Source organism: Haladaptatus paucihalophilus DX253 (assembly GCF_000376445.1).
Lineage (GTDB): Archaea > Halobacteriota > Halobacteria > Halobacteriales > Haladaptataceae > Haladaptatus > Haladaptatus paucihalophilus.
In genome coordinates this window covers 280201-337871 of sequence record NZ_AQXI01000003.1, presented here as the reverse complement: position 1 = coordinate 337871, position 57671 = coordinate 280201, and the positions used below count along the sequence as shown (strand labels likewise).

53 protein-coding genes (2 of these 53 only partly in view) are annotated in these 57671 nt (G+C 62.7%); 25 read left to right on the top strand and 28 right to left on the bottom strand.

Annotation, left to right across the window (positions count from 1 at the left end):
• Positions 1-232, top strand: partial view of an FAD-binding and (Fe-S)-binding domain-containing protein gene (locus B208_RS0120270; protein ID WP_007978072.1) — the 3' portion only. 2750 nt of this gene lie to the left of the window's left edge; only the last 232 of its 2982 coding nucleotides appear in the window; the start codon falls outside the window, past its left edge; its stop codon occupies positions 230-232.
• Positions 233-259: 27 nt separating this feature from the next.
• Here B208_RS0120270 and B208_RS24990 read toward each other — a convergent pair whose 3' ends face one another.
• Positions 260-388, bottom strand: coding sequence for a hypothetical protein (locus tag B208_RS24990; RefSeq protein WP_007978074.1), 129 nt, complete (start codon positions 386-388; stop codon positions 260-262).
• Positions 389-504: 116 nt separating this feature from the next.
• On the opposite strand from B208_RS24990, the gene B208_RS0120260 reads away from it, so the two are divergent.
• Positions 505-1512, top strand: coding sequence for an LLM class flavin-dependent oxidoreductase (locus tag B208_RS0120260; RefSeq protein WP_007978076.1), 1008 nt, complete (start codon positions 505-507; stop codon positions 1510-1512).
• Between the two features lie 70 nt (positions 1513-1582).
• On the opposite strand, the gene gdhB is transcribed toward B208_RS0120260, so the two are convergent.
• From gdhB to B208_RS0120235, 5 genes are all read right to left on the bottom strand, one after another.
• Entirely contained in the window at positions 1583-2878 is a 1296-nt protein-coding gene (gene gdhB, locus B208_RS0120255) for a glutamate dehydrogenase GdhB (RefSeq protein WP_007978078.1), read from the bottom strand.
• A 7-nt stretch (positions 2879-2885) separates the two neighbouring features.
• Complete coding sequence (locus tag B208_RS23995) at positions 2886-3029, bottom strand: rubrerythrin-like domain-containing protein (RefSeq protein WP_018129093.1); 144 nt, start codon at positions 3027-3029, stop codon at positions 2886-2888.
• 139 nt (positions 3030-3168) lie between these two features.
• A complete protein-coding gene (locus B208_RS0120245) occupies positions 3169-6042 on the bottom strand; it encodes a bacterio-opsin activator domain-containing protein (RefSeq protein ID WP_007978082.1) in 2874 nt (957 codons plus the stop codon).
• Between the two features lie 115 nt (positions 6043-6157).
• Positions 6158-7384 carry an FAD-dependent monooxygenase gene (locus B208_RS0120240; protein WP_007978084.1) on the bottom strand — a complete coding sequence of 409 codons (1227 nt, stop codon included), beginning with the start codon at positions 7382-7384 and terminating at the stop codon, positions 6158-6160.
• 169 nt (positions 7385-7553) lie between these two features.
• A complete protein-coding gene (locus B208_RS0120235; protein WP_007978085.1) occupies positions 7554-8504 on the bottom strand; it encodes a DedA family protein in 951 nt (316 codons plus the stop codon).
• A 320-nt stretch (positions 8505-8824) separates the two neighbouring features.
• Between B208_RS0120235 and B208_RS0120230 the strand changes: the two genes are divergently transcribed.
• The gene (locus tag B208_RS0120230; RefSeq protein WP_007978087.1) at positions 8825-10609 is read left to right on the top strand and encodes an alkaline phosphatase PhoX; all 1785 of its coding nucleotides are present in this window, start codon (positions 8825-8827) and stop codon (positions 10607-10609) included.
• Positions 10610-10732: 123 nt separating this feature from the next.
• On the opposite strand, the gene B208_RS0120225 is transcribed toward B208_RS0120230, so the two are convergent.
• Entirely contained in the window at positions 10733-11146 is a 414-nt protein-coding gene (locus B208_RS0120225) for an EamA family transporter (protein WP_007978089.1), read from the bottom strand.
• Between the two features lie 135 nt (positions 11147-11281).
• Between B208_RS0120225 and B208_RS0120215 the strand changes: the two genes are divergently transcribed.
• From B208_RS0120215 to B208_RS0120205, 3 genes are all read left to right on the top strand, one after another.
• Positions 11282-12616: a sialidase family protein gene (locus B208_RS0120215; protein WP_007978092.1), complete on the top strand. Its 1335-nt coding sequence runs from the start codon at positions 11282-11284 to the stop codon at positions 12614-12616.
• Between the two features lie 193 nt (positions 12617-12809).
• Positions 12810-13133 carry a HalOD1 output domain-containing protein gene (locus B208_RS0120210; protein ID WP_007978094.1) on the top strand — a complete coding sequence of 108 codons (324 nt, stop codon included), beginning with the start codon at positions 12810-12812 and terminating at the stop codon, positions 13131-13133.
• Between the two features lie 59 nt (positions 13134-13192).
• A complete protein-coding gene (locus B208_RS0120205; protein ID WP_232423890.1) occupies positions 13193-13429 on the top strand; it encodes a hypothetical protein in 237 nt (78 codons plus the stop codon).
• On the opposite strand, the gene B208_RS0120200 is transcribed toward B208_RS0120205, so the two are convergent.
• From B208_RS0120200 to B208_RS0120190, 3 genes are all read right to left on the bottom strand, one after another.
• Complete coding sequence (locus B208_RS0120200) at positions 13426-13842, bottom strand: SPW repeat domain-containing protein (RefSeq protein ID WP_007978097.1); 417 nt, start codon at positions 13840-13842, stop codon at positions 13426-13428. The genes B208_RS0120205 and B208_RS0120200 overlap by 4 nt on opposite strands.
• Positions 13843-13935: 93 nt before the next feature.
• Entirely contained in the window at positions 13936-15981 is a 2046-nt protein-coding gene (locus B208_RS0120195; protein ID WP_007978099.1) for a dipeptidyl-peptidase 5, read from the bottom strand.
• 74 nt (positions 15982-16055) lie between these two features.
• Entirely contained in the window at positions 16056-17201 is a 1146-nt protein-coding gene (locus B208_RS0120190) for an NAD(P)/FAD-dependent oxidoreductase (RefSeq protein WP_026177977.1), read from the bottom strand.
• Positions 17202-17273: 72 nt separating this feature from the next.
• On the opposite strand from B208_RS0120190, the gene B208_RS0120185 reads away from it, so the two are divergent.
• The 8 genes from B208_RS0120185 (at position 17274) to B208_RS23105 (ending at position 25706) form a co-directional block, all read left to right on the top strand.
• Positions 17274-18251 (top strand): ornithine cyclodeaminase family protein, encoded by a 978-nt coding sequence (locus B208_RS0120185; protein WP_007978103.1) that lies wholly within the window; start codon positions 17274-17276, stop codon positions 18249-18251.
• 416 nt (positions 18252-18667) lie between these two features.
• Entirely contained in the window at positions 18668-19504 is an 837-nt protein-coding gene (locus B208_RS0120175; RefSeq protein ID WP_007978104.1) for a ParA family protein, read from the top strand.
• On the top strand, positions 19501-19917 hold the full coding sequence (locus tag B208_RS0120170) for a hypothetical protein (protein WP_007978106.1): 417 nt from the start codon (positions 19501-19503) through the stop codon (positions 19915-19917). The genes B208_RS0120175 and B208_RS0120170 overlap by 4 nt, the downstream gene beginning before the upstream one ends.
• A gap of 229 nt (positions 19918-20146) precedes the next feature.
• On the top strand, positions 20147-20545 hold the full coding sequence (gene trxA / locus B208_RS0120165) for a thioredoxin (RefSeq protein ID WP_007978108.1): 399 nt from the start codon (positions 20147-20149) through the stop codon (positions 20543-20545).
• 40 nt (positions 20546-20585) lie between these two features.
• Positions 20586-21152, top strand: coding sequence for a class I SAM-dependent methyltransferase (locus tag B208_RS0120160; protein ID WP_018129092.1), 567 nt, complete (start codon positions 20586-20588; stop codon positions 21150-21152).
• A 213-nt stretch (positions 21153-21365) separates the two neighbouring features.
• Entirely contained in the window at positions 21366-22169 is an 804-nt protein-coding gene (locus tag B208_RS0120155; protein ID WP_007978111.1) for a nucleoside phosphorylase, read from the top strand.
• A gap of 141 nt (positions 22170-22310) precedes the next feature.
• Positions 22311-24473 (top strand): molybdopterin oxidoreductase family protein, encoded by a 2163-nt coding sequence (locus B208_RS0120150; RefSeq protein ID WP_007978112.1) that lies wholly within the window; start codon positions 22311-22313, stop codon positions 24471-24473.
• 159 nt (positions 24474-24632) lie between these two features.
• A complete protein-coding gene (locus B208_RS23105; RefSeq protein WP_007978114.1) occupies positions 24633-25706 on the top strand; it encodes a S1C family serine protease in 1074 nt (357 codons plus the stop codon).
• Positions 25707-26059: 353 nt separating this feature from the next.
• Here the strand turns inward: B208_RS23105 and B208_RS0120130 are convergent, their stop codons facing one another.
• Entirely contained in the window at positions 26060-27301 is a 1242-nt protein-coding gene (locus B208_RS0120130; RefSeq protein WP_026177973.1) for an orc1/cdc6 family replication initiation protein, read from the bottom strand.
• Positions 27302-27446: 145 nt separating this feature from the next.
• Here B208_RS0120130 and B208_RS24555 point away from each other — a divergent pair, with 145 nt between their 5' ends.
• Positions 27447-27599, top strand: a complete 153-nt coding sequence (locus tag B208_RS24555; protein ID WP_007978117.1) for a hypothetical protein — start codon at positions 27447-27449, stop codon at positions 27597-27599.
• Between the two features lie 1884 nt (positions 27600-29483).
• Here the strand turns inward: B208_RS24555 and B208_RS0120120 are convergent.
• The 3 genes from B208_RS0120120 to B208_RS0120110 form a co-directional block, all read right to left on the bottom strand.
• Entirely contained in the window at positions 29484-30290 is an 807-nt protein-coding gene (locus tag B208_RS0120120; protein ID WP_007978120.1) for a hypothetical protein, read from the bottom strand.
• Positions 30291-30607: 317 nt separating this feature from the next.
• Complete coding sequence (locus tag B208_RS0120115; RefSeq protein ID WP_007978122.1) at positions 30608-32224, bottom strand: response regulator; 1617 nt, start codon at positions 32222-32224, stop codon at positions 30608-30610.
• A 177-nt stretch (positions 32225-32401) separates the two neighbouring features.
• Positions 32402-33124, bottom strand: a complete 723-nt coding sequence (locus B208_RS0120110; protein ID WP_007978124.1) for a ThuA domain-containing protein — start codon at positions 33122-33124, stop codon at positions 32402-32404.
• A 159-nt stretch (positions 33125-33283) separates the two neighbouring features.
• On the opposite strand from B208_RS0120110, the gene B208_RS0120105 reads away from it, so the two are divergent.
• Entirely contained in the window at positions 33284-33691 is a 408-nt protein-coding gene (locus tag B208_RS0120105; protein WP_007978126.1) for a VOC family protein, read from the top strand.
• A 21-nt stretch (positions 33692-33712) separates the two neighbouring features.
• On the opposite strand, the gene B208_RS0120100 is transcribed toward B208_RS0120105, so the two are convergent.
• Positions 33713-34438: a ferredoxin--NADP reductase gene (locus tag B208_RS0120100; protein ID WP_007978128.1), complete on the bottom strand. Its 726-nt coding sequence runs from the start codon at positions 34436-34438 to the stop codon at positions 33713-33715.
• Between the two features lie 163 nt (positions 34439-34601).
• On the opposite strand from B208_RS0120100, the gene B208_RS0120095 reads away from it, so the two are divergent.
• Positions 34602-34973, top strand: a complete 372-nt coding sequence (locus tag B208_RS0120095; protein WP_007978130.1) for a DUF4112 domain-containing protein — start codon at positions 34602-34604, stop codon at positions 34971-34973.
• On the opposite strand, the gene B208_RS0120090 is transcribed toward B208_RS0120095, so the two are convergent.
• Both B208_RS0120090 and B208_RS0120085 read right to left on the bottom strand, forming a co-directional pair.
• Positions 34967-36025, bottom strand: a complete 1059-nt coding sequence (locus B208_RS0120090) for a TrmB family transcriptional regulator (RefSeq protein ID WP_007978133.1) — start codon at positions 36023-36025, stop codon at positions 34967-34969. The genes B208_RS0120095 and B208_RS0120090 overlap by 7 nt on opposite strands.
• Before the next feature lie 26 nt (positions 36026-36051).
• Positions 36052-38166: an alpha-amylase family glycosyl hydrolase gene (locus B208_RS0120085; protein ID WP_026177972.1), complete on the bottom strand. Its 2115-nt coding sequence runs from the start codon at positions 38164-38166 to the stop codon at positions 36052-36054.
• Positions 38167-38271: 105 nt separating this feature from the next.
• Between B208_RS0120085 and B208_RS0120080 the strand changes: the two genes are divergently transcribed.
• Positions 38272-40317 carry a glycoside hydrolase family 15 protein gene (locus B208_RS0120080; protein WP_007978137.1) on the top strand — a complete coding sequence of 682 codons (2046 nt, stop codon included), beginning with the start codon at positions 38272-38274 and terminating at the stop codon, positions 40315-40317.
• A 241-nt stretch (positions 40318-40558) separates the two neighbouring features.
• Here B208_RS0120080 and B208_RS0120075 read toward each other — a convergent pair whose 3' ends face one another.
• Entirely contained in the window at positions 40559-40879 is a 321-nt protein-coding gene (locus B208_RS0120075) for a hypothetical protein (protein WP_007978140.1), read from the bottom strand.
• A 157-nt stretch (positions 40880-41036) separates the two neighbouring features.
• On the bottom strand, positions 41037-42164 hold the full coding sequence (locus B208_RS0120070) for an ABC transporter ATP-binding protein (protein ID WP_007978141.1): 1128 nt from the start codon (positions 42162-42164) through the stop codon (positions 41037-41039).
• Positions 42165-42354: 190 nt separating this feature from the next.
• On the opposite strand from B208_RS0120070, the gene B208_RS0120065 reads away from it, so the two are divergent.
• From B208_RS0120065 to B208_RS0120055, 3 genes are read left to right on the top strand one after another with little or no spacing between them, the layout of a single operon-like run.
• A complete protein-coding gene (locus tag B208_RS0120065) occupies positions 42355-43638 on the top strand; it encodes an extracellular solute-binding protein (RefSeq protein ID WP_007978143.1) in 1284 nt (427 codons plus the stop codon).
• 9 nt (positions 43639-43647) lie between these two features.
• Positions 43648-44640, top strand: coding sequence for a carbohydrate ABC transporter permease (locus B208_RS0120060; protein ID WP_007978145.1), 993 nt, complete (start codon positions 43648-43650; stop codon positions 44638-44640).
• Positions 44637-45704 carry a sugar ABC transporter permease gene (locus B208_RS0120055; protein ID WP_007978146.1) on the top strand — a complete coding sequence of 356 codons (1068 nt, stop codon included), beginning with the start codon at positions 44637-44639 and terminating at the stop codon, positions 45702-45704. Before B208_RS0120060 ends, B208_RS0120055 begins: the two co-directional genes overlap by 4 nt.
• 59 nt (positions 45705-45763) lie before the next feature.
• Here B208_RS0120055 and B208_RS0120050 read toward each other — a convergent pair whose 3' ends face one another.
• Complete coding sequence (locus B208_RS0120050; RefSeq protein ID WP_007978147.1) at positions 45764-46003, bottom strand: hypothetical protein; 240 nt, start codon at positions 46001-46003, stop codon at positions 45764-45766.
• Positions 46004-46028: 25 nt separating this feature from the next.
• Complete coding sequence (locus B208_RS0120045) at positions 46029-46712, bottom strand: cyclase family protein (protein WP_007978148.1); 684 nt, start codon at positions 46710-46712, stop codon at positions 46029-46031.
• A 150-nt stretch (positions 46713-46862) separates the two neighbouring features.
• Between B208_RS0120045 and B208_RS0120040 the strand changes: the two genes are divergently transcribed.
• Both B208_RS0120040 and B208_RS0120035 read left to right on the top strand, forming a co-directional pair.
• A complete protein-coding gene (locus B208_RS0120040) occupies positions 46863-48338 on the top strand; it encodes an ATPase domain-containing protein (protein ID WP_007978149.1) in 1476 nt (491 codons plus the stop codon).
• Complete coding sequence (locus B208_RS0120035) at positions 48331-48711, top strand: response regulator (protein WP_007978150.1); 381 nt, start codon at positions 48331-48333, stop codon at positions 48709-48711. Before B208_RS0120040 ends, B208_RS0120035 begins: the two co-directional genes overlap by 8 nt.
• 478 nt (positions 48712-49189) lie before the next feature.
• Here the strand turns inward: B208_RS0120035 and B208_RS0120030 are convergent, their stop codons facing one another.
• On the bottom strand, positions 49190-49924 hold the full coding sequence (locus tag B208_RS0120030) for an HFX_2341 family transcriptional regulator domain-containing protein (RefSeq protein WP_007978151.1): 735 nt from the start codon (positions 49922-49924) through the stop codon (positions 49190-49192).
• A 152-nt stretch (positions 49925-50076) separates the two neighbouring features.
• On the opposite strand from B208_RS0120030, the gene B208_RS24985 reads away from it, so the two are divergent.
• A complete protein-coding gene (locus B208_RS24985; protein ID WP_007978153.1) occupies positions 50077-50211 on the top strand; it encodes a DUF7503 family protein in 135 nt (44 codons plus the stop codon).
• Positions 50212-50221: 10 nt separating this feature from the next.
• On the opposite strand, the gene B208_RS0120020 is transcribed toward B208_RS24985, so the two are convergent.
• From B208_RS0120020 to B208_RS0119995, 6 genes are read right to left on the bottom strand one after another with little or no spacing between them, the layout of a single operon-like run.
• Complete coding sequence (locus B208_RS0120020) at positions 50222-52261, bottom strand: hypothetical protein (protein ID WP_007978155.1); 2040 nt, start codon at positions 52259-52261, stop codon at positions 50222-50224.
• A gap of 15 nt (positions 52262-52276) precedes the next feature.
• Positions 52277-52930, bottom strand: a complete 654-nt coding sequence (locus B208_RS0120015; RefSeq protein ID WP_018129088.1) for a DUF7504 family protein — start codon at positions 52928-52930, stop codon at positions 52277-52279.
• Positions 52931-52970: 40 nt separating this feature from the next.
• Complete coding sequence (locus tag B208_RS0120010; protein ID WP_232423889.1) at positions 52971-54455, bottom strand: DUF7519 family protein; 1485 nt, start codon at positions 54453-54455, stop codon at positions 52971-52973.
• A complete protein-coding gene (locus B208_RS0120005) occupies positions 54452-55726 on the bottom strand; it encodes a DUF58 domain-containing protein (protein WP_007978159.1) in 1275 nt (424 codons plus the stop codon). The genes B208_RS0120010 and B208_RS0120005 overlap by 4 nt, the downstream gene beginning before the upstream one ends.
• On the bottom strand, positions 55723-56397 hold the full coding sequence (locus tag B208_RS0120000) for a DUF7269 family protein (protein ID WP_018129087.1): 675 nt from the start codon (positions 56395-56397) through the stop codon (positions 55723-55725). Before B208_RS0120000 ends, B208_RS0120005 begins: the two co-directional genes overlap by 4 nt.
• Positions 56394-57452: a DUF4129 domain-containing protein gene (locus B208_RS0119995; RefSeq protein ID WP_007978161.1), complete on the bottom strand. Its 1059-nt coding sequence runs from the start codon at positions 57450-57452 to the stop codon at positions 56394-56396. The genes B208_RS0120000 and B208_RS0119995 overlap by 4 nt, the downstream gene beginning before the upstream one ends.
• A gap of 103 nt (positions 57453-57555) precedes the next feature.
• Between B208_RS0119995 and B208_RS0119990 the strand changes: the two genes are divergently transcribed.
• A protein-coding gene (locus B208_RS0119990; RefSeq protein WP_007978162.1) for a M48 family metalloprotease crosses the window boundary here: on the top strand, positions 57556-57671 show its beginning. 916 nt of this gene lie beyond the right edge of the window; the window shows 116 of its 1032 coding nt (coding positions 1-116); its start codon is at positions 57556-57558; its stop codon lies off the right edge, out of view.

Sequence of the window (57671 nt, the reverse complement as noted above, 5' to 3'; positions counted from 1 at the left end):
GGAGAGCGGGTGCTGTGGCATGGCGGGGAGTTTCGGCTATCGAGAAGAACAGTACGACCTCTCGCAAGCCATCGGTCGAATCCTGTTCGAGCAGGTGGAAGAGAGCGACGCGGAAACCGTCGTCGCGCCCGGCGCGTCCTGTCGCACGCAACTCGAAGGCAACGAGGCGCGCCCACCGCACCCCATCGAGAAGGTCGCGGAGGCGCTCCCTCCGGGGAGCGCGACGCGCTGACACGGTTCTCCGCCTCCACTATCGATTTCAGCCGAGGAAGTACATCGCGGCGAAGAACAGGACGAGCAACGCGAGCAACACCATCACCGGCTTGAACGCGTTCAGTATCGAGCGATCCGGCTTCTTCGGGCCGGAACTGGTGAGTGGACCATCCATAGTTACGACATTCAAACTCGTGGGAAAAAGTTTTGCGGTGAGGAACGTCGAGCATTCGGAAGTGTTCGAATCCGTGCTTATAAACCGTTAAGGTGTCGCCGTTCGATTTCCCGGGCATGAAACTCGGGACGGGGCTGTTCACCTGCCAGCGACGACCGGACGACGACCGTTCGATGACCGAGATTTACGACGAAATGCTCGAACTCGGGGAGGCTATCGACGACTCCGGCCTCGACAGCATGTGGGTGTCGGAACACCACTTCGCCGAGGACGGCTACCTCTCGGCCACCATGCCCTCGCTCGCGGCGCTGGCCGCCCGCACCGAAACCGTCGAACTCGGTACCTGTATCGCGCTCGCCCCGCTCTACGACGGGGTTCGGCTCGCCGAGGACGCCGCGACGGTGGACCTGCTCGCCGACGGCCGACTGACGATGGGACTCGCCATCGGGTCGAACCCACGCGAGTTCGAATCGTTCGGCGTCCCCCGCGAGGAGCGCGTGGAGCGCATGACCGACCTGACCGACCTCCTCCGCGCCTCGTGGTCCGACGGTCCGCTCGACTACGACGCCGAGTTCCACGACGTGTCCCCCGACGTGAGCGTGACGCCGAAACCCGAATCGAAGATTCCGATCATGTTCGGCGGGTCGGTCAAACCCGCCGTGAGACGCGCGGCCCGCGTCGCCGACGCGTGGTGTGCGCCCTCCGCCCTCTCCGTCGAGGGCGTCCGCAAGCGCAAGGAGGACATCGAGCGCGTTCGGGAGAAGGAAGGAATCGAGGGCGACTTCGAAGTGTACGTCCTCCAGCACGGCTTCGTCGCCGATTCCAAGGAAGAGGCGTGGGAAGCGATGAAACCCGGGTACTTCTACATCCAGCGCCGTTACGCCGAAATCTTCTCCGGCGAATCGGTGGACGAACTGGACGCGGAGCGGAAATCGGAGCTGAAAGAACAGGCCATCTTCGGCACGCCCGAACAGGTGGCCGAGGAGTTGAACGAGTACCGCGACGCGCTGGGCGACGACGTTCACTTCATCTTCCGCACCTACCACCCCGGCATCGGCACCGACGCGATGGTCGAGTGCGTGGAACGACTCGGGGACGAGGTTGCACCGCTGGTCCGAGAATAAGAGAGGGAAAAACCGGCCGCCTACCCCCGTCGTTTCCGTTGTTCTCCGTTCGGTCGGGAGGAGTCGGCCGTCAGGGCCAGAGACCCCGAACCCGATGGGCTTCGCCAATACGCGAAAGGGCGACGACGTACGCGGCGTCGCGCCACGTCACGTCGCGGTCTTCGACTTCCTCGCGCACGTCGTTCCACGCGTCGAGCATCCCGGCTTCGAGTTCGTCGTTCACGCGCTCCAGCGACCACTGCCGACGGTTGATGTCCTGTAGCCACTCGAAGTACGAGACGGTCACGCCGCCCGCGTTGGCGAGGATGTCCGGGATTACCGGGACGTCCCGCTCCGCGAGGATGGCGTCAGCGGAGGCGGTCGTGGGACCGTTCGCACCCTCGACCACGAGCGAGGCCCGTACGTCGTCCGCGTTCGCACCGGTGAGGGCGTTGCCGACGGCGGCGGGAACGAGCACGTCCACGTCGAGCGTGAGCAGGTCCTCGTTGCTGATGCAGTCGTCGGCGTACCGGGTGACGGCCTCGGGTTCCTCCTCGTGGGACGGAACCGCCGCCGTCTCGATGCCGTCGGGGTCGTACGCCGCGCCGTTCACGTCGGAGACGGCGACGACGGTCGCCCCCCATTCGTCGAGGAGGCGGGCGGCGTTCGCGCCGACGCTCCCGAACCCCTGTACCGCGACGGTCGTTCCGTCGAGTCCGAAGTCGTAGTAGTCACACGCCTCGCGGGTGACGAGCGCGACCGAACGACCCGGCGCTTCCTCGCGGCCGAACGAACCGCCGACGACCGGCGGTTTCCCCGTGACGACGCCGGGTTGGGTCTCGCCCTCCTGCATCGAGTAGGCGTCCATGAACCACGCCATCGTCTGGGAGTCGGTTCCCATATCGGGGGCCGGAATGTCGCTGTTCGGCCCGACCGTATCGCGCAGTTCCTGTGCGAACCGCCGCGTCAGACGTTCGCGCTCGGAGTCCGAGAGTCGTTTCGGATTGACGACGAGGCCGCCCTTCGCGCCGCCGAACGGGATGTCCATGACGGCGCACTTCCACGTCATCCACATCGAGAGGCCGATACACTCCTCCTCGGTCACGCCGGGGTGATACCGGAGGCCACCCTTGTACGGCCCCCGAACGCTGTCGTGTTGCGCGCGGTAACCGGTGAACACCTCGACCGACCCGTCGTCTCGCTTCAACGGGACGGTGACGCGGTGAACGTGGGTCGGATGGCGCAAGCGCTCGACGATGTTCGGGTCGATGTCGGTCCCGGCCGCCGCTCGGGTCAACTGTCGCCGTGCGGTGTCGAGCGCCGATTCCACGGGTCCGTCGCCCGGTTCGTCCGCCGGTTCCGGGCGCGAATTTACGTTGGATGCCATCGATGGGTTATTCGAGGGGCGTCCCTCGATTGCGGAGGTGAACGTCGCACTCGTCACACGCTCCGGGGTGGTAGGTCGCGGTCACGATGGTACCACACCGCGGACACTCGTACTGCGATTCCGTCGTCGGGTCGGGGGTTATATCTCGCATCGGAAATTCCTCCAATCGGCGACGACGCGCTGCTCGGTTGGCACCGACAGGTCGCCGCCACGTACCGCAATTTTTGCGACGCGTGCAAGTAATTGGATGTTGGATAAAGAAGCAGTTGGGGAAGAGGGTGCCTAGATAGTCAACCCCCATTCGGGACGGACGGAATTCGGTCGAAGACCGCGGCGAGGAGTTTCCGCTGCACTTTCCGCATGTGTTCATAGAACGCGGCGGAGGAGATGTCCAGCATGGCGGCGACGGCCGCGCCGTCGTTCGCACGGGGGGATTCGAAGTAGCCGCTGTAGTAGGCCGTCTGGACGACTTCGAGTTGTCGATGGGTGATGTCGGACAGGAACCCGTCGCGGAACCGGCTCCCGGTGTCCGTCGGCCGCTCTCGCTCCCGCCGTGCGACGAGTTCGGACGAGGGGTACGCGTTCGAGAGCACGTCGTCGATGGTACGAACCGCGACCGGGGAGGGGACGAAAACCGTCGCCGTCGTGTCGCCGCCGTCGGAGCGGAGGCGTTCGAGCGTCGCCCCGGACTCGGCCAATCTGGTGGCGATGAACGGCGCGGTGAGCGTCAACTGGACCAATCCGCCCTCGTCGTCGCTCGAAACGACGCGAACGGACTCGACCGCCACGATGGCGTTTGCGGCGGCGGCGACCTCGCTCGGCGACCCGCCCGACACGGCGACGAGAATTCGGGCACCGGAATCGAGTTCGCGGACGCCGCCCCGCAGTTCGAGGGCACAGTCCGCGCGCCGCGAGAGCGCGTGAAGGACGCAGTTTTCGTCTGTGATACGGTAGTCGAGTTCGACGACGGTATCGCTCACGAGCGCCCGTTTTCGCTCGACGGATTGGATGGCCGAGGCGATGGTCTCGCCGAGTTCGGACAGCACCGTCCGCGCCCGGTCGTCGAACGCGTTCGGGCGACCGGCGTACACGGAGAGCGTCCCGTAGGCGACGTCGCCGTGGGTCAACGGAACGGAAAGTATCGACTGGAACCCCCGGGAGATGGCCTCTCGACGCCACGACGTGTCCTGCAAATCGTCCGCCACGTTCGGAACGACGGTGACGGAATCGGCGGCCGCCGTTCGACCCGCGGGGTCGCCCCGGGCGGTGAAGTCGGCGGCGTCGAGATAGCCTCGGTCGTCGCCCGCCCACGACCGGGGTTCGAGGTCACCCGTCCCGGGGTCGGTGTCGCCGACCCACGCGAACTCGAACCGGTCGCTCGCGGTCAGCAGTTCACAGACCTCGGCTTCGATTTCCTCGCGCGAATCGGCCCGAACGAGGGCGCGGTCGATTTCGCGGATTATCTCGTTCGTCCGGTTCAACCGGGAGAGTTGGCGATTGCGCCGCTGGAGTTCGCGGTCGCGTTCGCGGAGTTCGTCCTCGCGCTCGATGCGGTCGAGCGCCGCCTCGACGGTCGCCGCGAGGAGGTCGATTATCTCCCTCGTTACCTCGTCCAGCGTGCCGCGTTCGTCGGCCGCGACGAAGACGCCGTGGTCCGAGAGCGGGATGAACAGCCCGCTCCGCCGTTCGACGGCCGTCACGGGGAACGCGTCGGATTCGGTCACGTCGTCGAACGTGAGCGTCGTCCGGTCCACGAACGCCCGACCGAGCGCGCTCGACTCGTCGAGCCGAACCGTCGGGAGCGGCCCCGAGAGCGACTCGATGGCGTCCGTGGCCGCGGCGGGCCACAGTTCGTTCGCGTCGGTGTCGAAGAGGTACACGGCACACTCGTCCACGTCGAAGATGTCGGTCACGTCGTCGATGACGAGCGAAGCGATCTCCGGCGTCGTCTCCGCGTAGAGGAGGTCGCGGCTCGTGCGGTGAAGCGCGGTCAGCGCCCGCTCGCGGTCCTTCCGTTTAGTGATGTCGCGGCAACTGTAGAGCGTCGTTCCGCCTTGAATCGAGACTCGCTTCACGTTGACGAGGAGCGTGTGTTCCCGCCCCGCCCTGTCGGTCGCGGTGCACTCGATGTTCGTGAGGAGCCCCTGGGAATCGAGCGTTTCCCGGTCGAACAGGTCGTCGCCGAGGAGCGCGTCGATGCGTTCGAGGTCCCGAATCTCCTCGACCGAGTAGCCGAAGATGTAGTGGACGTTCGGGCAGATGTAGGTGAACTCGCCCGAATCGTCCGTGACGAGGACGGTATCGGTCATGTTGTTGAGGGTGACGCGGTGAAGTTCCTCCGACTCGCGGAGTTCCCGTTCGAGGTTGGCGCGTTCGCTCACGTCGAGCGCCTCGACGACGACGCTGACGATGGCTCCGTCTCGGTCGGTCACCGGGCGGAACGAAACGTCGAGTTCGACGCGGCCGTCGGGGGCGCTGAACGCCGTCTCGAACCGCGTCACGGAGCCGTTCCTCGCGGTTCGGAGGGCGTCCCGTATCTCGTCCGGCGTCGTCTCCGACCGCTCCCACCACGGCGAGTCGGCGAACGACGCATCGACGACCGACGTCGCCGGAGCGTCGAGGAAGTCGAGGGCGGTGCGGTTCGTCCGTCGAATCACCCCGCTCGAGTCGAGGACCCACATGAACGTCCGCGGGTCGTCGAACAGCGCGTCGAACTGCCGCGCCCGGCGGCGGCGAGCGCGGGCCGTCCGATACCGGACGGCCGCCCGCCGAACGCGCCGGAGGAGGTCGTCGGTGAGCGACGGCCGGTCGTCTACGGGGACGTACTCCGTGACGTCGGCGGCGACGGCCCTGCTGGCCGTCGCCTCGTCGCCGTCGGAGGCGAGGAGGACCACCGGAAGGTCGGGATAGGCGGCGCGAACGACCTCCAGAAAACGAACGCCGGACATGTCCGCCAAGTCGAGCGAACAGACGATACAATCGACTTCGCCGGGCTGTGCCGTCAGCCACTCGTATCCGTCGTGGCCGCGAGCGGCGGTCGTGACGAGGGTTTCGTCGGCCGCGGAGAGGTCGGCGACGAGCGGCGTTCGCCAGTTCGGGTCGCCGACCACGAGCACCGAAATCGGTCCCGCGGGCGGGTCGGCGGAACGTGGTGTCGGTTCCATCGTCGGGAGGTGAGGCGAGCAGCGGTTAAATCGCGTCGGTCTCCGAATCGGGGGACGACAGAGGTCGGCGCACGAACCGGCGCGGGAGAGGTCGAGGTGTCACGCCGGTACCTGATCAGTCCGCGAACAGCGACCGGTCAACCGACGGTTCCGGGTCGTCCGTCCCCGAGCGGTTCGGAAGCCGCGCCAACAGGCTCATAAGGGCCGCAGCGCCCCGCAACAGGTGCGGTTCGAGCGGGTCCGGGAGACGGTCGCGCGACGAGAGGAGCGAGGACAGGCCGCGTCCGCGCGACCGCTGTCCTCGTATCGTCCGCTCGACGGCGGGGCGGCGGTTCCCCTCGACCCGCCGGAGGGTGGCGTTCGAAATCGGACCGTCGCCGCGAGCCAACACGGGGGTCAGCAGGCGATGTGTCTCCACGGCGTCCTGAATGGCGAGGTTGTTCCCCTCGGCACCGATGGGTGACGCGACGTGCGCGGCGTCGCCGATGAGGAGCAGACCGTCGTCGGTCCACCGCTCCGCGAGTCCGGAACGGACCGACAACAGCGAACACTGGTCGAAGGACGTCAGGTTCGATTCCACGCTGTCCGCGATGGCGGGTTCGATTCCCGCGACGGTCTCCCGAAAGCGGGCGATGCCGCGGTCGCGTATCGCGGGATAGCGACCCTCGGGCACGAGCAGTCCGTACTGGGATTCGCGTTCGGAGAGCGGGGAGTACACTAACACCCCGTCGTCCTCGATGCGAATGTGCGTCGTGAAATCCGCCGCCGCGCGTGGGAGCCTGAACCAGACGACTTCCGTCCCGGACTCGTCCATCCCCGCGTCGATTCCGGCGGCCCGTCGAGTCGTCGAAAACCGACCGTCGGCCCCGATGACGAGTCGGCTACGGAAGTCGTGCGTCTCGCCGTCCGGGCGAGACGTGGCCGTGATGCCCGCGACAGCGCCGTCCTCGCGGCGGAATCCGTCGAACGAGGTCCCGGAGTGGAACGTGAACGTTTCGAACTCCCGAGCGCGTTCGATGAGGAGTCGGAGCAGCGGCGGTTGCTTGAGCAGGAGGACGCGCCGGTCGTCGAAATCGAACACCGGGTACGACTTGCCGTAGGCGACGACCGTCCCGCGGGAGATGGTTTCGTGGGGGAGGTCTTCGACATCCGCGAGGAGGTCCATCTCGTCGAAGAGTCGCGGAATCGGCGGGCGAAAACCGTAGCCGCGGAACTCGCGGTCCAGCGTACGCTGGCGTTCGATGAGAACCGTCTCTACACCGCTTCTGGCGAGCAGGTAGCTGACGACGCACCCCGCGGGTCCGGCACCGACGACGATTACGTCGGCCGACCGTGCGGTCATCGGTGGGATTCCTCCGCGGGCGGATGGGCGAAAGCACGGGCCGGACGAGGCGGCGGGTGGCTACGATTTCGTGTCAATGAACGACGGTTGCGGCGAAGAGGTCGAAAAGTTTTCGAGACGGTATAATCCGAATTCGATTATATCGTCGGCGACGCCGTGCGGTGAGTCGTCACCACGAGAGCCGCTCGACCCTAAAACGTCGGGCAAGTTCGGCGACGGGAACTCGTTTTCCGAGTTCGAACACGGCGAGTGCGCCGGCGCAGAACGCCACGCCGGTCAGCAGGAGTGCGAGCTGCGGCGACAACCCGAACCGAGTGAAAAAGAGCGGGTCGTCCCAGATGTTCGTGGCGGTGCGGAACGACTGGAGCGGCGTCACCACCGCGCCGAGCAGGAACAGCGACCCGACGAGGGTGCCACCGGCCCACAGGACGCGGAGGATGATGCGCTGGGAGACGGCCGGGTTCTGACGGATGTAATTCCGGGAAAGCCAGAGCGAACCGAGCGCGACGGCGGCGAGACCGCCGAGAACGACGACGACCCGCGGATGTAGCTGTGCGTAGGTGAGCGTCTCCGCGACCTCGGCAGACAGCGCGCCGAGCAATATGCCGAGCGGCGACGTTTCGCCCGCGCCGCTGTAGACCAGAAACGTGAGCAGGAGGTTGAAGACGAACGCGCCGCTCGCGGAATACGTGACGAACTTCCGGAGGTCCATCTCCGCGATTCCGGCGGGAATCGAGATGACGGCGCGCATCAGCGGCACCATCCGCCCCCAGAGAACCGAACTCTCGCCCCAGCGCTGGAACCACCGGCGGCCCCGATGGATGTCGTCCTCGGTGACGTGAACGAGGTGTCCGTACCGACCCAGAACGTATTCGCTGTTCTTTCCGAGAACGAAGTACGCGAGGACGCTCCCGACGGTGGCACCGACCGTCGCGTCGAGGACGAAGATGCCGAACGAGAGCGGGTCGTGAACGAGTTGGCTGGCCGCGAACGGGACGACGAGTTCGCTGGGCGCGAAGTGAAGGATGAACGCCGTTTCGAGCGCCATGTACACGAACACGGCGAAATAGCCGTAGTCGGAGACGAACGACAGGACGGCGTGCGTCACCCAGTCGAACATTCGGGCGCATATCGGACGAGCGCGATTATCAACTTAGTGGTGGTCCCGTCGGGGCGGCGTTCCGGCATCGAACTCGGTGTCAGTCTCACGACAAACGACGGGAAGAGAACGCACATCGAAGGCGAATTATCTGGAGAACAACCTGAACGGAAAAGACGTAAATAGACGTCGAAATCGAATGCAGTCGGACACGCGTCGGGTGAGACAGTTATCGGATAGTTTCGAGCAAATATATTCTATATTCGGTACACGGCCGCTATGTACCCCATTAGTATCAACATATACACATTGATTATCGGTTTGTCGAATCAAGCGACCGTATGCCAGAAACATACTCCCGGCGGAAAACGCTCGGCCTCCTCGGTCTGACGGCACTCTCGACGACCGGCATCGCGGTCGCCGAGAAAAACGACGATAGTAACGAGACCACCGAGGAGACGAAAACGGATGGCGACCATAGCAACCCGAACGAGCCATCCCTGACGCGGTTCGCCACCGTCCCGCTCGGAGCGGAAGTCACTGGCCTCCGCGTCGCACCCGGCGGAGAGCTGTTCCTGAACGTCCAGCACCCGAACGAAGACAACCCGGCACCGTACGACGCGAGCGTCGTCGGTGCCGTCGTCGGCATCGACGGGGCGGAAGTTCCGATGGACGTCCCGAACCTCTCGGTTCCGACGACCGACGCCGAAAAACGCACGACTCGGACGGCCGTCGGCGAGCACCAAGTGCTGGCGACGGGCGCACAAAAGCTCGGAAACGGCGACCTGCTCGGCGTGCCGAACGACGCCGACGGGAACCCTATCTCGGACGAAGCCAAATCCGACATGAACGCGTTCGTGCCGACTGGCGAAAACGAGGGCTACCTCTTCACGAACTGGGAAGCCCAACCCGGCATGATTTCGCGGCTGTTCATCAGCCGCGAGGACGATGCCGCGGAGTGGAGCGTCGATTCGGACAGCATCGAAAACCTCGACGTACGCCAGATGGAAGGAACGTGGAACAACTGCAACGGGTCGCTCAGCCCGTGGAATACGCCGCTGTCCAGCGAGGAGTACGAACCGGACGCAAAGGCGTGGTTCGAAAGCGACGAGAAAACGTACGGCAACGCCGAGAAGACGTTCGAGGAGTACCTCGGCTACTTCGGCAACGCCTACCGCTACGGCTACATCGTGGAAGTAGAGGATCCGGCCGGTGACGCGACGCCGACGAAACGGTTCGCGCTGGGCCGCGCGTCCCACGAGGTCGGCGAAGTGATGGCCGACGAGCGAACTGTCTACCTCACCGACGACTACGGGGGCGGCGTCCTCTACAAGTTCGTCGCCAACGAGGCGGGCGACTTGAGCGCCGGGACGCTCTTCGCCGCGAAATTGGAGCAGGACGCGACGGACGACGTGACCGAAGCCGGGTTCGACGTGGAGTGGGTCGAACTGGCGCACGCGACGGAGGACGAAATCGAGTCGTGGATAAGCGAGTACGACGGCCAAGACCCGGCCGCGGACGGGTACGAGGCGAACTACATCACCGACCACGAGATTCGAGCGTGGGCGAACGGCAATGCCGAGGACGACCGGGTAGCGTTCCTCGAAACCCGAAAGGCCGCCGCCGCGGTCGGCGCGACGAACGAGTGGCAGAAGCTCGAAGGCGTCAGCGCTCCGAGCGACGCCACGCCGGGCGACTTCATCAACATCGCCTGTTCGAACGTCCGCGACACGATGAGCGACGTGGACGGCGACATGATGCTCCAAGGTGACGGGTACGGAGCCGTCTACACCGCGCGGCTGACCGGGAACTACGACATCCGCCGCATCGAACCGTCGCTGGTCGGCGGTCCGGAGGCGAACGTCGTCGCCCCCGGCGCGGACGGCACGGACGCGAACGGTATGCTCGTGAACACGCTCGCAAATCCCGACAACATCTTTACGCTTGAAGACGGCCGCGTGCTCGTCGGCGAGGACGGCGACCACGAGAACAACGTCCTCTGGCTGTTCTCCCCCGGAAAGCGCGACTGGAACGGACGCGACGACGAGAACGACGACACGGACGAAAACGAGGGCAAAGACGGCTGGCGGGGCGACGAGGACGACGAGAAAGACGACGGCTGCTGAGCCGAGCGAGCCGCCGCAAACGCGACTTTTTCTCGGGACGCCGACGAACATCCGAAGCGTGGCCGACGAACCACGAGATGGATGGATATAGCGAATCGGGATATACTTCTGCCGCGAGCACGCTCAGGTCGCCAAGAGGACGACCGCGCCGACGGCCAACCCGACACCTGCCACGTCCCGAATATCGACCGATTCGCCGAGGAACACCGCGCCGAGAACCGCGGCGACGACGAAGTAGAGGGCGGTCACGGTCGTCGCAACGGCGGTATTGCCGCGTTGCAGCGCGACGTAGTAGCTGATGGAACCGATTCCGGAGAACAGACCGCCAGCGACGGCGAAGGCGACGCCCGACTCGGAGAACGACACGGGACCGGCTTGAGTGGCGATGTACGCGATTGCGACGCCGACGCCGACGGTGTAGGAGATGGCCATCGCCACTTCGGGCGCGAGCGTTCGAGTGGCGTAATCGGCAAACAGCGCCCAGACGCCCCACGCGAACATACCGACGAGTGCGAAATATATCGCGGTTCGAACCATGCCGTTCCGGAAACGGTCCACCGACGAAGGTGTTCGGATTCCGGCGGAACAGGGGACGACAACCGACGAACAGACGGCCCTTGATTCGAACGCAGGAGAAGCATAACAAACTGGCGTACTCCCGACGAACCGGATATGAGACGCCCGACGATTCTCGTGTTTACCCTGGTCGTCGCCTCCGCGGTCGGGGCGATGGCGATAGGGACGGCCGAGCCGCAAGGGGATTCGAAACCGAACGAGCGATGGAACCGAACGTACGGCGGGTCAGGCGACGACATCTTCGCAGACATCGCCCGGACGGACGACGGCGGCTACGTCCTCGCGGGCGAAACCGAGAGCGATAGCTCCGGTATCGACGGCTGGGTGATGAAGATAGACGGCAACGGAAATACGGAGTGGGAACGAACGTTCTCCGGGCCGGGGACGGACCGACTGTACTCGGTGGTCACGACGGACGATGGAATCGTCGCCGCCGGGCGAACCGACCGCGGCGGCACCCCGATGGGATGGGTGCTGGAACTCGATTCGGACGGGGAGACGCGACGCGAACGGACGCCGGGAACGGGTGCGTTCTACGGGGTCGAACGGGACGGCGACGGGTACGTCCTCGCGGGGTGGACGCGAGGTGACGGCGGCGTCGGCGGATGGCTGGTAAAACACGATACGTCGGGAGCGAAGGCGTGGGAGCGGACGTACGCGACACCGGACGGGAGCACGGGGCGCTTCAAAGCTGTCGTTCCCACGTCGGACGGATACCTCCTCGCGGGAGAAGTCGAGAGCGGGAGCCAAGACGCGTGGATACTCCGGGTCGGCGACAACGGGGAACGGCAGTGGCAGCGAACGCTGGGCGGCGCGGACCGAGAAGCGGTCTGGGCGGCGACCGGCGACGAGAGCGGTATCGTCGTGGCCGGTGAATCCGAGAGCGGCGAATCGCGCGACGGCTGGGTGTTCCGATACGACGCGAGCGGCGAACGACAGTGGGAAAAGCGGTTCGGCGGCGGCGAAGTCGATTGGCTCGATTCGGCGATGCGAACGGACGACGGCGGCTACCTGTTCACCGGCGGGACGCTCACCGGCGGAATCGGTAGCGCGGACGGCTACGTTGTGAAGACGGGAGCCGACGGGACGCTCCAGTGGGAGAAGGCGTACGGAAGCGACGCGTGGGATAAACCGTGGCCGGCGATACGAACACACGATGGCGGCTTCCTACTCGCCGGGCAGACCGGCGGGTTCGGTGCCGAAGCCAAGGACGGCTGGGTGCTGGAACTCGGACCGGGGTCGATGACGAGCGCGACGAACGATACGTCCGCGGACGAGACGACGAGTACCTCGGGAACGAGCACGACGGGAGCGGAATCGACCCCCGAAGCGGATTCCCCGTCGAGCAACACGAGCTTACCGGGGTTCACGGTACCAATAGCGGTGGTCGCGGTCGTCATTCTGGGGTTGTGGAGGGGCAGACGAGCGTAGACTTCCGAGGACTGAAAAGCAATGACCACGAACCATGACGTAGCGGTGGCATACTGGTACCGCTACGTAATTCATCTACTTTCGGCAAGACATTTCTAATATTATATAATTATATTAGTTTCAGATACAATCGAGATTCTTTTATTGCTGTGATTAGTCTAACTGTCTAACTGACCAGACAGAACAGTAGATTATGACAGAAGGACAATTCACGGAACGGGCGGCGGATCTCGACCGGGACGGACGCAACGCGTATCGAGTCGCCGGAGAGACCGACGACCCTAGCACGAGAATCATCCGAGGCGTAGAAGAGATAGTTGGACGGAGCGCAGAAAAGCAGACGTGGCTCTACGACAGCGTAGACCCCGATGCGTTGGACGCGATATTCGAGGAGAAACACGACGGAACGACGCGGACCGGCGGAAAGGTCACCTTTACCGCTCGCGGTTGCGAGATAATCGTCGATGCGGACGGCGAGATACTCATCTACGGGCCGGTCACGGACGACGAGAAATAGCCGAACGATTTCGAAACGGTATTGACCATCCGGCCATGAATGGCGTCAAGAACCGATTGATGACTAACGAAGTATCCGTTACGTTCCGTGAACTGTTCGAAGAGCTGCCAGTACAGACCGGTCTATTCAGCTTCGGACCGGTATTGCTCGGTATCGCCCAGTTATGGAACGGCTATTCGCACCAGACCGCACTCTCCTTCCACGCGCTGTTCGCCGTCGTGATGGTCGGGTTCGCGGTACTCGTCACCCGATACCATCTCGCGTCGTTCCGGTTGGAGAAACTGGAACGAGTTTAGGCAGTTCCGGCAGGCGCGCCCGCTCTCTCACTGCGGCCCGCGTAGGCGTTGTACCCGGCGACGATGGCGACGACGATTCCCGAGATGACGTCGCTCCAGAACGCCGTCGAGGCAGTCATGATGAACGGGACGAGTATCATCCAGAGGCCCAACAGCGCGACGAACGACGAGCTACCCACGCTCGCCGACATTCCCCGCGACATGCGGTAGTAGTTGTACCCCGCGACGAGGAAGATGGCCGCGCCGATGATGAGGTTGTTCCAGTAGCTCGTCATCGACATCGACGGGTAGACGAACGCGGAGATGAATATCCACGCCCCCACGAGCGATACGAACCCGCTCAGCCATTTCAGGCTCGATTCGTCGGTGTCGGTGCTCCGTGTCGTTCTCTCTCTCGCTTCTGTTTCACTCATCAGTGTTTCCCCAATGAAGGGTAAGTCGAGCGAGTGAATAAAGCGAGCGACCGTTTAACCGGAAACGGCGACCGTTCAACGGCTAACGTGCCATTACGCCGATTCGGAGTCGTGGGTTGTGAACCATTCCGTGAGCTGTTCGAGGCGGTGAACGGCCCTGTCCGGGTCGCCGATGTTGTGGTGTTCGTCTGGATAGACCACCAGTTTCGCGGGAACGCCCTGCTTTTTCACGCTGACGTAGAGCTGTTCGGACTGCGAGGGCGGACACCGCCAGTCCTCGCCGCCCGCCGTCACCAACAGGGGCGTTTCGACGTTGCCGACGTCCGTGATGCTGGAGGCGGCGTCGTAGATTTCCGGATTCTCCCACGGGAGACCGAAATCGTTCGTCCACCAGAGGTGTGCGTCGTCGGTCCCGTACGACGACCGGAGGTCGTAGATACCGTGTTCGGCAGCGGCCGCGGCGAAGCGGTCCGTCCGCGTCACGAGATAGCCCGTCGTGATGCCGCCGTAGGAAAAGCCGGTGACGAAGGTGCGGTCCGAATCTGCCCACCCGCGTTCGACGAGGTGCTCGACGCCCGCGAGTACGTCCTCGGACTCCCGCGGACCCCAGTCACCACGGATCGATTCGCTGAAGTCCCGGCCGTAGGAACTGCTTCCTCGATAGTTGGGGCGGAGGACGACGTATCCCCGGTCGGTCCAATAGGCGTATTCGAACGCAAATTCCGGCGCGTCGTAAGACACCGGGCCGCCGTGGATGGCGGTTATCAACGGCCTCGGGTCGGGGTCCTCGGGGTCGAAGTCGTCGGGATAGTAGACGATGCCCTCGATTTCGTCGTCGGCCTCGTTCGAGTAGACGACGCGCCGACAGCCGGACGTATCGTACCTTTCCTCGAACGCCGCGTTGCAGTCGGTCACGCGAGCGGGTTCCCCGGCGTCGAGTTCGTCCGCGTCCATCGCGTACAGGTCGCCGACTGTTCCGGGGTCGGTCAGGAGGAACGCGACCGTCTCGTCCGCGAAGTCGAAGGTCTGGACGGTTCGATAGTCGCCCTGCGAGTCGAAGGTGAACGCGGGCGAACCCTCGTCGGCCGAACAGCGCACCAGGCGGGTGCTCCCCTCGTCGCCGACGGCCGCGAGCAACGTCCCGTCGTCCACCCACCGGAACCGCCGGGAGCGTGCCAGCGTCCGGTCGAGCGATTCCGTGACCGACCGATAGTCACCGTCGTCGGCGACGTACAACTGGGTCGGGATGTGCGTGTTCACCGGGTCGTCGACGGCGAACGCGAGACGGGACCCGTCGGGCGACCAGCGCGGCCCCGCGGCGGCGAGGTCCGAATCGGTAACCGTCCGCAGGTCGCTCCCGTCGGGTGCGATGGTGTACACGTCCATGACGCCGGAATCATCGGGGCGGTCGGTGCGGTTCGAAAGGAACGCGATTCGGTCGGCCCCCCACGCCGGTTGCAGACCGAACATCGGTTCGTACGCGCCGCCGCCGTAGGCGTCGTCGAGGCGGCGGCTGTCCCGCGTTTCGACGTCGACGACGAACAGGTAGGTCGTCACGTCGTCCAGAAAGCCCTCGCCGTCGAACCGGTGTTGCAGTCGCTCGGTTTCGACCGGGCCGCCGTCCCGGAGGTCGGCGAGGTAGTCGCGTTCCGTCTCGGTCGGGTCGCGCGACGAGACGACGAGTCGGTCGCCGTCCGGTCCCCAGTCGAACTCGCGGACGCCCTCCTCGCGGTCGGTGATTTGCCGGGCGTCGCCGCCGCGAACCATGTCGAACAGCCAGACTTGGGGTTTGGGTTCGTCGTCCGCGCCGTTCGCCTCGTCCGCCTCGTCCTCATCGCCGTCTTCGTCAGTATCGTCGGCCCGTACCGACAGGGAAACGTCCTCGTCGCGGGCGGCGAGGAACGCGAGTTTCGCGCCGTCGGGCGACCACTTCGGCGACCCGGCGTCCGACGCCCGCGAGAGTCGATACGGGTCGTCGCTTCCGTCCGACGGAACGACGAACAGGGAGGTTCGTCGGTCGTCTTCGGACTCGTCGAACTCGTCTGCGACGAAGGCGATTCGGTCGCCGTCGGGCGAGAGCGCGAGGTCGCTCACCAACGTCAGGTCGTAGAAATCGTCCAGTTGAACGGTGTTCGTCACGAATATTCCGTCCCACGGGAGGCTAATAGATGTATGTGCGCCAGCAAATTGGACGGGTCGGGAGCGACGAGGAGTTACGCGACGTTCCGTTCGTCGACCGTCCGTCCCTCCTCGAATCGGTCGGCGTCGAGGCCGGAGATATCGACGAGCGACGGTTCGCCGTCGAAGACGAGTTCGGTGACGAGTTGCCCCGTCGCCGGTGCGTGTTGGAACCCGTGCCCCGAGAAGCCGACCGCGTTGACGAAGCCCGGAATCGTCTCCTCGATTATCGGATGGTGGTCGGGCGTGACGGCGTACAGACCCGCCCATCCCCGGCGAATCCGGGACTCCGGACCGAAGTAGGTCGTCCAGTCCGACGCCTTCTCCACCGCTTCTATCGTCCAGTCGAGGTCGGTCGTTTGGTCGAATGCGTTCGGGTCGGCCGTCGTGTCGCCCCCGAAATGCCCGCCGACGAGCGCGGCCCCTTCCCGTTCCGGGCGGAAGTACGACCCCGTATCGAGGTCGATGGTCAGCGGAACCGATTCGGCGACCGGCGTCTCCGGATCCACGACCGCCATTTGGCGACGCTCGGGTGAAATCGGAAGGTCGAGGCCCGCCATCTCGGCGACGCTGCTCGCCCACGGCCCGGCCGCGTTGACGACGAAATCGGCATCGATGGTTCCGTCGGTCGTTTCGACGCCCGTGACACCACCGGCGTCGCCGAGCACGTCCGTCACCTCGACCCCGGTTCGGACGTCCGTCCCGACCTCTCGGGCGCGAGCGGCGAACGCCTGCAGGGCGAAGTGTGGGTCCGCAAACCCGTCGTTCGGGGAGTACGTCGCGGCGCGGAACAGGTCCGTGCGGAGTCCGGGGCAGACCTCGCGCGCTTCCTCGGGCGTGAGGAGTTCGCTCGGGACGCCCTGTTCGTTTTGCATCGCGACCGTCTCCGCGAGTTCGTCCGCGGAGTCCTCGTCCCTGGCGAGGAAGAGGTACCCGGAACGACGGAGCGCGATGTCGGCGTCGAACTCCTCCTCGAACCGGTCCCAGACCCGCATGCTGGCACGGGAGAGCGCGACGTTGACGGGGGTCGAGAACTGTGCACGGATACCGCCAGCTGAGCGTTCGGTGCTTCCGGCGCCGATGTTCGAGCGCTCGCAGAGGACCACATCGGCCCCGCGTTCCGAGAGGTAGTACGCGCTCGAACAACCGACGATACCGCCACCGACCACGACGACTCGCATGAATCGGAAAATGACCTCCTGGATAATGGTTCCATCGTCGGGAAATAAGCACGTTCGCACAGAACATCCGCCATGGTTCGAATCCTCTCCGACGCAGACGTGGCGTCGGTCCTCGAAATCGAATCGTTGCTGCCGGTCGTCCGCGACGCGTTCGTCAAGCAGGGACGCGGCGACGTCGAACGCCCCGACAGACCCCACTTCCCGGTCGGCGCGGGACTCGCGGGTGACGCGCCGCTCGGAACCGGCCTCGTCATGCCCGCGTACATCCACGGGGCGGCACACTACGCCACGAAACTGGTCGGCGTGCACGGCGGGAACGCCGACCGAGGGCTGCCGACTGTCAACGCCCAAATCGCGCTGACTGACGCCGAAACGGGACGTCCCGCCGCGTTCGTCGCGGGGACGAGAATCACGAACGCGCGGACCGGATGCATCGGCGGACTCGCGGCCGCCGACCTCGCCGCCGCCACGCCGATACAACTCGCCGTCATCGGGGCGGGGACGCAAGCCCGGTGGCAAGCGCGCTGTATCGCGGCCGCGACCGACGTCGAGTCGATTCGAGTCTACTCACCGAGCGATTCCAAACTGGAGTGCGCGGCGGAACTGGAGTCGGAACTCGGAGTACCGACCACACCCGTCGAATCGGCGGACGAAGCGGTGGCGGACGCGACGGTCGTCGTCACCGCGACGACCGCGACAAGCCCGGTCTTCTCCGGCGAGTCGCTTCAGTCCGGAACGCTAGTCATCGCGGTCGGCGCGTACAGCGCGGAGATGCGGGAACTCGACCGGGAGACGTTCGCCCGCGCCGACGAGACGTTCGGCGACGTTCCCGAGGAGGTGGCTGAAATCGGCGACGTTCGAGCGACCGACCTCGACGCCGACGATTTCGTTCCGCTCTCCGACGTGTTCGAGGGGTGGGACGGTCGAAGTTCGGACTCGGAAATCGTCGTGGTCGAAAGCGTCGGGTCGGCCGTGCTCGACGCGGCCGCGAGCGAGTTCGTGTTCGAACGAGCGAGCGAGGCGGGGACCGGCGAGGAAGTCGAACTGTAACGACCGACCGGCGGGCTCCTTCGTGGGGTTGTGCGGACATATTGTCAGACAGCCATCTGGAGAGCCACCTAGATAGATAGCCAGATACCCATCCAGATATCCAAATGGATCGCCGCGGAGGTGGAGAAATCACACAGAGCTAGCCGAAGAAAGATTTCCAGATAGCTTTCTAGAGAGACATCCACAAAGATATCCAAATAGAAACCCAAACCGAGACGGTGTGAAACGCACGTTTCAGAGAATTCGGGACGAGATTTACAGGGAACCCGCCGCCGCCACCCAAACACCCACCCAGAAATCTGCAGAGATATCTAGAAATATTCCCATAGAGATAGCTATCCAGATAGCTATCCGCATAGTTTCGCCCAGTTGTCTGACGAGAATTTATGAGGGGGAAGCGTATATCGACCGACTGTATGAAACGGGCCATCACACTGTGGAGCGAGTCCGGCGGGGTCGGCAAGACGACCATGGCGACCAACGTCTCCGCCGCGCTGGGCCGACAGGACGAGCGGGTTCTCGTCATCGACCTGGACCCCCAACTGGGAAGTCTGACCGACCACGTGGGCTACCAAGAGTTGAAAACCGGCGACCGCGACCACCTCGGGCACGTCCTGCTGGACGACGAAAAGGACATCCGCTCGCTCATCGTCGAAACGGAGGATTTCGATCTCGTACCGTCCCACGAAGGGCTTGCGAACATCGAGAGCGAGATGGCCGCGCGGAACACGTCGCTTCGGGAGTTCCAACTGCGGTCCGCCCTCAAATCCGTCGCCGGGGAGTACGATTACTTCATCATCGACCCGCCAGCGACGCTGAACGTCCTCGTGGACAACGCGCTCGTCGCGGCACGAAACGTACTCATTCCCATCGAACTCACCCGAAAAGGGAGTATCTCCATCGAAGGGCTGGAAGACACCCTCGACAGCATGGAACGTGGGTTCAAGAAGTTCGACGACAGCTTCGAGTTGGGCATCCTCGCCGTCGTCCCGAACGAAGTCGGGGATTCGAACATCTACCGCGATACGCGCGAGGAACTCGAAACGGACGGGAAACCGGTGACGCCGTTCGGTGTTCGAAAGCGCGACGTGCTGAAGGAAGCGTGGAAGAACCAAATGAACCTGTTCGAGTTCGCGGAAAGCGACGAAACCCGTGACCTCCGCGAGTACGAAGGCGATCTGCTCGCGAACTTCGAACAGTTGGCGCGAATCGTCCAACAGGGAACGGTCGACGCGGTGGAGGTCGAGGCATGACCAAGGACGACAGGTACGGCGCGACGGACGACGATTACAGCGACGACCTCGACGGCTACGGCACGGAAACCGTTACGACAACGGATTCGAGCGGGGAGACCGAAACGGTAGAATCGAACGCCTCCGAGGCGGATAGTACCGATTCGACCACGGATTCGACGGCCACGAGTTCCGACCCGTTACCGTTCATCTTCGCGCGGCGAACCGTGAAAGCCGACCGGGACGCTGTTCCGGTGTACGTACAAGACCAAACGGCGACCGAGATCGACGAACTGGAACGGGACCTGAGTCAAACGTTCGATGGGGACAAAGTGATGGCCCTCGACGTGCGCGAAGCCCTCATCCGCGCGGGGTTGGAGAACGTGGACGACGTGCGCCGAGTGATGGAAGAGTGGGGATACGGTCGGCGGTAACGGCGCTTTCTGCTTGCGGATATCTCGATAGAAATCTTCCAAGAAATACGAAAATAATTCTGAATAGATTTCTGTAGAGCTGTTCGGGAAGGTTTCTAGATAGAATTTCAAGCGAGAATTCGGGATAGTTTCTCCATTAGGTGTGACGAAGCACCGAGCGACGACGAGAAGTTGAATTGTACGATTAGTGCAAAACCGTTAAGTCGGATGGGTCCCTATCGTGGGGTAGATGACGGACGAAATCAGCGAAATCAGGAAACAAAAACGGGAAGAATTGATGAACGGAACGACGGAAGAAGACGAAGGAACCCCAAAAGAGCCGGTTCACGTCGAGAGTGAGTCGCACCTCAACGAGCTTACGAAGACGAACGACGTCGTGTTGGTGGACTTCTACGCGGACTGGTGTGGCCCGTGCAAGATGCTCGAACCGGTGGTCAAAGCCGTGGCGAAAGAGACCGAAGCCGTCGTCGCCAAGGTAGACATCGACCAACACCAACTGCTCGCACAGCAGAACGGCGTGCGCGGCGTGCCGACGCTCCAGTTGTACGCCGACGGCGAGGTCGCAAAGCGGATGGTCGGGATGCAGGACCAGGCGACGTTGATGAATCTCGTCAACCAGTTCGCCTAAACGGGGTTCTTTATTCGACCGGTCACAACAGGAGAACGAGATGGGTTTTCACACGTTCGACCCCGAGAAGGCGGCAAAGCTCGAAGACGCAGGGCGGTATCGGTACGTCTCACGCGAGGAGTTACTGGCGCGGCTCCCCCTCGGTGCCGACGAAACCGTCGCCGACCTCGGGAGCGGGACCGGATTTTACACGGACGACGTCGCCGACTTCGGCGAGGCGTCGAACGTCGGGGTGTACGCGGTTGACATGCAGGACGCGATGCACGACTACTATCGAGAGAAGGGCGTCCCAGAGAACGTCGCACTCGTGACGGCGACCATCGACGACCTTCCGTTCGACGACGACGAACTCGACGCCGCGTTCTCGACGATGACGTTCCACGAGTTCGCGAGCGAGGACGCGCTCGCGGAGGTCGGACGCGTCCTTCGACCCGATGGCCGGTTAGTCGTCGCCGACTGGAGCGCCGACGGGCGGGGTGAAAGCGGGCCGCCGGTCGAAGAGCGCTACGACCTCGAAACGGCGCGCGAACTCCTCACCGCCGCCGGGTTCGAGGTGGAATCGGGACGCGAGCGCCCCGAGACGTTCGTGCTGGTCGCGCGACGGTAGGGTAACGGTAAGGCGACGGTAGGACGGCGAGTCGGTCCGATTTTCACGCCATCAGTTCGATGGACCGCCGAACGGTCGCACCGATTTCGGCGAAGTGACACAGCGGATTACCGGGGGGACTACGGAATTTTCGAGGACGCTGACGAGCAATCCGATGAAAGATGTCACCATGTATCAATATCTTATTTGCCATATCTAACCGAGATAAACAACATGCCGATTCCGAACAACGGCGACAAGTACGATTCCCCGGCGCTGTTCTCCGCCGCGGACGCCATCGACGGACAGGGCGGCGACACCGGAGTGGAGATTCCGAAGGCAGTCATCATCACCTACCAACGTGATTTCTTCGAGAAGATACTCGCGGAGCGAACGGGCGACCCGATACCAATCGTTCGGGATTTCGAGGTGCACCCCATCGACGAAACGGTCGGCGTCGTCGTCGGGTTCAGTATCGGTGCGCCCGCGACGGGCACCGTCGCCGAGAACCTCATCGCGGCGGGCGCGGAAGCACTCTGTATCGTCGGCGGGAGCGGGACGCTCCAGCGCTCGATAGAACCCACGGACGCGATAATCTCCGACGAGGCGATCCGGGATGAAGGCGTCTCGTATCACTATCTCCCGCCGGAAGCCGAGGCCGAACCCTCGCCGGAACTCACCGAGCGCCTCGAAGCGCGGTTCGAGGAGAGCGAGGTACCGACGCACCGCGGGACCACGTGGACGACGAGCGCGTTCTACCGCGAGACGGTGGCCGAAATCGAGGAGTACGCGGATGCGGGGGTCGTCAGCGTCGAGATGGAAGCGGCGGCCCTGTTCGCGGTCGCCGAATTTCGCGGCGTAGATGCGGCCGCGGTCTTCGATATCGGCGACCTACTGACCGGGGAGGAGTGGGACCCCGGCATCGAGTACGAGAACGTACAGCCGAAACTCCTCGACCCGGCGATAGCGGCACTTCACGACCACCTCAATGCGGAAGGTTCCGATGCGGACGGTCGAGATGGCAACGGAGAGTCGTGATGACCGTCGGTTACGGCCATGGCGACCGGTGGTGGTAACGAAAGGTCACGACGACGGGCGGCCGTGAGTACTCCGTGACTCGACTCGCTCGGCGTTCGATTCCCCGACAAGCATTAGCACTGCCCGGTTGCATGGACGTGCATGGGAGAGAACTCGAGGGAGAGAACCGGTGGCGGAAGTGAGCAAACCGGTGGCGGAGGCGAGCGGACCATCGAACGGGACGCGAAAAGCATCTGTCCCTTCTGCGGCGTCGGGTGCGGCGTTCGACCAGCGAAAACGGGCACGTCCGGGAAATCCGCACGGGGACGAGGGTGGCACGCGCCGGTGAACCGCCGCGGTGAACTCTGTCCGAAGGGGGTAGCCGCCTACGAAGTCGTCGGCCACGACGAGCGGTTGACCGAGCCACAGGTTCGCCGCGACGAGGAGTTGGTGAGCGTTTCGTGGGACGAGGCGTTCTCCCGAATCGAAACCGAATTCGCCCGCATCGTGGACGAACACGGACCGGACGCGCTGGGATTTTTCTCCTCCTCAGGGTGTACGAACGAAGAGGACTACCTGCTTCAAAAAATCGCTCGGACCCTCGGCACGAACAACGTGGACAACTGCGCTCGGCTCTGTCACTCCTCGACGGTCGCGGCGATGGCGAGTCGGTTCGGTGCCGGTGCAATGACGAACACGCTTTCGGACCTCGGGGACGCCGACTGTTTTCTCATCTGTGGCTCGAACCCCGCCGAACAGCACCCGATAATCTTCAGTTCGTACCTCGCACCGGCCGCGAAAGAGGGGACGACGGTGATCCAAATCGACCCGCGAACCAACCGAACGAGCGCCATCGCGGACCACCACTTGCCGGTCAAACCCGGCTACGATATCCCGCTGTTGAACGCGATGTGCGCCGTGATTTTCGAGGAAGGGTTGGAGGACGAGGGGTTTCTCCGCGAACGCGTGTCCGAGGTCACCGCGTTTCGGGAATTCATCGCCGACGTTGACGTGAGCGCGTGTGCGGAACTCGCGGGCATCGCGGAGGACGACCTCCGAGAGGCCGCGCGCGTCTACGCCACCGTGGACCGCGCCGCGGCGTTCACCGGCATGGGAATGAGCCAGCATCGCTACGGGACGACGAACGTCCACGCGCTTCTCAACCTCTCGCTGGTCACCGGAAATATCGGAAAGCGCGGTGCTGGCGTCAACCCGCTTCGCGGAAAGAACAACGTCCAAGGCGCGAGCGACGTCGGCTGTTTACCCGACGTGCTCCCGGGCTACCGCTCGGTCACGGACGAGGACGCCCGGACCGCTATCGGAGACGTGTGGGGTGTCGAACCGCCGTCGAAACCCGGTCTGACGGAAGTCGAGATGACACACGAGTTCGGCGACGGAATTCGCGGCGCGTTCGTGTTCGGCGAGAACATCGCGGCGACCGAACCGAACGCGAGTCGAACGGCGCGAGAACTCGATTCGCTCGACTGTCTCGTCGTGCAGGATATCTTCCCGACGAGGACGGTCGAACACGCGGACGTCGTGCTCCCGGCGAGTTCGTGGGCGGAGAAGGAGGGAACCGTGACCAACACCGACCGACAGGTACAGCGGATGCGTCCCGTCGCCTCCCCACCGGGGAACGCGCGCGCCGATTTAGACGTTCTCCGGGAACTCGGCCGAAGGCTAATGCGGCCGACGGGAAACGAGGAAGCGACCGAAAACGAGGCGTCGGAAGGGACGTTCGACTACGACGGGGCGGCGGCCGTCTTCGAGGAGTTACGGCGGGTGACGCCGCAGTACGCCGGGATGCGGTACGCGGAAATCGGGGAGGGAAGTCAACGCTGGCCGTTACCGGAAGGAGCGAGCGAAGGAACCGGTGTCCTCCACCGGGAGACGTTCGCCAACGGACACCGACGCGTGCCGCTCGTCCCGGTCGAACTCGTGGAACCGGACGACGAGGATGAACTCGTATTGACGACCGGGCGCGTCATCGAGCACTTCAACAGCGGGGTCGTCACCCGACGATCCGACGTGTTGACGCGCCTTCGGAGCACCGACGCGATGCAGATACACCCCGACGACGCGAGAAAGCGAGGAATCGAGGACGGGGAAACGGTCGTCGTCGAGAGCGAGCACGGTCGGGTGGAAGCGAGTGCGACGGTCACGCCATCGATTCGTTCCGGCGTGGTGTTCCTGACGTTCCACTTCGCCGAACCGCTCGTCAATCGACTCACTGGTGACGAACTCGACCCCGAATCGAAGATTCCGACGTACAAACACGTTCCCGTGACGGTCACGAAGGAGGTATCCGGAGCGAGCAATGATTGATGATAGCAAGTGACGTGCTTAACCGTGTTCGGCACTAACCTATCGTGAATTCGGCTATCGATCCGCGGCCCGGATGTCGTCGCCTCCGAATCGCAAAGCGGTGGCGAGCATCGAGCGAGTCGGCAAACAGCGGCCGCACGTTCGAGAGTCGAACGAAGCATGAACGAACACGAGTCAGACGACAAATACGAAACGGACGAGCAGTCGGCAGATAGACATCCCATAAACGAACAGTCGCTATACGAACGATTGTACGACGAAACGATTCCGTCGGTCGTGTCGGTGTACGTCACGCCGCAGGACGTGAGCGGCCCGACGAGGAGCGGCGCGGGGTCGGGATTCATATACGACCACGACGCCCAGCGGGAGCCGGACGGATATGTCGTGACGAACGGGCACGTCGTCGGCGGTATCGACGAGGTGGAACTCCGATTCAGCGAGGGCGACTGGCGAACCGGACGCGTCGTCGGACGAGACGGTGGAACCGACCTCGCGGTCGTCGAAGTCACCGACCTTCCGGCGTACGCCGAGCCGCTCCCCGTCGCGGCGGATGCGCCGACGCCGGGACAGCGGGTCGCCGCGCTCGGGAACCCGATGGGTCTCGACGGAACGATTACGACGGGTATCGTCAGCGGGACGAATCGCTCGCTCCCCACCGGGAACGGCTTCGCCATTCCCGATACGGTACAGACCGACGCGGCCATCAATCCCGGAAACAGCGGCGGGCCACTCGTGACGCTCGACGGGGAAGTCGTCGGCGTCAACCGCGCTCGACAGGGGGACGGCATCGGCTTTGCCATCTCGGGAGCCATCGTCTCGCGGGTCGTACCGACGCTGATAGAAACCGGCACCTACCGCCATCCGTACCTTAAAATCTCGACGGTAGACGTGTCGCCGCTCGTCGCCGAGGCGAACGAGTTAGCGGAGACGCGCGGGGTTCTCGTCGTGGACGTGCGCCTCGGTCCGGCGAGCGGTGCCCTCGTGGGGTGCGAATCGGTGCGAACGCTGCGCGGACGCGACGTCCCGGTCGGTGGAGACGTCATCGTCGGTATGAACGGACGAGCGGTACGTTCACACGAGGAGTTGATGCGACACCTCCTCATCGAAGCGCGACCGGGAGAGGAGGCAGAGGTCGAACTCGTCCGAAACGGGCAACGGCTGTCGGAGACGGTCGTTCTCGGTGAGCGACCGAAAGCACCCGGACGCGGCGGCATCAGCGTCGGCGTGGAGTGAGTCGGAGAGCCGACGGAGAAGAGATTCGGAGAACAAAGAACGGTAGAAAGGAGAGAAGGGCGGGATTCGGAGAATGAGCTGCGAAGAACAGCGGAAATGGAGGGGTTGAGCGGTTATATACGGGACTCAAAACCCGGCATCGGAAAAACAACGGAAATTGTGGAGTTAATTCGACTACAGTGACGTTACCATAACAACGGCAACGATGGTGTTAGGCGTGAGGACGTGCGTTATCCTTCGTTCCTCGTACAGCCTCGTTCCGCAGTCGACGTTCACTCTCACTTCTCACTCATTCTCACTCCTCACTCATTCTCACTCCTCACCCATGCTCGCCTCTCGTGTACACCTCTTTCTCAGTCCTCGCGCTCGTCGAGCAGTGACTGATAGTACGGGCGGATACTTTCGTGGACGCCAGCGAGTTCGATGGTCTCTTCGAGGGCGCTCACGACGAGATGGAGGTCCTGTTTGAGCGCATGTTCGCGGTACTTCCCGCCGGACATTCCCTCGTTTTTCTCGGTTGACGAGATGACGCCGAGCATCGCAAGGTCGGCGAGGTGGTCGCGCATTCGCCTGCTCGTGAGCGCTTCGGTGCCGATGTGATTACACAGCTGCTCGTACCGAGGGCGGATGTCTCGCGAACGGGCAGGGGAGTTATCCTCCGCTTCGAGGGACGTGAGGGCGTAGAGGATGAGACGCGCGTGTTGGGTGAGATCCGCGACGCCCTCCATGATCCGGTCGCGTTCGAGTTTCCGGCGTGCCTCTTGAACGTGATGGTCGACGACCTGTTCCGCCGCGTCCTTTCGCGCGAGGTCCCCCGCTTCCAGGAGCAAGTCCAGCGCCTGTCGTGCGTCACCGGCGTCCTGTGCACCGTACGCCGCACAGAGCGGAATCACGTCTTCCGCGAGGGCGTTCTCGTGAAACGCGACCTGTTCACGCTGGGAAAGCACCTTCTGGAGTTCCGTCGCGTCGTACGGCGGGAACGAGACTTCCTTTTCACAGAGCGAGGAGCGAACTTTCGCCGAGAGCGAATCGCGGAACGAGAGGTCGTTGCTGATGCCGATAAGGCCGATTTTGGCGTGTTCGAGGTATCCATTGCTCCGCGCGCGAGGGATTTGATAGAGAATGGAATTGTCGTTGATGTGGTCTACCTCGTCCAGAACGATGATGATAGTGCCGTTGAGTTCGTCAAGTTCGTCCCAGAGGAAGCTGTAGACCTGTGCTTGCGGATAGCCAGTGTTGCTGATCTGATCAGCCGGATCGCGGAGCGTGTTGACGAGCCGAACCGCGACCTGGTAGCTCGAATTGAGACCGTCGCAGTTGATCTCGACGACGGAAAGGGTGATATCGTCGTACCGAGCGGCGTCTTCCTGCAGTTGGTTCAGAAGAAATCGCGTCGCGGCGGTTTTTCCGACCCCACTTTTCCCGTACAGAAAGATGTTCGACGGCGCTTCCCCGTTGATTATCGGTTGCAGTGCGGCGTGATACTCTTCGAGTTCGTCGTCCCGACCGACCAGATTATTCGGCGTGTACTCCTCCAAAAGGGCGTCCCGATTTTTATAAAGGGAGTTATCCCGGTCGAAACTAAACGAGGTCATTACACAACGTATTCACGGTCGAGTATATAAAACTGGGCCGTCCTTTGTTTCTTTTGTTCCGAATGATTTAAGCCCTTTCAGGATTTGTCACGGTGCATCGTTTCCGTTGTCCGCGGGGGTTTCGGTAATTCCGGGATTTGGAAACTTGGAGACGAAAAACCGGAAAGGGGGAGCGAAAAGGGAGAACGGAAAGGAGGAACGAGAAGAGAAATCCGAAAAGGGAAACTCGGAAAGGGAAACTCAGAAGAAGGAGATCACGGACGAGAAACAGGGAGTCACGGAGAATCACGGAATGTGAACACGTCGGAGAAGAGGTGAGATAGACAGCGGAAACGGTGGGGTTGGAGAAAATGACGAAGTGGATTTATCCGAGTAGAATCGAGGAAGAGGTCATTTGGCCGTAGAATTCGCGTGTTTATCTGATGGCGAGATGTTGAAAAGACACGAGTCCTTTATAAACGGACACCCACCCCATGGTTTCCGGAGTCTTTGGGAGAAGGGATGGTGGGGGTGGAGGAAGGCGGTCTCTAGAAGGCGGTACTTTTATTATCCATATCGTATAATAGTACCCGTAGTAGCAGAAAAGAATAACTTAATAATTCTATCAAACTAGACTGTAGTTCAAGTAAGCATAGCCTATAAATATATTATATTTAACATTACCTCTTTTGTGACTTTTCCAGTCGTTTTCCGAGGTTTTTCCAAGACGTTTCCGGGTTGGTTCTCACCCCGTTTTTAGAAGCTTATTCAAAGATAATCTATGGGTCTAACTAGTGGGTTATTCTCGTTCTTCTCGACTCATATCCCAGCTGAACTGCCTTATCAGCAACGAGGGACGCTTTTACCCCGACTTTCCCGTCTTTTTTGCCCGTTCTCTGTACGGCAGAAACTCCTCTGTTTCCGCTGTTCGTCACAGATGTTCACGTGTTGATAGGACTGAACTTCTCTTCCCTCCTCTCTCCCACCCCACCCTATCCCACCCCCTCCCCCCCACCCACCCTTTCCCACCAAAACAGCGGAAATCATGGGGTGGGTGTCCCCCTACCCATATTCTCATTCCGTTTGGTGGCACCGCACGTTTCATTCGTCCAACAGCGGAAATCGTGGGGTGTGTAGGACCGTGTACTTCGATCTCGGGCATGACCGTGTACTTCGATTCGGGTCGGCAGCAGCAAGGGGACGATGGATATCTCAGGCTGAACGGTACAGTCGAGATGAGATACAGCACGGATTGTGATGTTCACCATTCTGCTATCATAGCACGGCTCACTACTCACCTACTTCTTATCTACTACTCACCCACTACTCGCCTACCGCGAACGATAGCAACACGAGTTCCACAATACGGGTCACGAAGAGACTACGACTGTAGCGAGGATATACCAGTAACGACAATCCACCATAACGACCGATTCGCCGTAACGACCAGTCCACCATAACGACCGATTCGCCGTAACGACCAGTCCAACAGAACGACTTGTCCGACAGTACCGACTGGTTCACCGACGGCGAGAAATCGCTCCCACAACGGCGAGGAAACAGTGACGATACGGCAGCCACAGCACCGACAGAACACACGGTGGTCCCGTTGAAAACAGCGGAAATCATGGGGTCGTCGAGTAATTCGACGAAGCGACGGAAACAGCGGAAATCACGGGGTCGCTTATAACCTCCTCGAAACAATTCCATCGCTGCTCGGGAGAGTGAACAGCGGAAATAGAGGAGTCAACGAGTTCTCGGTATCTGTGGGTTTCTCCCATCAGTTGGGTTCTCATTCGTTCTGCGACGTTTTTTCTCCTAGTAAATCAATGTAGTTATGATCTCCGAATTCGGTCTGTCGGGCGTGGAAACAACGGAAACAGTGGTGTGGCTCTGAGAACCACGACTTCGGCTCGTTCTCCCATTTATTCGATTCTCATTCCAATTCGGTCCCCATCAAACTCCAATCAAATCCCCATCAAATCCCCATCAAATCTCCATCAAATCCCCATCAAATCTCCATCAAACTCCAATCAAATCCCCATCAAATCCCAATCAAATTCCCATCTCCATCGAATCCTCATCTCCATCGAATCGACCCGCCTTTCCACCGACACACCCGTTGACACTGTGCTTTGAAGCGGAACTGGAAGAAGGTCGATTGTTACGTCGTTCGGTAGAAACAGGCCGAATAACGGGGTTCTTATTCGGTTTGTTCGACTTCGAGGATACGTGCGTCACACCCTTCACAGGTGGCGGCGACGACTTCCATCGACCGGCAGCAGGACTCGACGGTTTCCTGCTCCGCCGTGATATTATCACCACATTCCGGGCAGGTATCGAGGAAGATACGAAGGCCGCTAAGGATGCGGCTTTGGTTGTCGACGGAGAGGTCATCCCAGTGATCGTATCGGTCGCTCAGCTCGCGGGCGGCCGCGAGGTCGGCGATCAGCGCGGGTCGAGATTCCCATTGGCCGAGTCGGCGGCCCTCGATTCGGGCGATGAAGGCGGAGTCGTGCTCTTCGAACTCCAACTCCGATTCGTCCGCGCCAAGAATTCGACTCAAGTCCCGCTTTTCTGCACCGTCCGCCATGACGCGCTCCATGTTCTCGTGCCACGCCGAGCGGAACTTCTCGTCGAGGCAGAGGTCGTCGATTTCGGCACAGGGTTCGACGACGTTCGCCTCGGAGAGGACGTCCTCCGGCTCGCGGTCCGTCGGTTCCGGTGTCGCGGTCGGCATTTCGTGCTTGTCGAACTTTCGAAGCAACCAGTCGGGGAAGTAGGTTTTCGTAAACCACGGTGTTCCGGGAACGAGGTACCCGCGGAGATAAATCGCGGCCATGCTGAACGCGAAGAACGCGATCCCGAGCGGCATCGCTGGAAACGTCAGTATCGTACTGACGACGACGGCGATAGCGACGTTGACTATCGTACAGGGTGTACAGCGATTTTCACCCGTGTACTCCGGCTGTCGGAAGCGGTCGATGGTACGTGGGAGTTCAGTGCTCATTTCATTCCAATCATTTTCCTTCACCACTATATATTTATTGTTGAATGTTGTCGATGGTATTAAAAAAGCGAGAAACTAACGGAAGCAGAATGGATTCTCAATTCGAGTGAGGTCACCATCCATTGGAGTGAGGGCGGTACGGGAAGTGAAGGCGGTACTGGGAGCGAGATTGTGACAGAGGTTGTGAGCGGGATTGTAACTGGTTGTTTGCAGCAGGCGCGCGCAACTGCCGGTCGGATTGTCCCGTCCCGACAGCAAGAAAACGGGTTCCGATTATCCGACGGGTTTCGAGGTTCCGAGTATCCGACAATTCCTAACTATCCGACAGGTTTCGACTCCCCGACCGACGGATCGGCGCGTTTGAGTCGAATCGTCACGATGCTCCCCATCGGTCGATTGGTACCGAAGTGTAGCTCGCCTCCGAACTTACCGACGATCCAGTTCGTCAGCCACAATCCGAGTCCGCTACCGTGTTGGAGGGCGGTTTCCCTCCCTTCGATAAGCACCGCCTGTTCTTCCTCCGGGATTCCCGGTCCGTCGTCTGCAACGACGATCTCTACCCACCGTTTCTCGTCCTCCTCGACGGTCGTTACCGAAAGCGTCACCGTCGGTCGTTCGCGGTCGTTGTGTTTGATGGCGTTTTCGACGACCTCGTTGACGACCGTATCGAGCGTTTTGTCGCCATATACCCACGCCCTCTCGGGGAGATCAGCGGAGAGCTCGACCGAAGGATACGCTTCTCGGAGATCAGAGCACGTCCGTTCGATGAGACCCGTGATTTCGATGGCGGCCCGCGTCCCGCTGGGTTTGTCGAGCGTCCGACCGACCTCGCGGGCCTTTTCGCTGACGTCTATCAGGTCTGTCGCCTTTCGTTTGATGATTTCGGCGCTTTCGGTCGCCTCGGGGACCGATTCTATCAGGTTGTCCGCGTGTCCGAGAACGACGTTGAGGTCGTTTCGAAGGTTGTGTCGGAGGATGCGATTGAACACTTGGAGGCGTTGTTCACGACGGAGCAACTCCTGTCGCGTCCGAACGGAGTTGATGGCGTACGCGATGCTGTTGCCGAACTTCGAGAGGACGTGTCGCTCCGTTTCGTCGAACGCGTGCGGGTGAGAAGAGTAGACGTTCAACACCCCGTAGAGGGTGCTTTCGTATCTGAGGGGTATCGTTGCCTTCGACCGATAGCCGCGCTTGCGGGCCTTCCGCTGCCACTCCTCGTCGGAGGAATCCGTGCCGATATTCTGTGTTATCTGCATCTGTCCCGTTTCGACGGCGCGTGCGAGCGGCGTGTAGTGATATCCTTCCGAATCGGTGTGGAGTACGTCGTCGAGGTATCCCTCCTCGACTCCCGCGGAGACGCGGGGAACGATTCGTCCGTCGTCGTCTGCTTTTCCGATCCACGCGAGGCGGTACGATTCGGACGCCGCGAGTCGTTCGCACACGGACTCTTCTATCTCCCCGCGGGTCGATGCTTCGAGAAGCGATTGGCTGATGCCCCAGATGAGTTCGTTGATCGCTATCTGACGTCGGACCGTCTGCTCCGCACGTCGATGTGCGACCGCGTTCTCGACTCGGTTTGCGAGGGCGACGAACTGTCTCTTTCCGGTCCCTTTCCTGAGATAGTCGGTAATTCCAGCGGAAATCGCTTTGCTCGCTGTTTTTTCGCTTCCGCCACCCGTCATGAGGATGAAGGGCATTTCGGGTGCTCGCTCTCGAACCGCGTCGAGCAGTTCGAGGCCGTCCATCTCCGGCATCTCGTAGTCACTAACGACGCAATCGAACTGCTCCTGTTCGAGGCGGGCCAGCGCGTCCGTTGGGACGGTCTCCGTGCGAACGGTCACGCTCTCTATCTCCTGTTGAAGGATTTCCGACGCGATCGTTCCGAAGAACTCGTTGTCTTCGACGTGGAGCACCCGAATCGGGCGACCTTCCATTCTACATTACACGTCTCGTATGTGACCAATATATAACTTTGTCCTCGTCATCTTGGATACATTACATAATTCACGTATCCCGGTTTATCCCGTCTATCGTTTCACACCAATTGCCTACTCGTTGTACGTCCATTTCGGTCCAGTCTACGTGTTCGGCTCGTCGTTGTGACTACCGAGCTACCGTTTTTCGGGTGGCTCGGGAGCCCTCCCGAACTCGGGGCGGGCACCGCTCCCGGCGGCGGCCCATTCGACGGCGTTCCCCAAGATACGCCGAATCTCGGGCTGTCTGTAAATCGGGTACGTTTCGTGGCCGGGTCGGAAGTAGAAGATGCGTCCCGACCCGCGGCGGTAACAACATCCGCTTCGGAACACTTCCCCGCCCTCGAACCAACTGACGAAGACGAGTTCGTCGGGGGCCGGAACGTCGAATCGTTCGCCGTACATCTCCGCGTTCGGAACGACGACTTGCTCTTCGATTCCGTCTGCGATGGAGTGGCCGGATTCGACGACCCACAGGCGCTCTCGCTCGCCCACTTCCCGCCACTTCAGGTCGCAACTCGTTCCCATCAACCGCTTGAAAATCTTCGAGAAGTGACCCGAATGGAGGACGATGAGCCCCATCCCGTCGAGGACGCGTTGTTGTACCCGCTCGACGACTTCGTCTTCCACTTCGTCGTGCGCTGTGTGCCCCCACCACGTGAGTACGTCCGTCTCGTCGAGCACCTCCTCCGTCAGCCCGTGCTCGGGTTCGTCGAGCGTCGCCGTTTCGACAGCGAAACCTCGCTCCTCGAACGCTTCGGCGAGCACCGCGTGGATGCCGTCGGGATAGCACTCCTCGCTCGCTTCGTCCTCTCGCTCGTGCCGGAATTCGTTCCACACCGTGACGCGCGTGTCGTCCATGTCTCGTCTCTCACCGGCCGCTCGATTGGGTGTTTCGGAAGCTCACTCCGCCGAGACCACACCACAGCTACGTGTATCCCCATTTCCCCGAGGCCACAGCCACGTATGTTCCCGTACGACCACAGCCACGTTTATCTTCATCCCTGTCGGATTCGCGTCATGGACCCCAGAATCAGCATCGTCACGCTCGGCGTCGCCGACCTCGGCGAGTCAGTTCGGTTCTACCGCGACGGACTCGAACTCCCGATGCAGGAGTCCGAGGACGGCGCAGACATCGCTTTTTTCGAACTCGCCGGAACGTGGCTGGCGCTTTACCCGCGGACGGCACTCGCGGACGACGCGACCGTTTCGTCCGATGGACGTGGCTTCGACGGCATCACACTCGCCCACAACGTCGAATCGAGAGAACAGGTCGATTCCGTCCTCGGCGACGCGGTTTCGGCGGGCGGTGACCTCGTAAAACCAGCGACGGAAACCGAGTGGGGCGGCTACTCCGGCTACTTTGCCGACCCGGACGGACACCTCTGGGAAGTCGCGTGGAACCCCTACTGGGAGTTCGACGGGTAGAGTCGCCGTGCCGCTCCGAAATCACTCTTCGGAAACTTCGTCCTTCTCCCATCCTTCGCTGTATATTCGCTCGTCCGGGACGCCGATGTCGGCCAGTTTCTCCGTGGTTTCGACGACCATTCCCGGGACGCCACAGCAGTAGAAATCGGTCGCTTCGGGGTCCGGAACGACGTCCTCGATGTGCGCTTGGACGTGTCCCGTTCGGCCGCTCCAGTCCTCGTCCGAGAGCGAGTAGACCACGGTCAGGTTCTCGTGTTCCGCTTCGAGTTGGTCCAGCGTCTCGCGGTACATCACGTCCTCTTGCGTCTTTTCGCCGTAGAGGAAGGTCGCGTGGCCGGTCCCGTCCCGAAGATACTGTTTCACCATCGCCATCATCGGCGTGATTCCTGTTCCAGTCGAGACGAAGGCAACGTCGGAATCGAGGTCTCGGAGATAGAGGTTGCCGTCCAACTCCTCGATTTCGATGGTGTCCCCGGGTTCGCGGTCGTGCATGTACACCGAGGCGGTCCCGTCGTCGTAGCGCTTTATCGCCAGCGTGATGCTGTTCGTCCCAGGCAACCCGGTCGCGGTGTACGGCCGGACGACTTCCCCGTCTTCCGTTTCTCCATCACCGTCATCGCCCTCCCGTTCGAAGTGGAGGTGGGTGTGGTGGCCTGGTTCGTACTCGAACGCTTCGTCCGCGACGAGTTCGAACTGCTTGACTCGCGGCGTCATCCGATGTATCGACGTGATTTCGACCTCGCGCATGGCCGACGCTGACGGTACTCCTCTCCGTAAACGAACCGGCCGAACTGTCGGATGCCCCGACTACTGGACTGCCGACTTATCCTGCTCGACCGCCGGAGCGCCTTCCTCCCGGCCGCCTGACTGCCGGAACGCCTATCCCGACGGAGTGCCTGGATATACCTCCATGAACACCGCCGACATCCCCGAAACGCTCCCTCGCCGTAAGCGGAAATCCATCGAGCGAGTACGAACGGTGAGCCGCCTCCTCGACGAGGCGTTTCGCATCCCCGGGACCCAGTTTCGCGTCGGTCTGGACCCGATTCTCGGCTTGCTTCCCGTCGGCGGCGACCTCGCCTCGGCGCTCATCTCGCTCTATATCGCGCTCGAAGGGTACCGAATGGACGTTCCGCGTCACGTGCTCGCGCGAATGCTCGCAAACGTCGCAATCGACACGTTCGGCGGGTCGGTTCCCGTACTCGGTTCTGTTTTCGACGCGGCGTGGAAGGCGAATCGGAAGAACCGGGCCCTCATCGAACGACACGTCGAGCGTTACTGAGCGAACTCGAGCGTCACGGCCTCGGCTTCGAAGTCCTCCACGAACGACCCCGAACCGCCGACCGTCACTTCGCCGTCCTCGGTTTCGAGGACGAGCGCCGCTTCGACCGGAAACGCGTTCGACGCCGGTTCGAGCAGCGATTGGCGGACGTCGATGACGCTCCCTTCGACCGTCGTGGGGTCCGCCTCCTCGCCGACCGGCCGTCCCGTGACGCGCGCGGTGATGCTGTTTCCTTTCCTGAGGTGGAGCGTCGCTTGCAACACGGCGGAGCGGAAGTCGTCGAAGGTCTTCGGCAGCGCCACCGGTTCCGTCGCGTACACCTCGTTCGCCATGGGCCAGTAGTTGCCGAAGAACGACCCGACGAGGACCGGCACGAGCTGTTCCTGTGCGAACGTGATGGCCTGCTTGTCGCTGTTCGAGCGGACTATCATCTCCGTCGGCGCGACGAGGCCGAACTGCTTGTCAACCGTGAGCGTCGTCGGCATCGGTTCGCGCCACACGCGGACCGTGCTGGCGAGTCCCTCGAACTCCGCCTCGTCCACGTCGTCCCGGTGGACGCCGCTGAGGACGAGCAACACGAGCACCCCGCGCTCGACCGCGCTTTCGAGTTCGCCCGCGACCTCGGGGAGGTGTTCGTAGGGAATCGAGAGCGTCACCTCCTCGTTCGCCGCCGCGAGCCGGTTTTGAATCCGCTTGATGACGGTGACGCGGGACTTGATGACCTCGAACTGGTCGGGTTCGCTGGTCGTCGCCGAGTATCGCTCGTCGAGGGCGGGCCGCATCGTCTCCACCCGGTCGGCGAGCGTGCCGATGACCCGCTCGGGCGGGTTGGCACGAATCATGGTCGGGACGACGTGGTCGTTCACCTCCACGAACCCGCGTTCCGCCAACTTCTCGCTGGTACTGTAGACGTACCGCTTCGACACCCCGGCGTCGTCGGCGATGGTGCTGGCTTTGGCTTCACCCTGTTCGAGAATCGCGAGATACGTATCGACTTCCTTCTCCGAGAGACCGAACTGGCGGAGGAGTCCTGAGAGCGTACGGTCGTCCATTTCTTGGCTCATGGTTTCTCGGGTATCTATTTACTTTCCCCGGTGGCTCGAACGACGACGACATCCGAAACGAGGAGTTCGGTCCCGGAATGCGTTCCGCCGTCGTCTCGTCTCGCCGTCGGAATCCGCCTTCCCGTTACCAGGTCTTCGGCTTCGATTCGTTCGTCGATTCGAACCGATTGCGGCCGTTCCGAGAAGTTCAGCGCCACGACGACGCGTTCGGCGTCCATCTCGCGGGCGAACGCGACGACCGCTTCCGAATCGCTCTCCCATTCGACTCGCTCGACCGTTCCGTCCCGAAGGACGGACAACTCGTCGCGGGTTTCGCACAGCGAGCGGTGGAAGGTCGTCAACTCCTCGTCGCCGTCGTCCCAGCGCATCGTGCCCCGGTATTCGGTCATGCCGCGCTCTTGGCCGTAGTACATCATCGGCGCGCCGGGGAGCGTGAACGTCGCCGCCGCGGCGGCTTTCAGCGCGTCGCGTCCGCACTCCTCGCGGTAGCGCGATTCGTCGTGGTTCTCGACGTACCTCAGATGGACCGCACTGTCGGGGAACCCGACGCGTTTCGCGTCCTCAAGTGCGTCGAAAACGTCGGAGGCGGGTTTTTCGCCCGTCCCGATGTCGCGCAGCGTACCGTACAGCGTCGTGTCGTAGTGCATCGTGAACTCGCCCTCGTGGTAGGCCGGGTCGCGCGGAATCGTCTCGTCGAGGAGCAGGAAATCGTCGGGCACGCGGTCGGCGACCTCCTTCCAGAACTCGTGGGGGACGCCCCACGCCACGTCGCATCGGAACCCGTCCACGAGTCCCGCCCACTCGTCCACCACGTCGAGCAGGAAGCGCCGGACCGCGAGCGAATCGAAGTTGAAGTTCGGAATCCGCTCCCAGTTGAAGTAGCGCTGGGCTTTCGCTTCTCCCGTTTCCCCATCCTCCTCCCAGACGTACCAATCCCGGTACTCGGGTACGCCCGCTGCGCTCATCTGGAACGCGGGGTGGTCGCGCGAGGAGTGGTTGATAACGAGGTCGAAGATGACGCGAATCCCGGCGTCGTGGCAGGCGGCGACGAAGGACTCGAATTCGGCGCGCGTGCCGAGGTCGTCCGCCGTTTCGAAGTAGTTCGTCGTGTGATAGCCGTGCGTCGTCGGACTCCCCAGAACCGGGGTCAACCACACGCAGTCCACCCCCAGCCATTCGAGGTAGGGGACTCGGCGCTCCAGTTCAATGAAGCTGGTATCGACCGTCTCCCCCGCGAACGACCGGACGAAAATCTCGTACACCGTCGGCGACGCCGCCCACTCCGGCGGGTCGTTCGGTCGGTGGATTCGCGTCCGTGCGTTCCGATTTCGACCCGCTTCGTCGTCGCCGCGAATCTCCACGCGCTCGGCGATGCTGTGGCGCTCGCCGACCGCGACGGCGTGAACCCGTCGCGCGTCGGCGATTTCGTCGCGCGGGATTCGGACGGTTCGTCCGTCGCTTTCGACTCGATGAACGCGTTTCTCCCCGCTGGCGAGCGCGCCGGGAGCGCGCTCGCCGATGTAGAACTCCACGGCAAGTTCGTCGTCCGCGTAGTCGCTGTCGGGTGCGGCTTTCGCGTCGGCCGTGACGAGGACGTCTCCCGCCTCCCGCTCCGCGTCGAGACGAATTCGCGGCCGTCTCGGTCCCGGAACCGAGAGCGTCCCCCGAACCTGCTCGGTGAGGTCGTTGTTCAGCAGGAATCCGTAGGGATGCTCCCCGGGCGGCAGTTTCGTCTCGTACACGTACGCCCCGTCCTCGTAGGTCGGGCGGTCCCGTCCCACGAGTTGCTCGTTGAACGGTCCCATGATACAGATGGACTCCAGTTCCTCGTGGGGTATCGGGAGGTCGGGCAGCGGCAACTCGAACCGCGCGGTGCGGCGCACGTCGGGAAACGCGCGAACGAGCCGTTCGCGCTCGCCGTCGGGCGCGGTGAGGCGAAGTCGATAGAGGCCGGGAACGTCGGGCGCGAAGTGGACGACCGCATCGTCGCTGACCACCGCCGAACTTCCGTTCGGACGTGCTTCGACGGTCCAACTGTACTCCGAATCAACGTCCGGGTCCGGGTCGCGCGGTGCCAGTTCCACCGACTGGCCGACCGTGGTAAACCGCGGAGGAGCTACACTGTGCATGTGTTCCACGGCGCAGAGGAGGATTAACTATCTTGCGCTCCGACGATAATCTGTGAAGGACTATTTCACCAAGCCTTTTACCGTCGCTTCTCGTGGTGGTACCTGATGACGCTCCGTGACGCACTTTCCGATTTCAAACGTCACCGCGGGAACGCGACCCGTTTCCCCGGTGAGCGCCGGACGACTGCGGGCCGATTCTCCGGTCTCGGCGGTCGTCTCGTCCACGTCGGCCCGCACGGGTCGCTCCGCGACTACTCCTACCCGCTCTCCGGCCGCTACGGTATCGACCGCTCCCGGTTCGGCGTTCGGCGGAACGGCGAACTCGTCTGGTTCGACTCGCTCGACTCGACGCAGCGCTACGACGACGGCACCGCCCTCGTCGTCACCGAACACGAGGCCGAAGGCTGGTCGCTCACCCAGTACGACCTGACGCTCGACGACGCTCACCTCACGTGTTTCGTCGAGAATGAAGGGATACCAGACGACGCCGAACTCGTCGCCTACCTCGGGTTCGCGCCCGACGGCCGCGACGACAGAATCGGCCAACTCCGCAACGGCGATGCGGTCGAGGTGTTTCACGCCGAAGAACACGACTACCTCGCCGCGGCACCCCGGCCGAGCGCAATCGACGGTCTCGTTCCCGCGAACTTCGAAACCCTCCTCTCGGACCGCCCGCAGGAGGTTCCCCCGATGGGCGACGCAGGACGATACGAGGAGAGCAGACTCAGCGGCGAACTCGTCGTCTCGCTCGCGCTCGACGGGGGTGCCACGCTCGCCTCGTTGCTCGCCGACCACGGCGAAACGCCGCGCGAGGACGCGCTTTCCCGCGTTCGGGAACTTGCATCGAAGTACGACTCGGCCAAGGCGCTCCGCGCCGCCGCCGAGAAACGGTCCCCGGGACGGTCTCCCGACGCGACGCTCGACGCGCCGACGGCGACCGCCGTCACCGACGATTTGCGCGTTCTCTCGTTCCTCTCGGCCGATACCGGCGCGCGCATCGCCGGGCCGGATTTCGACCCGTTCTACCGCTACTCCGGCGGCTACGGCTACACGTGGTTCCGCGACGACGCGGAAATCTCGCGGTTCCTGCTCGCCGCGGACGGCCACTTCGACCTCTCGCTGTCGGACTGGCACGCCCGAAGCGCGCGCCTCTACTGCGAAACGCAACGCGACGACGGCACGTGGCCCCACCGCGTCTGGCCCCGCGACGGAACCATCGCACCCGGGTGGGCGAACGCCCGCGTCGAGGCGGGCGACGGGGCGGATTATCAGGCCGACCAGACGGGGAGCGTCATCGCGTTCCTCGCTACCTACCTCCGAACGCGGAATCTCGATTCGGACCTCGAATCGACGGTTCGGGAGACGCTCCGGGCGGCGCTCGACGGTCTCGACGACACGCTCGAAGCCGACGGCTTGCCGATCCACTGCCAGAACGCGTGGGAGAACATGACCGGACGGTTCGCCCACACAGCGGCGACGTACCTCGAAGCGTACGCCGAACTCGCCCGCGCGCCGGTGGCCGACGACCTACGGGACCGCGCGTTGGACGGCGCGAACGCGGTCCTCGACGGACTGGACGAACTGTGGACGGGCGAGTTCTACGCGCTTCGACTCGTCGACGGCGAACGCGACGAACGACTGGACTCCAGCGCGCTGGCACTCGCCGCCGCACACCGCGCCGCGGCGGCGGTCGTCGCCCTCGACGCGGAACAGGTGGACCGCATCGTCTCCCACACCGAGGCCGTCCTCGACGGCCTATGGCGCGACCCGAATGAAAGCCCCGTTCGCGGTCTCGCCCGATTCGAGCGCGACGACTGGCGAGTCCGCGAACAGGACGCACCCAAAATCTGGACGGTTTCGACGGCGTGGGGTGCCAACGCCGCGAGCGAACTCTCGACCCTCCTTTCCGACCGCGACGACCGGCGCGCCGAGGCGTTCTCGCGCCGTTCCCGCGACCTGCTCGCGCTTCTCCTGCCGGACGGACCGCTCTGTGCGGACAGCGGCTACCTCCCGGAACAGTTCTTCGACGCGGGCGCGGCCGACAGCGCGACGCCGCTCGGGTGGCCCCACGCGATTCGACTGGCGACGGTCGCGGCGCTGGACGAACGGGACGCGTTAGAATCCGAAGAAGTGAAATCGTCGCTGGACTGAAATCGGTGTCCGTAGGGCGATTTTAGGCGTTTGTGGCCGTCTAAGCGCCGGATAGTGCCACTACTGCCATGCGTTTGCTGCTCGCCCCCCGGACAAAATACGAAATTACTCGCAACGTATCGGGCATCGCAGGCACGGTGCACTGTGCCCGCTTCGATTTTCAACTCCCGCTCGCTCCATTGACCATCTCCTTCACAAGAGCAGTGTACGGTTTTCGCTGCCGACGGTAGCGCCGCACTCGTTACGACAGGTACACTTCGTACACTTTGATCGTCGTTGCAACCGTTAATGCGGCGACGACACCGATGACCAATGATTTTATCATCATCATCGTGATTATAGCAACGATGACCACTATTGTGATAGGAAATGCAGCCACGGGGTAATCTTCAGGAATTTTATATAATTTATATATCAGAACACCCGCGCCAATACCGGCAACAAGTACTAGCCAGTTCAGGTATATATCATTCATATACCAAAAATACACTGCCACTATCGCCATCAGGAGAAACCCAGCAGCGTCTTGCCATCCATCAGCGCGTAGGGAGTTTATACTCATGATAAATTGCAGTCTATTTTGATAGCATAATACGCTTCCTGTTACGCGATTCTACCGTGGCAGACCAAGATGGAAATCACCCATCTCGACCACGCTACTATCTACGAACGGCTAGCTCACCGCCTCCGAAAATCGCGGATGCTCCCGGATTCGAACCTCAGACCGACGCTTTTGCGGTTTCTTTCTCGCTTCGGATGACCCCACCACTCTCGCCGTCGAAGACGTGCACGTCGTCCTCCGCGAACGTGACTCGAATCGTCTCGCCGGGTTCCGGTTCGACGTCGGAATCGACCCGCGCGATGAAGTCCTCGGCCGCGTCGAGATAGAGGTAGTTGTCGCTTCCGATGGGTTCGACGACCTCCACGGTGGTCGTGAGGACGTTTTCGTCCCGCTCGCTCGCGGGGAAGATGTCCTCCGGGCGGATGCCGACGGTGAACGCCCCGTCCACGTCCCGGATTCGGTCGGCGAACGACGACGGGAGACGGCAGGAGAACGAGCCGTCGCGGTCCGTGAGGACGACGGTCCCGCCCTCGCGCGTCGCGTCGACGTCGATGAAGTTCATACTCGGCGAGCCGATGAAGCCGCCGACGAAGCGGTTCGTCGGCCGGTCGTACACGTCCGTCGGCGCGCCCATCTGCTGGAGTTCGCCGTCGCGGAGGATGACGATTCGGTCGCCCATCGTCATCGCCTCCTCTTGGTCGTGCGTGACGTACACCGACGTAATCCCGAGTTCCTGCTGGATGCGCTGGATTTCGGTGCGCATCGTGGTCCTGAGTTTGGCGTCGAGGTTCGAGAGCGGCTCGTCGAAGAGGAAGATGTCGGGTTCGCGGACGATGGCGCGGCCGAGCGCCACGCGCTGTTTCTGCCCGCCGGATAACTCGTCGGGTTTGTCCGAGAGAAGGTCCTCGATACCCATCATCTCGGCGGCCTCGTACACCCGCTCGTGCCGTTCCTCCTTCGAGAGGTCGGTGCTCATCCGGAGGCCGAAGCCCATGTTCTCCTCGACGGTCTTGTGCGGGTAGAGCGCGTAGTTCTGGAACACCATCGCCACGTCGCGGTTTTTCGCGTGGACGTCCGTCACGTCCTCGTCGCCGATGTAGATGTGACCGCTGGTGGCGCTTTCCAATCCGGCGATCATGCGGAGCGTCGTCGTCTTCCCGCATCCGGACGGGCCGACCAGCGTGACGAACTCCCCGTCCTCGATGTCGAGGCTGAGGTCGTCCACCGCGACGATCTGCCCGCGGTCGAACTCCTTTCTGAGGGTCTCCAGTCGAAGCTTTGCCATTACCTCGTGTGGTGTCGTACCACGGTAAAGTTCTTTCCCATCGCGCCAAATCTGTGATGGGATATTTCATATCACTTTTAGGCGGCAAAATCGACCGCCTAACTGCTTCTCTCGAATATGTCGATTCAAAAACGACACGAAAATCCCTAACGGTTAAATACGTGAAGTCATATTTCATAACGGATAACTCATGTCGTACCCACGGCGGAAATTCCTACAGACAGGCGGTGCACTGGCCGGTATCACCCTCGCGGGTTGTATCAGCGTGAACGACGACGACAAGGACGCGAGCGGCGAGGAAACGTCGAACGGCGACGGAGACGGTGGCGACGGCAACGGCGGGAACGACCAGACGAACGGCGGGACCGCACAGCTCTGGCACTCGCGCCCGAAGGGACCGAAAAAGAGTCTCGAAGCGAACGTGACGGCGTTCCACGAGAAGACCGGCGACTCGATACAACTCTCCGAAATTTCGGACCTGCAGAAGACCATCGAGAACAAACTCCCCGCCGGGAAGGGACCGCACATGTTCCAGTGGGCTCACGATTGGGTCGGCGAGTACCAACTCGCCGGGTTCCTCTCGGACCAGAGTGACAAGCTTTCGGTCGACCCAGAATCGACGTACACCAGCGCGGCGGCACGGGCGGTCCAGTTCAACGGCGAGACGCTCGGCCTGCCGTACGCCGCGGAGACGGTCGCGCTGCTCTACAACAAGGACATGGTGGACGAACCGCCCGAGACGGTGAGCGAGATGCAGTCCATCATGGACGAGCACCACGACCCGGCGAACGGAAAGTACGGCCTCTCGTACCCCATCGACCCCTACTTCATCAGCGGCTACGCGCAATCGTTCGGCGGCTTCTACTACGACGAGGAGAAGGACGAACTCGGCCTCACGAAACCGGAGACGCTCAAGGGCTTCCGGTTCGTGCGCGACGAACTGGCGAAATACTCGCCGAAAGACCAGAAGTACGACCCGCAGGCCGCCGTGTTCAACGAGGGCAACGCCCCGTTCGCCATCAACGGCCCGTGGTACCTCGGCACCGTCCGGGACGCCGGTCTGGACGTCGGCGTCGCTCCGTTACCGAAACCGAAGGGTGGCGAGCCCAAACCGTACACCGGCGTCAAGATGTGGTACTTCGTCAAGAAGATGAACGAGGGTGGCAAGAACGCCACGGCCGGTCGGAAGTTCGCCGAGTGGCACACCACGAACACCGACCTCCTCCTCGGACTCGCCGAGGACCACGGCTTCATCCCGGTCCACAAGGACCTCGCGGGAAGCGACGACCTCCCGGCGGCGGTCAAAGGCTTCTCCGAATCCGTCACTATGGGTGAACCCATGCCGACCGCCCCGCACATGAACAAGGTGTGGGACCCGGTGAAAAACGCCTTCCTCAAGGTGCTCAAAGGCAAGCAGGACGCCAAACCGGCCTTCGAAGAGGCGGAAACGACCATCAAGCAGAACTGGGAATAAGGCCTCGCAATGAGTATTCGCTCGACGTTCACACGCGGCGCGCAAGCGCTGGAAAACCCCGTGTTCGACCGGGACGATTTGCCCCTACTACTGGTACTGCCGGGGCTGTTTCTGTTCTCGGCGTTCATGTTCTATCCCATCCTCTACTCGGTGTACCTGTCGTTCACGGACGCGACGAACCTGACGCTGTTCACGAACAGTTTCTCGTTCGTCGGCTTCGAGAACTACGCGAACGTGCTGTTCGGCGCGCCGCACTTCAAGTTGGTCCTCTTCGGGTTCAGCACAACCCTCCCGCTCAACGAGGGCTTTTGGAACTCGATGGGTATCTCGTGGCTCTTCGTCGCCACCAGCGTCTCGCTCAAGGTCGCGCTGAGCATCGGTATCGCGCTCGTGCTGACCAACCCCTACGTCATCGGTCGGCGCTACATGCGCTCGCTCATCATCATCCCGATGGGGCTTCCCACCATCTTCACCATCACCGTCTGGCGCGGTATCTTCAGCAACGCCCGGTACGGGTTGGCGAATCAGGTGTTGAATGGACTCCACCTCCAGCCGATACTGTGGCTCGACCAGCGCTGGACGGCGTTTCTGGCCTACAACATCACCGAGGCGTGGTTGGCCTACCCGTTCATGGTCATCATCATCGTCAGCGCGCTCCAGGACGTTCCCGAGGAACTCCACGACGCGGCGATGGTTGACGGCGCGGGCTTCTTCAACCGATTCCTGCACGTCACGCTCCCGTCCATCAAACGCCCCGTCCTCTTCGCGTCGATTCTGACGGCGGCGGCGTCGTTCCAGCAGTTCCTCATCCCGTACGTGATGAACAAGGGCGGTCCGCTCCGCCAGAACGAACTGCTCATCGTGTACGGCTACCGCGAGGCGTTCCGCTTCGACAAGTACGGCAAAGGGGCCGCAATCATGACCGCGACGCTCGTCGTCATCAGCGGCTTCATGTTCCTGAACGTCAAACGCGGCCGCCTCGCCGAGGGGGTGGACGAATGAGCGACGGCATTCTCGGCGGGTTCGCGGACGACGTTCGACACGCCCTCGGCGCACCGGGTCGCACCCTCGAATCGGTTCGGTACACCGTCGTCGGCCTTCGGACCGGCGAGGTGTCGCCGCGTCTCGTCGCGGCGAAGCTCCTCGCCACCGCGTTCGCGCTGCTGATGGTCGGCGCGTTGCTGTTCCCCATCTACTGGATTTTCCTCGCCTCGCTCTCGGGAAGCGGCGGGTCGCTCTACAGTTCGAGCGGCATCCATCTCCTCCCGAAGAAACCCTCGTTCGACGCGTACCTCTGGGTGCTCGGCGGGATGGAGATTCCGAGCTACACCGTCGCTATCCACCTGTTCGGGACGGAAATCGCGTTGCACACGCCCGGCGTCTCGACCACGGTGAACTGCGCGCGCTTCGACGGCTGTTCGGAGTTCCCGCTGTTCCTCTGGAACAGCTTCACCGTCGCGGTGCCGACCGTCATCCTGACCATGGCCATCGTTATTCCGGCGGCCTACGCGCTCTCGCGCCGAAAGTTCCTCTTCCGGTCGAAGGTGCTCTACCTGTACGTCCTGTTCACCCAAATCGGCGGCGGGCTCGGCGTAGCGGCGCTCATCGCGCTCTACGCCACGTTCGTCCAGTTCGGCCTCGACAACAGCAAACTGGCGCTGGCGGCCTACTACGCGGCGACGGCCGTCCCGTTCAACACGTGGCTGTTGAAGACCTACATGGACAACATCCCGACCTCGTACGAGGAGGCCGCGATGATGGACGGCGCTCCCTCGTGGCGCATCGTCTGGGAGATAATCATCCCGCTGTCGAAGGCGGGGCTGGCGACGGTGCTCGTCTTCAGTTTCCTCACCGGCTGGACGGAGTTCATCGTCGCGCAACTCCTGCTCAGCACGAGCAAGTACACCCTTCCCGTGGGCCTGTACAGCCTCGTCGGACAGTACTCGACGCCGTGGGCGCGGTTCTCGGCCTTCGCGCTGACGTTCGCCACGCCCATCGTGCTCGTGTACCTGTTCGCCCAGCGCTACATCGAGAGCGGGCTCTCGTTCGGCGGCATGGAAGGTTGACCGGACGAGAGCGGGTTTTCGACGTTTTTCTCCGCTCTTCGGTTCGAAATCAGTTCTCGCTATTCGCTTTCGGACTCCTCGGCGTTTGCACCGTCGGCAGGTTTCAACTCGTCCTCGACGCCGGACTTCCACTCCTCTACGAGAAGGAGGCAGAGTCCGGCGAACACGGCCAAAAAGAGCATCGCCGTACCGAGCGCCTCCCCACCCGTCACGCCGACGGCGATGGCTCCGAGGAACGAGGCGCAGACGAGCAACAGGAGGACGATGAGGTTCAGTCGAATTCGGAAGGCGTCATCCATGAATCCCGATATTTTCGACCGGGATTCAATCTGTCGGTTCGTCAGTTCGTCTCGCTACGTTCTCCTCTCCCCAGAACTCCGCAACCGCTCGAATCGGCGCGCCGTCCGCGTCTTCCACTGCCAGCGGAAACGCCGAAAGTCGAAACCGTCGGGGAAGGCCGTCGAGGTTCGTCAGGTTCTCCACGATGAGGTGGTCCGCGCCGAGGAGCTCGTGGTGGGCGGGCACGCCGTCGGGTTCGTCGTCTCTCGCGTTCTCGGTCGGCGTGGGGTCCACGTTGAGGGCGTCGATGGCGACGTGGTAGTCGCGGTCGGCGCACCACGCCGCCGCGTCGGCCGTGAGATACGGGTGGTCGAAGTAGGCGTCCGTCCCCCAGTGGTCGTCCCATCCGGTGTGGAAGACGAGCAACTCGTCGTCCGTCGGGTCGGGCAGATCGGCCCGTTCGATGGGTTCGCGCGGCGCCTTATCGCGGACGTCGATGCGGAGGGCGTCGAAGGCGAACGTCTCGACGGGAAACGAATCGAGGGTTCGACCGTCGGGTTCGGTGTGACTCGGCGCATCGACGTGCGTCCCGCTGTGGGTTCCGAGTTCGAGTCGGGTGACGCAGTAGCCGTCCTCGTCGTGCGTCGCGTGCGGGGTGCGTTCGAACGTCGGGTCGCCGGGGTACACCGTTGTCGCGGGGGTCAAGGGATGGGTACAATCGCGGAACATCCTCGCCCGGTTTTCGCGTCGTCGCGGTAAAGTCCCGCCGCTCGCGTTTTCACTTAAATCCCTGTATAACTACCACTCGCCCCTTCGATTACGGATTCTGTGTTTCGATAGAAATATATCGCGAGGATAGATATTTATAGCAACGCGCGCATGAGTGATTCAAATCTGACAAAAATATCGACCGGAACACCGGGTCTCGACGAGATTCTACGCGGGGGGTTTATCGCGGAACGAAGCTATCTCCTTCGTGGCGACCCGGGGACGGGGAAGACGATTCTCGGGATGAAGTATCTCACCGCCGGTGTCGAGTCGGACGAGACGGTGTTGTTCGTCAATCTCGAGGAGTCAGAAGACGACATCCGCGACAACGCTTCGACGCTTGATATCGACCTTTCGAACGTTCACTTTCTCGATTTGAGCCCGGATTCGGACGTGTTCGTGGACGAGCAATCCTACGACATCTTCACGCCGAGCGAGGTCGAACAGGAACCGCTCACGCAGGCGATAACCGAGCGTGTCGAATCCATCGACCCGGACCGGGTGTTCATCGACCCGCTCACTCGTCTTCGCCATCTCACGTCCGACGAGTACCAGTTCCGAAAGCAGGTCATCGCGTTCATGCACTACCTGAAAGAGCAGGGTGCGACGGTCCTGTTCACGTCCCAACACAGCGACGAGTCGTCCGACGACGACCTGCAGTACATGACAGACGGCACTATCGAACTCGAACACTCCGCGTACGGTCGCACCATCAGCGTGCCGAAGTTCCGCGGGTCGTCGGTCAACGAGGGCAACCACGCGATGCGCATTACGGACGGGGGTATCGCGGTGTTTCCCGAACTGAACCCCGCAAATCACTCCGGGGAGTTCGAGTTGGAATCCATCTCCTCCGGCGTCCCAGAGGTTAACCAACTCCTCCACGGCGGCTTCGAGCGCGGCACCATCACCATCCTCAGCGGTCCGACCGGCGTCGGGAAGACGACCGTCGGAACGCAGTTCATGAAGGAGGCCGCCGGGCGGGGAGAACGCTCCGTCATGTACATGTTCGAGGAGACGCTGGAGACGTTCCGCGAACGGAGCGAGAACATCAACATCCCGGTTCGGCGGATGGAAGAACAGGGGTCGCTCTCCGTCGAGGAGATGAAACCCCTCGACTGCTCGGCGACCGAGTTCGCCCACCGTGTTCGAACGGACGTCGAGGAGAACGACACCAGTATCGTCATGATAGACGGTATCGACGGCTACAAACTGTCGCTCCGTGACGACGACGACCGCGTACTGGTCCGCAAACTCCACACCCTCTGTCGCTATCTGAAGAACATGGGTATCACCGTCATTCTGGTGGACGAAATCGACACCGTAACCGGCGAGTTTCAGGCGACGGAGGCGGGAATCAGCTATCTCGCCGACAATATCGTTTTCCTCCGGCATCTCGAAGTTTCCGGCGAGATGCGCAAGGCCATCGGCGTGCTGAAAAAACGAACCAGCGACTTCGAACGGATGCTCCGCGAGTTCCAGATCACGGAACACGGTCTCAAAGTCGGCGAACCGCTGACCGAACTCAGCGGCGTTCTCTCCGGCTCTCCTGAGTTGGCACGGGAACGTTCGGAGTCGGCCAATGAGTGAGGCGGCCCTCATCCTCGCGCTGGGAAAACGGGAGCGAAACCTCGAACTCCTCGCCGACCTCCTCAAAAACGGCGGCTACGACGTCGAAATCGCGACCAGCATGGACGAGTTCGACGCCCTGCTCGAACAGCGTGACGACGTTGCCCTCGCCGTTTTGGACGTGGACGGCTTCACCGAGGACATCTGGAAGCGCTGTGAACAACTCAACGACCGCGACATTCCCATGCTCGTCCTCGCGGCACAGATTCCGCCCGCGATGCGCCAAAAGGCGGTCAGCCGAGGTGCACAGACCATCCTCGAAAAGCCGGTCGATAAGGCGGACTTGCAGGCGACGATACGCGGTCTGATGGAATACATCCGCATGAACCGCTAACCTGAACGGGACTTCCGAGATACCGCCGAGTTTCGAAGATTTCTGTTTTGCCTTCTCTTGCGTCGAGCCTATTTTGCTCCCGTCGCTCGGAGCTGTGGGTTCGGCGGCCGTCGAAGGAGAGTAGATGACGATGCGTACGCGCCCCACCGGGAACCATGGGGCAGCATGGGACCACTGGGCGGCGAGGGCCGAAGCGGGTCGTCGGGGGAGACGACCGCGGGGATGGCTGTCGGTAGAACCGAACAGCCGAGGCGGCGAGGGCCGAAGCGGGTCATCAGGAGAGACGACCGTGGAGGGTGGGTGTGATGGGGCGCTACGTCGTCATCGATTAGTTCTTCTGGGGATAGATAATTCAGTTCTACCATGTGACTGTCGATAGTATTGCAACTCACCATACTATCGATACTCACGACCCTGTTTCAACTCACTATTCGATTCTAACTCGTAACACTACCTCGCCGTCGTTCGATTTCCGTCGTTACAGTTTGTGTCGGAACGCACGCAGCACGTCGTGGCCGGTTTCGGTCAGCGTCACCTGCTTTTGCCGTCCGACCTTTCTAACTTCGATGTAGCCGTCGCGTTCCAGCGGGTCGACGATGTTCGCGTTCAGCAGGGCGAACTTCGCCTTGTCGTTCGCCGGGTTACTGTCGGCGATGAACGACAACTCTTCGTCCTCGGCGTAGCTGATGAGGTCCTTTTTCTTCGGGGTGTACACGTCCGTGTTCGCCTCTTCGAGGTAGTGCATGACGGACACTTGGTCGTGCGTCGGCGATTCGATGGGGTAGGTCGGTAGCACCTCCTCGCCGACGTATCCGTAACTCTGGCGTTCGTTTCGGTCCGCGTACGCGTAGCCTTCGGGGTGGACGTAGTACGCCGTCGCATCGGTCGCCATGCAGGCGATGGCCGCGCCGACCGCCGAGAGCTTCGACCCGCTCGCGACGTTCACCCGAACGATGTCGTCCTCGTGTTCGGAGACGAGCGTCGTGACGATTCCCAGAACGTCGTAGATGTCCATCAGATCGACCGTCCGCGACCGAACCTCGATACCTTCCGCGTCGAGTTCCTCCTTCAACGCGTCGTGATAGTCGGGACTTCCCGGACTATCGTGTTCGAGGAGATAGAGGATGTCTACCCCGTGTTGCTTCACGGGACCCAAGATTCGGTCGTACTCGAATCCGAGCGGAGCGATATGTACCTCGTCGATGGACTGCATAGCGGATTCGTTCGCGCGTTACCCGTTAAAACCGCTAGATTTTCCCGCTGTCGTACGGGTCCACGGTCGGTGATGGTTCCCCGGACTCGCTCCCTCTTCTGTCTGTTAGCTTCAGTAACTATTAAGTGCTTTATTCTCGGATATAATATTGCATGAAAATAAATTCGCTATCGGAGCGCGTCAAATCGAACCCCCGATTGCTCGGTGTCCTGTTCGCTGCGACCCTCATTTTGCTCCAAGTACAGTGTGTCGCCGCGAACTTCGCGGACATCAGTCCCGGTCCCTGAGCGACGTCGCTTACAGGTCCGACGTCGATAGCTCGTCGCTCCAGTGGAGCGTACCGTTCGCTTCGACCGGCATCACCTCCGCGCCGAGCGCGGCATCGAGTTCGTCAGCCGATAACTCGAACGCCCGAACCGTTCCCGACCCGATGTATCTCTGTTCGTCGAACATCGGCGAGAGAACCGTTCCGAGACCGTAGGTTTGCGTCGGATACGCGACTGGAGTGACGACGTAACCGTCCCCGTTCGGTTCCACGTCCAAGCGAATCGGCTGTCCGCTTTCGCTCTGACACAGGGTCAACGCCCCGTCGCCGACGACGAGGTAGCGATGCCTATCTACCAGTTGCGTTCGTGCGATTTCGAGCGCCACCCGAAGCGGGAATCCCGCGTTGAGCAACCGGGCGAGCGCCTTCCCGACCCGCGTCGCGGCGGAGTTGAGCACGGGCGACATCGTGACGACGCCGCCCTGACTTCCCTTTTCTATCAGCGCGGTACCCTGTTCGTACGAGCGACAGGCGTTGAGCAGGAACGCGTTCGTCTCGACGCTCGACAGCGATTCGGCATCGAGATGCCCGTCCGGGCACCGAAAGCCGTCCGAATCCACGTGGCCGATGAAGTGGACGAAATCCGACGGCAGGGAGAGCAGTTCGGACAACTCGTCGCCAGCCAATTGATGGTGTACTGATACGTTCGATTCGACGAAATCCCGGACGCCGTATTGTTCCGCTACGTCCTTTTCGTCCTCCATCGTCTCGTCGTTGCAGACGACGTGAACGGTTAGCGTCGAGTCGTCGGGGTCGGGTCTGTCGAGACGTCGGTACAGCGATTCGAGCGTGAGTTTGTTCACCCCCAGGGGATAGCCGTTCCCTATCCACGCGTGTTCCGCAGTCGGTGCGGACGCCACCTGAAAGAAGTCGTCGTCGTCCCACCGCCAGTCGCTCGCATTCCTGGCAAAGTCGTCGAACGCTTTGGGAGGTTCGGTGACGTTCCTTTCCGTCGGATTCGACGGTGTTCGACAGAACGAAAGGTCGTACGCGACGAACGGAAGCGCTTCGACGTTCGCCTTCGTCGGCACGATATCCGTCGTCAGATTCCAGTCCATCGCTACCGATTCGACCCGTTCGAACGGCAGCGAAAGCGCCCTCTCCACCCGGTCGGCGAGCGGCGCGTCGTACAACGACTCGAGATCGACGTCCATCCTCGACTCAACCCGTTTTCGCTCGTACAGCTCGACATCGTAGAAGCCCTCCGTCCGGGCGAGACAGTCGAAGAAAAACGTTCGTCGGAGTATCGAATTGACCGTCGCCTCGTAGCCGTCCGGTCCGTCGAGCGACTGCTCGAAATTCCCAGCGATGAGCCGTGGTTCGTCCCCCGCGATGATTTCCGCACCGAGATAGTAGGCCAGCGACGACGCGGTGTACACCCGCGTTCGCTCCGGCGGCAGGACGAGCGTCACGTCCGTTTCCGGCGGCTCGATTTCGCCCGGAACCGAGAACGTCTCCCCGCGTTCGATGAGCGGCGGATGTCCGCGCAAGGTGGGGAACGACCGCTCCGGCGAGAGCGTCTTCAGCGCGGACCCGAACAGGGAGACGGCGCGCATCACATCGCGTACCTCGTCCGTGACGGTTATCGTCCCCGCCGGGTGCTCGTGAAGCGAGCGCGCGCCGACGCGAATGCGCGTCGTTCCCTCACAGCGAACCGTTACCGCGGTTTCCCCCCGTTCGAGTCGAAATCCACTCTCGAACGCGAGGTAGAGCTTCATCGACGTGCTGTTGAGTTCGAGGAGGTAGTCGCCCGCCGGAAACTCGTTGCCGTCTATCCTCGTGCTATCGGCGACGAGCTCGCCGGATTGCGTCCAGACGAGCGGCGAGACGAGTTTCGGAATCTCGACGCTCGCGGTTTCGAATCCGACGGCGGCGTCGACGGGAAAATAAAATCTGCCCGTCCTCGTCTGTACCGGGGTTATCGGCGCGGGAACGTACAGTTCGAACCGGGTGTTCTCAATTGGGTCGCTGATTTCGAGCCCGGTCCGTCGGGTGAGCGTTTCGAACTCCATTCAAACGGTGACGGGTTACAAGCGCACCCATATAGTCGTTTTATCGAACGCCGGGACGTGCCACCGCTGCTCGGGCGGCTGTCCGGGTACCTGCCTGAGTTCGATACGGGCGTCGAACAGCGGCGAAAGCTCGTCGACGAGCGGGTCATCGTCCGGCTTGGGTAAGTGGTAATGGGCCATCCCGCGATGGTCGGCGACGATTTCGGCCGTCCCTTCGACGAACTCCCGTATCGAATCCCGGTCGTCTCGAACGCCCAAATCGACGCCGATGCGGAGTTCGGCCGGGTCGAGTCCGTCGAACTCGTCGTCGTAGAAATCGGCCGCGGCACCGATTTCCCGTCGAATCCCGTCCATATCGTCGGTTTCCCTCACCGACACGTCGCTCGACGCGCTCGGCCTGGCCGAGCGCTTTTCCCCCGCTCGCTCGACGACCCAGAGACGGTCGTCGGCCACCGAGAGCGAGTCGGGAATCCGGCTGGTCGTATCGAGGAGTGCGAGAACGCGGTAACGCCGGTCGCCCTCCCCGAACAGGGTTTGGGTCGCCCGTGCGGTGACGGTATCGGGCACGTCCCCGGTGATAAGCAGGTTGCTTCCCCGTTTCTTTAGCTCGCGGAGATAGCGCACGAACTGGCGCGGGGAGTCGGCAAATCGTGGCCAGCCGGAACTCATGTTATATCAAACTCACACAACCAACGAAATAAATGTTTCGTCACTCCGTGTCGGTCGCAAGCAGCAGGGTGAACGAAACGACCGCGACCAACAGCAGCGCGAGCGCGAGGTACCCTCGCCACGAACTCGTCGGGAGCGACACCGGCCCGACGAACGAAAGGGTTCCGACCGCGAGACCGACGCCCAGACCCGCGACGAGCAGCCCGCCGGTCGCGTGGGCGATTTCGCCGCGCCTTGTTTCCGCGGTCCGGCCGATTTGCAAGCCGACTTCCGCCGCGTGGTCGCCGACGTCCCGGACGACGAGGGCGGCACCGACCGCACAGAAGACCACGACCGGCGACGCGCCCAATCCCGCGGCGACGAGCGCCCCGAGGAAGAGTGTCGCGCCGCCGAACGCGAACCCGCTCGCCGAATCGAGCGCGACCCACGGGCGGACGGTCAGGACCGCCATCACCTGCACCATCACGAGCGACAACAGCACGCCGGTGACGCTGCCCGTGATGACCGTCGCCGGGCCGAGTTGCTCGACCAACTGCCACGGCTCAGCGGCCGCGAACCGCGACCCGACCGCGGGGACCAGCATCGACACCACGGCGACGACGCCAGCCAACGCGACCGCGGCGATTCCGCCCGTTGCGAACGCGAGCGTTTGCGGCGGTTCGTCACCCATCCACGCGATGATGACGTGTTGTGCTCCTCTCGCGGCGAGGACCACCAGTTCGAACAGGATGACGACGCCCACGACGCTCTGAAGGATTCCCGAACCGATGGTGAACCGGACGACATCGCCTAACACCGACAGTGCCGTGAGCAGGCTCTCGAACCACCGCGGTCCCCAACCGGAGAACACGACGACGACCTGCAGCGCGAGGAACATCCAGTACGGCGTCGGCACGGTTTCGAGTCGGAAGCCGAACGGTTCGAGAATCCGGTGGCGGAGGTCCGCCGTCGCCGGACGCCAGTCGTCCAGTATCGGGACGACCCAGTAGAGCAACTCGACGGCCACCAGGCACCCTATCTGGAGGGTGACGAGCATGGCGAGCGTGCTCGACATGGCGCTTCCGACGAGTATCGCGCTCCCGACCCGTCCGAGCGTTCGGAAGACCGTTGCGTGGATGCTCGCCGCGAGGAGCGTTCCGACGACGAGCACCGCGAGGGACCGACGGAGCATGAGATACACCGGAAAGCTGACTCCCGACGAGAGAGAGACGGTCGCGTTGAGTGCGACGGCAGTCACGCCGAGTCCGAGCAGGAGCGAGAACAGCGGCGGCGTCCCGAGTCCGAGGGACACGGTGAGCGCTATCGCCCCCCCGACGATGCCGAGGCTTCCGGCCGCTCGCCGTTCGTTCGCCGCCGACTGCATTCCCATCGCACCGAGCGCGATGCTGACCGCGCCGACGACGCCCGCCGCGACGCTGCCGAGGTTGCCGGTCCCCCACCCGAGCAGGAGCGCGGTACAGGCCGCGATGACGCTTGCCAATGCGCCGCCGAAGCGCGTCGAACTGTGGTTGACCTCCTCGTTCACGCCGACCACCTCGCGCTCTTTTCGACCGCCGTCGCAAGCGGTTCGTCCGGCGACCAGTCGATGGCCCTGATGTTCCCGCGTCGAATCTCGTTCAGTCGCTCCGTCCGGGCGATTTCGGACACCGCACCGCCCGGCGTTTCGGTTCCCGTCATGTCCGGGGTGACGACCGTCACCGCGTGTCCGTACGCGTCGAACCGCTTCGCCACGTCCACGGCGGTATCGTCGGCCAGCGGCGAGAGGAATATCACCTGCGTCTCCGAGGACAGCCGTTTTCGAAGCCGTTTGAACCGCCGCTCCATCGTTCGCTCGTTGCGCGACGACCCGAATAGCCCGCTGCTACTCGACAGCTCTTTCGGCGTCTCCACCTCTTCCAGCGTCGCACGGACGCGGACGACCTGTTCCCGCCCGCCGCCCGGCGGGAGGAACAGTTGCTGTGACCCGTACAGCGCGACGCCGACGCGGTCGTTCTGCCGGACGAGCGCGTTCGCGATTCGCTCCGCGGCGTACACCGAGAGGTCGATGGCGTCGGGTTCGCCGGACCGCCGAGCGATGCTGGCGGCCGAGCGGGCGTCCACGAGGAGTAACACCGCCGCCGCTCGACTCTCGCGGAAGTTCACCGTCGTCAGTTCCTTCGTCCGGGCGAACCGCTTCCAGTCGATTCGGCTCATCGGGTCCGACGGCCGGTACTCCCGCGTCGAGTGGAACTCGATGCCTTCGCCGCTCGCGTCCGTCTCGATGTGCCCCGGCGTCGGGGTGGTCAACTGCGATAGCGGCACGTCCTCGACGAACGTATCACAGGTTATGGTGGCCGGAAGGGTCCGCTCCTCGCGGACTCCCCGCGTCCCGCTCATGGATTTCGCGACGAGCGTCGTCGGGCCGAACTCGTGGGTCCCGCGCTGGCTTCGAACCGCGTAGGAAAACGACACGGTTTCGCCCGGTCCCAAACTCGTCCCGTGGCGCGGCGACCCGTCAACCACTGCGAGCCGTTCCGGCACGCCGTCCACGATACGAAGGTCCGCAATCGCGTCGTCGCCCTCGTTTTCCACCGTGAGCGTGACCGTCACGTCCTCGCTCGGCCGCGGCGACCGCTCTTCTATCTCGCGGTCGAGTTCGACCGACAGCGCCGGCGTCCCCGACGTGAACTGATAGGCCGCGTAGACGAACCCGACGACGGACGAGAGAAACATCACGGTGTTCCCGGTGACGACGCCCGCCGCACCGGCGAGCAGGGCCACCGTCATCCCGGCGTTCAGTTCGGGACCGCCGCTCATTTCGATTCACCGCCGTTCCGTTCTCGCAGTTCGGAAACTGCCCGTTCCGTGCGGCGGTCGAACGTCTGGCCGCGCGCCCGGTCGGTGATGCGCGTTCGAAGCGGGATGTCGGCGCTCGATGCGCCGAAGAAGGCCGCCGCCCGCGGGTCGTCGGTCCACGACCCGTCTTCGAGTCGCTCCCTGGCTTCGGTTTTCGTGTATCCGTCGCCAGCGAGCGTCTCGACCGCGGCGCGTCTGACGTGTCGCCGCGTCGTCGCCCGCCGACTGCGCCGCTCTCTGGACTCCAGACCGAGGTTGCCGGACAGGCCGAGGCCGTCGTCCACGTCCGACCCGCTCGTCCGGTGTTCGTCGTAGTGCGCCCGCTCGGGGTCGGTTCGCGGCTGCCAGATTTCGTCCCGTTCGTCCGTCACGCCGTCGCCGAGCGACCAGATGGCGAGCAGTCCGCCCGCACCCGCGAGGAGGAGCACCGTCGTCGGGTCCGCGAGCCACCCGACCAACGGTTTGACGGTCGCTTCCGGCACGGCCCACGGCGCGAAGACGACGACGAAAGCGAGCAGCAGCGAGGTGACGCCGACCGTCAGCAGGAGGCGTTCGCGGCTCCGGCGGTTCCTGAACGTCCCGCCGACGTACCCGGCGACGCGTCCGACGGCGCGCCCGACGAGACGCATCATTCGTCACCCTCCCTGAAGCGGTCGATTTTGTCGAGCGCCGCGCGGGCGAGTTTCGTGCGGTTCGCCGTCGGCGGCAAGCTCCCGTACCGAACCTCGCGGAAGGCGGCGGTCAACTGACGCACCGCGTCGGCGGGGTAGCCCCGCTGAATCGCTTCGCGTGCGTACTCTCCCGGCGTCGTCGTTCGCCGACGCCTGACCGGGAGGTGCTCGGTCATGGATTCCCACGCCTCTTCGATGCTCGGCGGGCCGCGTTCTTCGGGTTCCGCCGGTGCGGTCCCCTCGTTCGTCGCGGTTCGACTCTCCGATTTCCCGCCGGAACGGCCGGACAGGGTGGGTCGGGAGAGCGTCTTGGGAATCGAGAACAGGCCGCTTCCGACGCTGCCGATGGCGAGGAGCGTCCCGCTGAAGCCGCGTCCCATGACGGCTATCGTCCTCCCGAGCGCCGAACCGAGTCCAACGGTGCTCGCGGCGAGGCCGCGTCCAACTTCGCCCAGCAGGCCGATGGCGTCGTCCGCGAGTCGCGGAATCGACGCCGAGAACCCGACGACAAGGCCCATCGTTCTGGCGGGTATCTTCCCGACGAGTTCGCCGACGGGAATCCCGCGAACCGTGAGCGGTATCGCGCCGTCGCCGTCCAGCGCGAGGGTTCCTCTCCGGAACCCGACGGCGAGGAATGCGCCCCCGACGAGGACGAGGATTCCGACCGCCTTCCCGAGTATCTGTAGGAGCGGGGTCCCGTTACTCGTCGATTGCGACGCACTCGCCGCCGTCGTCGTTGTCGTGGCTGTTTCCGAGTCGGCCGACCCGCCGCTCGATTCGCTGTTCGTCGTCGTTTGCGCCGTCGTCGTTGCGACCGTTCCCGGGTCGGACGGGTTTCCGGCGCTGACGGTCGAGCGACTGCCAGCGCTCGGCGCACCCGGTGTATCGGCGCGGTTGCCGCCTCCCGGACCGGCGGGATACGACCCGAATCCGGTAGCGGGGAACAGCGACGCACCGAAGATGACCGCGAGGACACAGAGGGCGATGAGGGCGGCGCGGAGGCGATTGCGTTCCACAGGTGTTGGGTTTCTTTCCCATCAGGCAAATATCTTGCTTCCCAACTGGACACGTCTTTGAACCAACATTCATGTGGTGCGACCACGACGAGTTACGTACGACATGTCACGAGACCCCGCCCTGACTCGGCGAATCATCGCCACCCTCGCGTGCGTGCTGCTCGCAGACTTCCTCCTCGTGGGTTGTGTCGCGTTCCTCCTCCGCCCGTGGCTCGCGCC

What these genes read in the sequence shown, in the direction of transcription:
- B208_RS24990 (WP_007978074.1), bottom strand. Translation starts at nt 388, where the DNA reads ATGGATGGTCCACTCACCAGTTCCGGCCCGAAGAAGCCGGATCGCTCG.
- B208_RS0120260 (WP_007978076.1), top strand. Translation starts at nt 505, where the DNA reads ATGAAACTCGGGACGGGGCTGTTCACCTGCCAGCGACGACCGGACGAC.
- gdhB (WP_007978078.1), bottom strand. Translation starts at nt 2,878, where the DNA reads ATGGCATCCAACGTAAATTCGCGCCCGGAACCGGCGGACGAACCGGGC.
- B208_RS23995 (WP_018129093.1), bottom strand. Translation starts at nt 3,029, where the DNA reads ATGCGAGATATAACCCCCGACCCGACGACGGAATCGCAGTACGAGTGT.
- B208_RS0120245 (WP_007978082.1), bottom strand. Translation starts at nt 6,042, where the DNA reads ATGGAACCGACACCACGTTCCGCCGACCCGCCCGCGGGACCGATTTCG.
- B208_RS0120240 (WP_007978084.1), bottom strand. Translation starts at nt 7,384, where the DNA reads ATGACCGCACGGTCGGCCGACGTAATCGTCGTCGGTGCCGGACCCGCG.
- B208_RS0120235 (WP_007978085.1), bottom strand. Translation starts at nt 8,504, where the DNA reads ATGTTCGACTGGGTGACGCACGCCGTCCTGTCGTTCGTCTCCGACTAC.
- B208_RS0120230 (WP_007978087.1), top strand. Translation starts at nt 8,825, where the DNA reads ATGCCAGAAACATACTCCCGGCGGAAAACGCTCGGCCTCCTCGGTCTG.
- B208_RS0120225 (WP_007978089.1), bottom strand. Translation starts at nt 11,146, where the DNA reads ATGGTTCGAACCGCGATATATTTCGCACTCGTCGGTATGTTCGCGTGG.
- B208_RS0120215 (WP_007978092.1), top strand. Translation starts at nt 11,282, where the DNA reads ATGAGACGCCCGACGATTCTCGTGTTTACCCTGGTCGTCGCCTCCGCG.
- B208_RS0120210 (WP_007978094.1), top strand. Translation starts at nt 12,810, where the DNA reads ATGACAGAAGGACAATTCACGGAACGGGCGGCGGATCTCGACCGGGAC.
- B208_RS0120205 (WP_232423890.1), top strand. Translation starts at nt 13,193, where the DNA reads ATGACTAACGAAGTATCCGTTACGTTCCGTGAACTGTTCGAAGAGCTG.
- B208_RS0120200 (WP_007978097.1), bottom strand. Translation starts at nt 13,842, where the DNA reads ATGAGTGAAACAGAAGCGAGAGAGAGAACGACACGGAGCACCGACACC.
- B208_RS0120190 (WP_026177977.1), bottom strand. Translation starts at nt 17,201, where the DNA reads ATGCGAGTCGTCGTGGTCGGTGGCGGTATCGTCGGTTGTTCGAGCGCG.
- B208_RS0120185 (WP_007978103.1), top strand. Translation starts at nt 17,274, where the DNA reads ATGGTTCGAATCCTCTCCGACGCAGACGTGGCGTCGGTCCTCGAAATC.
- B208_RS0120175 (WP_007978104.1), top strand. Translation starts at nt 18,668, where the DNA reads ATGAAACGGGCCATCACACTGTGGAGCGAGTCCGGCGGGGTCGGCAAG.
- B208_RS0120170 (WP_007978106.1), top strand. Translation starts at nt 19,501, where the DNA reads ATGACCAAGGACGACAGGTACGGCGCGACGGACGACGATTACAGCGAC.
- trxA (WP_007978108.1), top strand. Translation starts at nt 20,147, where the DNA reads ATGACGGACGAAATCAGCGAAATCAGGAAACAAAAACGGGAAGAATTG.
- B208_RS0120160 (WP_018129092.1), top strand. Translation starts at nt 20,586, where the DNA reads ATGGGTTTTCACACGTTCGACCCCGAGAAGGCGGCAAAGCTCGAAGAC.
- B208_RS0120155 (WP_007978111.1), top strand. Translation starts at nt 21,366, where the DNA reads ATGCCGATTCCGAACAACGGCGACAAGTACGATTCCCCGGCGCTGTTC.
- B208_RS0120150 (WP_007978112.1), top strand. Translation starts at nt 22,311, where the DNA reads ATGGGAGAGAACTCGAGGGAGAGAACCGGTGGCGGAAGTGAGCAAACC.
- B208_RS23105 (WP_007978114.1), top strand. Translation starts at nt 24,633, where the DNA reads ATGAACGAACACGAGTCAGACGACAAATACGAAACGGACGAGCAGTCG.
- B208_RS0120130 (WP_026177973.1), bottom strand. Translation starts at nt 27,301, where the DNA reads ATGACCTCGTTTAGTTTCGACCGGGATAACTCCCTTTATAAAAATCGG.
- B208_RS0120120 (WP_007978120.1), bottom strand. Translation starts at nt 30,290, where the DNA reads ATGAGCACTGAACTCCCACGTACCATCGACCGCTTCCGACAGCCGGAG.
- B208_RS0120115 (WP_007978122.1), bottom strand. Translation starts at nt 32,224, where the DNA reads ATGGAAGGTCGCCCGATTCGGGTGCTCCACGTCGAAGACAACGAGTTC.
- B208_RS0120110 (WP_007978124.1), bottom strand. Translation starts at nt 33,124, where the DNA reads ATGGACGACACGCGCGTCACGGTGTGGAACGAATTCCGGCACGAGCGA.
- B208_RS0120105 (WP_007978126.1), top strand. Translation starts at nt 33,284, where the DNA reads ATGGACCCCAGAATCAGCATCGTCACGCTCGGCGTCGCCGACCTCGGC.
- B208_RS0120100 (WP_007978128.1), bottom strand. Translation starts at nt 34,438, where the DNA reads ATGCGCGAGGTCGAAATCACGTCGATACATCGGATGACGCCGCGAGTC.
- B208_RS0120095 (WP_007978130.1), top strand. Translation starts at nt 34,602, where the DNA reads ATGAACACCGCCGACATCCCCGAAACGCTCCCTCGCCGTAAGCGGAAA.
- B208_RS0120090 (WP_007978133.1), bottom strand. Translation starts at nt 36,025, where the DNA reads ATGGACGACCGTACGCTCTCAGGACTCCTCCGCCAGTTCGGTCTCTCG.
- B208_RS0120085 (WP_026177972.1), bottom strand. Translation starts at nt 38,166, where the DNA reads ATGCACAGTGTAGCTCCTCCGCGGTTTACCACGGTCGGCCAGTCGGTG.
- B208_RS0120080 (WP_007978137.1), top strand. Translation starts at nt 38,272, where the DNA reads ATGACGCTCCGTGACGCACTTTCCGATTTCAAACGTCACCGCGGGAAC.
- B208_RS0120075 (WP_007978140.1), bottom strand. Translation starts at nt 40,879, where the DNA reads ATGAGTATAAACTCCCTACGCGCTGATGGATGGCAAGACGCTGCTGGG.
- B208_RS0120070 (WP_007978141.1), bottom strand. Translation starts at nt 42,164, where the DNA reads ATGGCAAAGCTTCGACTGGAGACCCTCAGAAAGGAGTTCGACCGCGGG.
- B208_RS0120065 (WP_007978143.1), top strand. Translation starts at nt 42,355, where the DNA reads ATGTCGTACCCACGGCGGAAATTCCTACAGACAGGCGGTGCACTGGCC.
- B208_RS0120060 (WP_007978145.1), top strand. Translation starts at nt 43,648, where the DNA reads ATGAGTATTCGCTCGACGTTCACACGCGGCGCGCAAGCGCTGGAAAAC.
- B208_RS0120055 (WP_007978146.1), top strand. Translation starts at nt 44,637, where the DNA reads ATGAGCGACGGCATTCTCGGCGGGTTCGCGGACGACGTTCGACACGCC.
- B208_RS0120050 (WP_007978147.1), bottom strand. Translation starts at nt 46,003, where the DNA reads ATGGATGACGCCTTCCGAATTCGACTGAACCTCATCGTCCTCCTGTTG.
- B208_RS0120045 (WP_007978148.1), bottom strand. Translation starts at nt 46,712, where the DNA reads ATGTTCCGCGATTGTACCCATCCCTTGACCCCCGCGACAACGGTGTAC.
- B208_RS0120040 (WP_007978149.1), top strand. Translation starts at nt 46,863, where the DNA reads ATGAGTGATTCAAATCTGACAAAAATATCGACCGGAACACCGGGTCTC.
- B208_RS0120035 (WP_007978150.1), top strand. Translation starts at nt 48,331, where the DNA reads ATGAGTGAGGCGGCCCTCATCCTCGCGCTGGGAAAACGGGAGCGAAAC.
- B208_RS0120030 (WP_007978151.1), bottom strand. Translation starts at nt 49,924, where the DNA reads ATGCAGTCCATCGACGAGGTACATATCGCTCCGCTCGGATTCGAGTAC.
- B208_RS24985 (WP_007978153.1), top strand. Translation starts at nt 50,077, where the DNA reads ATGAAAATAAATTCGCTATCGGAGCGCGTCAAATCGAACCCCCGATTG.
- B208_RS0120020 (WP_007978155.1), bottom strand. Translation starts at nt 52,261, where the DNA reads ATGGAGTTCGAAACGCTCACCCGACGGACCGGGCTCGAAATCAGCGAC.
- B208_RS0120015 (WP_018129088.1), bottom strand. Translation starts at nt 52,930, where the DNA reads ATGAGTTCCGGCTGGCCACGATTTGCCGACTCCCCGCGCCAGTTCGTG.
- B208_RS0120005 (WP_007978159.1), bottom strand. Translation starts at nt 55,726, where the DNA reads ATGAGCGGCGGTCCCGAACTGAACGCCGGGATGACGGTGGCCCTGCTC.
- B208_RS0120000 (WP_018129087.1), bottom strand. Translation starts at nt 56,397, where the DNA reads ATGATGCGTCTCGTCGGGCGCGCCGTCGGACGCGTCGCCGGGTACGTC.